Genomic DNA, 55,890 nt, shown 5'->3' on the forward strand with positions numbered 1-55,890 from the left:
TGGTGCTCGAGTGCACCACGATGTCGAAACCCAGTTCCAGCGGGCGCTGGATCCATGGGCTGGCAAAGGTGTTGTCGGCCACGCAGAGGATGCCGCGTGCGCGGCAGAGGCGTGCGATGGCCGCCAGGTCGCTCAGGCGCAGCAGCGGGTTGCTCGGGGTTTCGATGCACACCATGCGCGTGTCGTCCTGCAACGCTGCCTCGAACGCGGCAAGGTCGGACAGGTCGACGAAGCTGAAGCGGTGCCCGGCGCTGCGCCGACGCACCCGTTCGAACAGGCGGAAGGTGCCGCCGTACAGGTCATTGCCCGAAACGATGTGGGAGCCGGCATCCAGCAGTTCGAGCACCGCCGAGATCGCCGCCAGCCCGGAGGCGAAGGCGAACGCCTGGGTGCCGCCCTCCAGATCGGCCACGCAGCGCTCCAGTGCCCAGCGCGTGGGGTTGTGCGAGCGCCCGTAGTCCAGGCCCTTGTGCACGCCGGGGCTCTGCTGGATGTAGGTGGAGTTGGCATAGATCGGCGGCATCAGCGCGCCGGTGGACGGGTCGGGCGATTGCCCTGCATGGATCACGCGGGTGGCGAAGGCGGTCTTGTCGTGCTGGGTCATGGGAGTGCTCTGCGCAAGTGGTTAAGCATATCGACACGGGTGATCAGGCCGTGAAAGCCCGAGGCGTCGGCAATGATCGCCACCAGGCCACGGTCCAGTTCGGCCTGCAGCGCCGCCAGGCTGGCAGACGGCGGCAGGGTTTCCAGCTGGTCGGTCATGGCGCTGGCCACGCTCAGGGAGAAGTGCGACGGGTCTTCATGCATGCCCAGCAGGATGTCGGATTCATCGATCACGCCCACCAGGCGCTGGCCGTCGACCAGCACCGGCAATTGCGACACGTCGGCCAGGCGCATGCGCTGGAAGGCAGTGAGCAGGGTGTCGTCGGGGCGCACGCTGATCACCCGGCCATCCTCGAAGCGCCGCGCGATGAGGTCGCGCAGGTCGCCGTAGCGGGTGCGCTGCAGCAGGCCCTGGTCGGTCATCCACTGGTCGTTGTAGACCTTGGACAGGTAGCGCGTGCCGGTGTCGCACACAAAACTGACCACCCGCTTGGGTTCGGTCTGCTCGCGGCAGTAGCGCAGCGCGGCGGCCAGCAGGGTGCCGGTGGAGGAGCCGCCCGGAATGCCTTCGGCGCGCAGCAGCTGACGCGCATGCTCGAAGCTTTCTTCGTCGCTGATCGAGTAGGCCTGGCGCACGCTGGAGAGGTCGGCGATCGAGGGCACGAAGTCCTCGCCGATGCCTTCCACTGCCCACGCCCCAGGCGTGATCAGGGTGCCGCTGCGGCTGTACTCGGCCATCACCGAGCCCACCGGGTCGGCCAGCACCATGGCCAGGCCCGGCTGCACGCGCTTGAAGAAACGGGTCAGCCCGGTAAGGGTGCCGGCCGAGCCCACGCCGACCACGATGGCGTCCACATCGTGCTGGGTCTGCGCCCAGATTTCCGGGGCGGTGCTGGTCTCGTGGGCCAGCGGGTTGGCGGGGTTGTTGAACTGGTCGGCGAAGAACGCATCGGGGATGTCCGCCGCCAGCCGTGCGGCCACGTCCTGGTAATAGTCGGGGTGGCCCTTGCCGACGTCGGAGCGGGTGATATGCACCTCGGCGCCCATGGCCTTGAGGTGCAGCACCTTCTCGGTGGACATCTTGTCGGGCACCACCAGCACCACCCGGTAGCCCTTGGCCCGCCCGACCAGCGCCAGGCCCAGGCCGGTGTTGCCGGCGGTGGCCTCGACGATGGTGCCGCCGGGGCGCAGGCGCCCGTCGCGCTCGGCGGCATCGATCATGGCCAGGCCGATGCGGTCCTTGATCGAGCCGCCGGGGTTCTGTGATTCGAGTTTGAGGAACAGTGTGCAGGGGCCGGTATCGAAGCGGCTCACCTGCACTATCGGGGTGTTGCCGATCAGGGCAAGTACGGCGGGGTTCGAGGCGTTGGGCATGACGTCATCTCGCTTCGGGGTCGTTTGACCTTAGGCGCAGATCAGGGGCCTCGCAACCCTGGCCGGCCAGCCGGTTGCGCCTCCAGGCGCAGCGCTGTCGATGTCTTTACATGAGCAGAACTTGATTTGATGTGAAATTAAATGAGTTTGTCTCATTCTGCGGCCCTGACGACAATGGCTGCCATCACCCCCTAAGGAGAGCATTGTCATGGCATTGGCCCACTCACTCGGATTCCCCCGTATCGGTCGCGACCGCGAACTGAAAAAGGCGCAGGAAGCGTTCTGGAAAGGCGAGCTGGACGAGGCGGGCCTGCGTGCTGTGGGCAGCGAACTGCGCAAGGCCCACTGGGCCCTGCAGCGCCAGGCCGGCATCCAGTTGCTGCCGGTGGGCGATTTTGCCTGGTACGACCAGGTACTGACCCATTCGCTGATGTTCGGCGTGGTGCCCGAGCGCTTTCGCCCGCAGCACGGCAAGGCCACCCTGCAGACCCTGTTCGGCATGGCGCGTGGCGTCAGCGACAGCTGTTGTGGCGGTGCGCATGCCCAGGAGATGACCAAGTGGTTCGACACCAACTACCACTACCTGGTGCCTGAATTCAGCGCCGACCAGCAGTTCAGCCTGGGCTGGGAACAATTGTTCGAGGAAGTGGCCGAGGCCAGGGCCCTGGGCCACGACGTCAAGCCGGTGGTGATTGGCCCGCTGACCTACCTTTGGCTGGGCAAGACCAAGGGCGGCGACTTCGACAAGCTCGAGCTGCTCGAGCGCCTGCTGCCGCTGTACGGCGAGATTTTCCAGCGCCTGGCGGCACAGGGTGTGGAGTGGGTGCAGATCGACGAGCCGATCCTGGCGCTGGACCTGCCGCAGGCGTGGAAGAACGCCTTCGAGCGTGCCTACAACCTGATCCAGCGCGACCCGCTGAAAAAGCTGGTTGCCACCTACTTCGGTGGCCTGGAGGAGAACCTGGGGCTGGCAGCTAACCTGCCGGTCGACGGATTGCACATCGACCTGGTGCGCGCCCCCGAGCAGTACCCGACCATTCTCGACCGCCTGCCGGCCTACAAGGTGCTGTCGCTGGGTGTGGTCAACGGCCGCAACGTGTGGCGCTGCGACCTGGACAAGGCCCTGGCCGTGCTGCAGCACGCCCATGAACGCCTGGGCGAGCGCCTGTGGGTGGCGCCGTCGTGCTCGCTGCTGCACAGCCCGGTAGACCTGGGCCGTGAAGACGCCCTCGATGCCGAGCTCAAGAGCTGGCTGGCCTTTGCCGTGCAGAAGTGCGAGGAAGTCGCGATCCTGGCCCATGCCCTCGACCAGCCCGAGGCGGCCCCGGTGGTGCAGGCCCTGGCCCGCAGCCGTGCAGTGCAGGCCAGCCGCGCTGCCTCCACGCGCATCCACAAGCCGGCGGTGCAGGCCCGTGTGGCCGCCATCAGCGAGAAGGACAGCCAGCGCCACTCGCCCTTTGCCACGCGAATCGCCCGCCAGCGTGCCCGCCTGAACCTGCCGCTGTTGCCGACCACCACTATCGGTTCGTTCCCGCAGACCGGTTCCATTCGCCTGGCACGCCAGTCGTTCAAGCAGGGCAAGCTGAGCGAGGGCCAATACGTGGAGGCGATGCACAGCGAGATTCGCCACGCCGTGCAGGTGCAGGAGCGCCTGGGCCTGGACGTGCTGGTGCACGGTGAAGCCGAGCGCAACGACATGGTCGAGTACTTTGCCGAGCAGCTCGATGGGTACGTGTTCACCCGCTTCGGCTGGGTGCAGAGCTACGGTTCGCGCTGTGTGAAACCGGCGGTGATCTTCGGCGACCTGAGTCGACCGCATGCCATGACGGTGGAGTGGATCCGCTACGCACAGGGCCTGACCGACAAGGTGATGAAGGGCATGCTGACAGGGCCGGTGACCCTGCTGATGTGGTCGTTCCCGCGTGAAGATGTGTCGCGCGAGGTGCAGGCGCGGCAACTGGCGCTGGCCATCCGCGATGAAGTGGTGGACCTGGAGGCGGCCGGCATCAAGATCGTGCAGATCGACGAGGCGGCGTTTCGCGAGGGCCTGCCGCTGCGCCGGGCGCAGTGGCAGCAGTACCTGGACTGGGCTACCGAAGTGTTTCGCCTGTGCGCCTCGGGCGTGCGCGACGAAACCCAGATCCACACCCACATGTGCTACAGCGAGTTCAACGATGTGATCGAATCGATTGCCGCCATGGATGCCGACGTGATCACCCTCGAAACCTCGCGTTCGGACATGGAACTGCTGGAGGCATTCGAAGCCTTCCACTACCCGAACGAGATCGGCCCGGGGGTTTACGACATCCACTCGCCCCGGGTGCCGGAGGCTTCGGAAATGGCCGAGCTGCTGCGCAAGGCTGCCCGGCGCATTCCGGTCGAGCGCCTGTGGGTCAACCCGGACTGCGGCCTGAAGACCCGCGGCTGGCCGGAAACCGAGGCGGCGCTGGCGAACATGGTGAGTGCTGCCGGCTTGTTGCGCAACGAGCTGGGATGATCGTTCGAGGCTTGTTGGCCGCCACCACGACCTGTTGGCGAACGAACAAGCCTGGCAACGCCGATCCTGCAGGCCATGGCCTGCAGGATCGGCGTTGTATCAGCGTGTGCCCGCTACCGCACGGGCACGTGCCGCGTGCAGCTTCTTGTAGCTGTCGATCAGGCGCAGGTGACGGTCCAGACCTTCGAGCTTCATGCTGGTGGGGGTCAGGCCGTAGAAACGCACGCGGCCATCCACCGAGCCCAGTACGGCATCCATGCGCTCGTCCCCGAACATGCGCCGGAAGTTGACGGCGTAGTCTTCAAGCGCCATCTCGTCGTCCAGCACCACTTCCAGCACCACGTTCAACGCCTGGTAGAACAACCCGCGCTCGACGGTGTTGTCGTTGTACTGCAGGAAGGTCTCCACCAGCTCCTTGGCCTCCTCGAAACGCTCCAGCGCCAGGTGAATCAGCAGCTTGAGCTCCAGGATGGTCAACTGACCCCACACCGTGTTGTCGTCGAACTCGATGCCGATCAGTGTGGTGATGTCGGTGTAGTCGTCCAGTTCGCTGTCTTCGAGGCGCTCGACCAGCGCTTGCAGGGCGTCATCGTCCAGGCGGTGCAGGTTGAGGATGTCGGCACGGAACAGCAGCGCCTTGTTGGTGTTGTCCCACACCAGGTCGTCGACCGGGTAGATCTCCGAGTAGCCCGGTACCAGGATGCGGCAGGCGGTGGCACCCAGGTGCTCGTACACCGCCATGTACACTTCCTTGTCCATGCCTTCGAGGATGCCGAACAGGGTGGCAGCTTCTTCGGCGTTGGAGTTTTCACCCTGGCCGGAGAAGTCCCACTCGACGAACTCGAAGTCGGCCCTGGCACTGAAGAAGCGCCACGACACCACGCCGCTGGAGTCGATGAAGTGCTCGACGAAGTTGTTCGGCTCGGTCACCGCCTGGCTTTCGAAGGTCGGCTGCGGCAGGTCATTCAGACCCTCGAAGCTGCGCCCTTGCAGCAGCTCGGTGAGGCTGCGTTCCAGCGCCACTTCAAGGCTTGGGTGCGCGCCGAACGAGGCGAACACGCCGCCGGTGCGCGGGTTCATCAGGGTCACGCACATCACCGGGAATTCACCGCCCAGCGACGCATCCTTGACCAGCACCGGGAAGCCCTGGGCCTCCAGGCCCTGGATGCCGGCGAGGATGCCGGGGTACTTGGCGATGACGTCCTGCGGCACGTCGGGCAGGGCCAGCTCGCCTTCGAGGATTTCGCGCTTGACCGCGCGCTCGAAGATCTCCGACAGGCATTGCACCTGCGCCTCGGCCAGCGTGTTGCCGGCGCTCATGCCGTTGCTCAGGTACAGGTTTTCGATCAGGTTGGACGGGAAGTACACCACCTCGCCATCGGACTGGCGCACGAAGGGCAGGGCGCAGATGCCACGCTCGGTGTTGCCCGAGTTGGTGTCGTACAGGTGCGACCCACGCAGTTCGCCGTCGGGGTTGTAGATGTCGCGGCAGTGGGCGTCGAGGATCTCGGCCGGCAGCGCGTCCTTGCGGCCCGGCTTGAACCAGCGCTCGTCGGGGTAGTGCACGAAGTCGGCGTTGGCGATGTCTTCGCCCCAGAACTGGTCGTTGTAGAAGAAGTTGCAGTTCAGGCGTTCGATGAACTCGCCCAGTGCCGAGGCCAGTGCGCCTTCCTTGGTTGCGCCCTTGCCGTTGGTGAAGCACATGGGCGAATGCGCATCGCGGATGTGCAGCGACCAGACGTTGGGCACGATGTTGCGCCACGAGGCGATCTCGATCTTCATCCCCAGCCTGGCGAGGATGCCCGACATGTTGGCGATGGTCTGTTCCAGCGGCAGGTCCTTGCCGGCGATCACGGTGCGCGTCTGCGCCTGGGCGTCCAGCATCAGCAGGGCCTGGGCGTCGGCATCGAGGTTGTCGACTTCCTCGATCACGAACTCGGGACCGGTCTGCACCACCTTCTTCACGGTGCAGCGGTCGATGGAACGCAGGATGCCCTGGCGGTCCTTGGCCGAGATGTCGGCCGGCAGCTCGACCTGGATCTTGAAGATCTGGTTGTAGCGGTTTTCCGGGTCGACGATGTTGTTCTGCGACAGGCGAATGTTGTCGGTGGGGATGTTGCGCGTTTCGCAGTACAGCTTGACGAAGTAGGCCGCGCACAGGGCCGAGGAGGCCAGGAAATAGTCGAACGGGCCGGGTGCCGAACCATCGCCCTTGTAGCGGATGGGTTGGTCGGCCACCACCGTGAAGTCATCGAACTTGGCTTCAAGTCGAAGGTTGTCGAGAAAATTGACCTTGATTTCCATGCGGGAATACCGTGCTGAAAGTGCGAAACGAATTGGCCGCCATTATCCGGCTTTTTGCCCGGAAGTCTTGGCATGTCACCCGAAGGCGTGACCGACACCGGTAAAAACAAAACCCCCTGAGGCGTAAACGCTCAAGGGGTTTGGTGTGCGTCGGGCGTCGTGGCGACCCGGCTCGGGGCTTAGACGTTGAAGCGGAAGTGCATCACGTCGCCATCCTTGACGATGTAGTCCTTGCCTTCCAGACGCCATTTGCCGGCTTCCTTCGCGCCGCTTTCACCGTTGTACTGGATGAAGTCGTCGTAGGCGACCACTTCGGCACGGATGAAGCCCTTTTCGAAGTCGGTGTGGATCACGCCGGCCGCCTGAGGCGCGGTGGCGCCCACGCGAACGGTCCAGGCCCGCACTTCCTGCACGCCGGCCGTGAAGTAGGTCTGCAGGTTGAGCAGCGAGTAACCGGCACGGATCACGCGGTTCAGGCCTGGCTCTTCGAGGCCCAGGGCTTCGAGGAACATGTCTTTCTCTTCACCGTCTTCCAGCTCGGCGATCTCGGCTTCGATCTTGTTGCAGACCGGTACCACGATCGCGCCCTCTTCCTCGGCAATGGCCTTGACCACGTCCAGGTGCGGGTTGTCTTCGAAGCCGTCTTCGGCAACGTTGGCGATGTACATCACCGGCTTGCTGGTCAGCAGGTGGAAACCGCGTACCAGCGCCTTCTCGTCGTCGGCCATGGTCTTCATCAGGCTGCGCGCCGGCTTGCCTTCGGTGAAGTGCGCAATCAACTTCTCGAGGATGGCCTTTTGTGCCAGGGCATCCTTGTCGCCGCCCTTGGCGTTGCGCGCGACCTTCTGCAGTTGCTTCTCGCAGCTGTCCAGGTCGGCGAAGATCAGTTCCAGGTCGATGATCTCGATGTCGCGCTTGGGGTCGACGCTGTTGGAGACGTGAATCACGTTCTCGTCTTCGAAGCAGCGGACCACGTGGGCGATGGCATCGGTTTCACGGATGTTGGCCAGGAACTTGTTGCCCAGGCCTTCACCCTTGGACGCACCTGCCACCAGGCCGGCGATGTCGACGAACTCCATGGTGGTCGGCAGCACGCGGTTGGGCTTGACGATCGCAGCCAGGGCATCCAGACGTGGGTCGGGCATCGGCACGATGCCGCTGTTCGGCTCGATGGTGCAGAAGGGGAAGTTTTCTGCCGCGATGCCGGATTTGGTCAAGGCGTTGAACAGGGTGGACTTGCCGACGTTGGGCAGGCCGACGATGCCGCAATTGAAACCCATGGTGAATCCCTCTTCGTGGAGTCAGGCCTTTTGGCTGTGCAGCTCTCTCATCGCACGCGTCCAATCGCCGGCGAGGATGTCCGGCAGCACGCCGAGGGCAAAATCGATACTGGCATCGAGTTTTTCCTGCTCGGCGCGGGGCGCCTTGCCAAGGACAAAACCGGACACCTTGGTGCTGTCACCCGGGTGGCCGATGCCAAGCCGCAGACGGTGAAAGTCTTTGTTGTTGCCCAGCTGCGCGATGATGTCGCGCAGGCCGTTGTGCCCGCCATGGCCGCCGCCTTTCTTGAGCTTGGCGACGCCGGGGGGCAGGTCGAGTTCGTCGTGGGCCACCAGGATGGCATCTGGCGGGATGCGGAAGAAGTTCGCCAGTGCAGCAACGGCCTGGCCGCTGCGGTTCATGTAGGTGGTGGGGATCAGCAGACGAACGTCCTGGCCCTGATGGCTGAATTTAGCCGTCAGGCCGAAATACTTGCGGTCAGCGGTCAGGTTGACGCGCTGGGCGCTGGCAATGCGTTCCACGAAAAGAGCCCCTGCGTTATGCCGGGTCTGTTCGTATTCGGGGCCGGGGTTTCCCAGGCCGACGATCAGTTGGATGGCGGTCACGTCAGGGGCTCTTCCTTGGAGTTGTGGGTTGCAGCGCGGGGCTGCAACCCGGTCAACGCCGGCGTGTCGAGTGGATTACTCGGCAGCGCCTTCTGCTTCAGGCGCAACACGCGGAGCGTGAACGTTTGCAACAGCCTTGTCATCACCGTGGGCCAGAGCGACGAACTCTACGCCTTTCGGAGCTTTGAGGTCCGACAGGTGGATGATGGTGCCGATTTCGGCCTTGGCCAGGTCGACTTCGATGAACTCAGGCAGGTCTTTGGCTTCGCAGGAAACTTCGATCTCCGAAACTACGTGGGAGATTTCGCCGCCTTTCTTGACCGGTGCTTCTTCGTTGACGAAGTGCACAGGAACGATAGCGGTCAGTTTCTGGCCAGCAACAACGCGCACGAAGTCGGCGTGCATGATGAACTGCTTGGCTGGGTGACGCTGCAGGGCCTTGACGATGACGTTCTGCTTGGTGCCGTCAACGTTCAGTTCGATCACGTGGCTGAAGGCAGCTTCGTTTTCGAACAGCTTGGCGATTTCCTTGGCCACGATGGTCAGGGATTGCGCTTCTTTGTCACCACCGTAGACAACGGCAGGGATTTGGGCGGCGAGACGACGCAGGCGGCGGCTCGCACCTTTCCCCAGGTCGGTACGCGCTTGGGCGTTCAGAGTGAAATCAGTCATGTTGTTTCTCCAAAATAGCCAGACCCCGGCGGCGTTTGCGACCAGCGCCAAACCGGGGAGGGCAAAAAAGCCCCGCCCCAACAACCAGTGCTGGGGCGGGGCGCTTTACGTCAACGTGATCTCGCGAGGGCCAGGCCCTCAGCGGAACATCGCGCTGATCGATTCTTCGTTGCTGATGCGGCGAACCGCTTCGGCCACGACCGGTGCGATATCCAGTTGACGGATACGGTCACAGGCTTGTGCTGCAGCGGACAGCGGGATGGTGTTGGTCACCACCAGTGCGTCCAGCACGGAGTTTTCGATATTCTCGATCGCACGACCCGACAGGACAGGGTGCGTGCAGTAGGCGTAAACCTTTGCCGCGCCGTGTTCTTTCAGGGCCTTGGCCGCGTGGCACAGGGTGCCGGCGGTGTCGACCATGTCGTCGACGAGAATACACGTACGTCCTTCGACGTCGCCGATGATGTGCATCACTTCGGAGTGATTGGCCTTCTCGCGGCGTTTGTCGATGATACCCAGATCGACGCCCAGGGACTTGGCAACAGCACGTGCACGCACGACGCCGCCGATGTCCGGGGACACGATCATGAGGTTCTCGAAACGCTGGTCTTCGATGTCATCCACCAGAACGGGGGAGCCGTAGATGTTATCTACCGGAATATCGAAGAAACCCTGGATCTGGTCAGCGTGCAGGTCGACGGTGAGAACACGGTCGATCCCGACGACGGTGAGCATGTCGGCAACCACTTTGGCGCTGATAGCTACACGCGCCGAACGCGGACGGCGATCCTGGCGGGCATATCCGAAGTAAGGAATCACGGCAGTGATTCGAGACGCTGAGGAGCGGCGGAAGGCATCGGCCATCACTACCAGTTCCATCAGGTTATCGTTGGTTGGCGCGCAAGTCGGCTGAATAATGAAAACGTCTTTACCACGAACATTTTCATTGATCTCAGTGCTGATTTCGCCGTCGGAGAACTTACCGACAGAGACGTCACCGAGAGGGATATGCAGCTGACGTACGACACGCCGAGCCAGATCGGGGTTAGCGTTCCCCGTAAAGACCATCATCTTGGACACGCGCAGTACCTGAAGGCTGAGGGTATACCTGGATGAGTATAGGAAAATGGCAGGGGCGGCTGGATTCGAACCAACGCATGGCAGGATCAAAACCTGCTGCCTTACCGCTTGGCGACGCCCCTGTATCTGTTGCTGCGAGTACCTGATACTCGATTCCTAGAGCAGACCTTGCAGCGTGCGATGCAACATTGAGATGTTGCTTCCTTTAGCCACAAACCCTGTTTGGGTCTCTGTAAGAAGGGCCAAAACTTTATCAGCTTCAGCTTTGCTTGGGAAGGCCCCAAACACACAACTTCCAGTTCCGGTTAGCCTAGCATCCGTGAATTTACCTAGTAAATTCAGTGAGTTACGTACTTCCGGGTAACTCTGCTCTACTACCGTTTGGCAGTCATTACGACTGTTTCCCTTGGGAACGGGGCGCATCTTAATGGGCGGTGAATTACGTGTCAACAACGGATGCGAAAAAATTTCTGCTGTACTTACAAATACTTGCGGTACCAGCACGACGTACCAGGGTTCCTCGGGGTCGACGGGGGTGAGCTTCTCGCCCACGCCTTCGGCAAACGCCGCGTGCCCGCGCACGAAAACCGGCACGTCGGCGCCCAGTGTCAGGCCCAGCTCGGCCAGCTGGTCTTCGCTGCAGCCAAGCTGCCAGAGGTGGTTGAGACCGAGCAGGGTGGTGGCGGCATCCGAACTGCCACCGCCGATGCCGCCGCCCATGGGCAGTACCTTCTTCAGGTAGATGTCCACGCCCAGGGGGCAGCCGGTCAGTTGCTGCAGCTTGCGCGCCGCGCGCACGATCAGGTTGCTCTCGTGGGGCACATCCTTGAGGTCGCTGTGCAGGATGACCTGGCCGTCGTCGCGCAGGTCGAAACTCAGTTCGTCGGCATGGTCCAGAAACTGGAACAGCGTCTGCAGCTCGTGGTAGCCGTCGTCGCGGCGGCCGAGAATGTGCAGCATCAGGTTGAGCTTGGCCGGGGCCGGCAGGGTCAATCGGCTCATCATCAATGCCCCAGCTGGCGCGGTTGCCATTCCTTGACCACCACGGTCACGTCGAGGTCCTGGCCGTGCAGCTTGAGGCGCTCGGGCAGCCAGTAGCCGTTCTGTTCGGTGTAGCTCAGGTACTCGACGCTCCAGCCGTCCTGCTTGAGGCTGGCCAGGCGGCTGTCGCCGTCCAGGGTCAGCTGGCTCTTGCTGTCGGGGGCGGGCAGGCCGCGTACCCACCACACCAGGTGCGATACCGGCAGTTCCCAGCCCAGTTGCTCGGCCAGCAGGCTTTCCGGGCTTTGTGCCTCGAAACGGCCCTGGTTGGCCACTTCCAGCACCACCTGGCCCGGACGGCCGGTAAGCCGTGCGGCGCCGCGACCCAGCGGGCCGGACAGGCGAATGTCGTAGTAGTCCTGGCGTTGCAGCCAGAAGAGGGTGCCACTGCCGGAGTCTTTCGGTGCGCGGATGCCCACCTTGCCGTTGATCTGCCAGCCGTCGAGGGTGCTCAACTGCTGTTTGTGTTCACGCCACAGTTGCGCGTTGCCCTGGCCCTGTACGGCCTCGCGGGAGCCGAAGCTGGAACAGCCGGCAAGCACGGCGATCAGGCTGAAGGTGATGAAATGGCGCAGTAACATAAGCTTATAGAGTCTCGGATCCGGTCAGGCGCAAGACGGTCTTGCGCAGAATAGGGCTGTCGGGCTGGCCTTCGAAGGCCTTGGCCCAAACCTGGCGGGCTTCACGACGCTTGCCGTTGGCCCACAGCACTTCGCCCAGGTGCGCCGCGACCTCGTGGTCGGGGAAGCGCTCCAGGGCCTGGCGCAGCAGGCGCTCGGCCTCGTCCAGGTTGCCCATGCGGTAGTTGACCCAGCCCAGGCTGTCGAGCACGGCCGGGTCTTCGGGGTTGATCTGCAGGGCTTTCTCGATCAGGCCCTTGGCTTCGGCATAGCGGGTGGTACGGTCGGCCAGGGTGTAGCCCAGCGCATTGAGCGCCATGGCGTTTTCCGGTTCGCGTTGCAGGATGCTGCGCAGGTCCCTTTCCATCTGGGCCAGGTCGTCGCGCTTCTCGGCGAGCATGGCACGGCTGTACAGCAGGCTCAGGTCGTCCGGGTACTGCCGGATCGCTGCCTGCAACACCTGCATGGCCTGGGCGTCCTTGTCATTGTTGCCAAGGGTTTCGGCCTCGATCAGGTACAGCTGGATCGCGTAGTCCGGCTGCGCCTCGCGGGCTTCGGCAAGGCGCCGGCTGGCCTCGTCGGTGCGCCCGTTGGCAATCAGGATGTCGGCCTGGCGCAGTTGCGCGGGCAGGTAGTCGTTGCCAGGGCCGACCAGGGCGTACTCGGTCAGGGCCGCTTCGGAATCGTTGCGCTCTTCGAAGATGCGCCCCAGGTTCAGGTGCGCCGCATCCACGTGGCTGTCGCGCTCGATCAGTTCCTGCAGGTAGCTGGTGGCTTCGTCGAGCGCCTTGGCCTCGATGCTCACGAGCGCCAGCGAATAGCGCAGTTCGTCGTCTTCGGGGTATTGCTGCAGCAGGTTGGCGAACTCGACCTTGGCGTCGTCGATGCGGTCCTGCTCCACCAGGGTGCGTGCGTAGGTCAGGCGCAGGCGCTTGTCGTCGGGGTTGCGGGCGATGGCCTTGCGCAGCAGCGGCAGGGCTTCGGGGCCACGGTCGAGCGATTGCAGCAGGCGCGCACGCAACAGGATCGGGGCAATTTCACCGTCGGCCGGCGGGTGGGCTTCGAGCAGCGCCAGGGCGGCCTCGGACTTGCCGTCCTGCTGCAGCAGCAGGGCCTTGCCGAACACCAGCTGGCTGTTGTCGGGGTACTTTACCAGCAGGCGGTCGAAACTTTTCTGCAGGCCGTCGCGGGTGTCCTGGTCGGTTTCGGCCGCCGACAGCGCGAGAAAGTCGAAATGCGTGTCGCCCTGACCCTGCAGCACCTTCTCCATGAACACCATCGAATCGTCATAGCGTCCACTGCGCGCCAGCTGGATGGCGGCGGCGCGTTGTGCGTCGAGGTTCTCGGGGTCGTTCCTGGCCCATATCAGTGCGGTATCGAGGGCGGCCTGATCGGCGCCCAGGTACTCGGCAATGCGAAATGCCCGCTCGGAAATGCCCGCGTCCTGGGTCTTGATCGCCTGGGTGACGTAGTTGTCCAGGGCGATATCGAAGCGGTTGCGCTGCCCGGCGAGCTCGGCGGTCAACAGGCTGTACACCGTGTCCTGGGTGAACGAGCCGTACACCGTGGGCTTCTTGGCCTCGGCGACCGTGGCCGCATCGTCGGCAGGCGCCGTGGCGTCCCGGGCGCCCGGGGTCAGCGTCTGGCAACCCTGGAGCAAGGCAAAGGCGAGGAATAACGCGGAAGATCTATTCATAGGGAGGATTTGGGCGGCTTACCTGCGGTCGGATCATCATGACACAAGGATCATGGCAAACCCATCGTCGATGGGGCTTTTGGATACAGACTATAAGAGACAATAACGAGCGGTGGTTGTTCTCTATCCGGCGAAGTAGGACAATTATCGGCTTCTCGTCACAATCAGCGACCTTGAATGGCCTTTCTTGCCCTCGGTATCAACCATAAGACTGCCTCGGTAGACGTACGCGAGCGCGTGGCGTTTACGCCCGAGCAGCTGGTCGAAGCCTTGCAGCAGCTGTGTCGACTGACCGCCAGCCGCGAAGCTGCGATCCTTTCGACCTGCAATCGCAGCGAACTGTACATCGAACAGGATCACCTGGCGGCGGACAGCGTACTGCGCTGGCTGGCCGATTATCACAAGCTGAGCCTGGATGAACTGCGCGCCTGCGCCTATATCCATGAAGATGATGGCGCCGTGCGGCACATGATGCGGGTGGCCTCCGGGCTCGACTCGCTGGTGCTGGGCGAGCCGCAGATCCTCGGCCAGATGAAATCGGCCTATGCCGTGGCGCGCGAGGCCGGCACCATCGGCCCGCTGCTGGGGCGCCTGTTCCAGGCGACCTTCAGCGCCGCCAAGCAGGTGCGTACCGATACCGCCATCGGTGAAAACCCGGTGTCGGTGGCATTTGCCGCCGTGAGCCTGGCCAAGCAGATCTTCAGCGACCTGGGCCGCAGCCAGGCCCTGCTGATCGGTGCCGGCGAAACCATCACGCTGGTGGCGCGACACCTGCACGAGCAGGGCGTGCGCCGCATCGTGGTGGCCAACCGCACGCTGGAGCGCGCCAGCACCCTGGCCGAGCAGTTCGGTGCCCATGCGGTGCTGCTGTCGGACATCCCGCAGGAGCTGGTCAACAGCGATATCGTGATCAGTTCCACTGCCAGCCAGTTGCCGATCCTGGGCAAGGGCGCGGTCGAGAGTGCGCTCAAGCAGCGCCGGCACAAGCCGATCTTCATGGTCGACATCGCCGTGCCCCGCGACATCGAGGCGCAGGTGGGCGAGCTGGACGACGTGTACCTGTACACCGTCGACGACCTGCATGATGTGGTGGCCGAAAACCTCAAGAGCCGCCAGGGCGCCGCCCAGGCCGCCGAAGAGCTGGTCACCGTGGGCGCCGAGGACTTCATGCTGCGCCTGCGCGAGCTGGCTGCGGTGGATGTGCTAAAGGCCTACCGCCAGCAGAGCGAGCGCCTGCGCGACGAAGAGCTGCAAAAGGCCCAGCGCCTGCTGGCCAACGGCAGCAACGCCGAAGAGGTGCTGGCGCAGCTGGCCCGCGGCCTGACCAACAAGTTGCTGCACGCGCCGAGCGTGCAACTGAAAAAGCTGTCTGCCGAAGGCCGCCTCGATGCGCTGGCCATGGCCCAGGAACTCTTTGCCCTCAACGAGGGCTCCACGGATAAAACCCCGCAATGAAAGCGTCGCTGCTGAATAAACTGGACACGCTCCAGGACCGTTTCGAGGAATTGACCGCCCTGCTGGGTGATGCCGAAGTGATTTCGGACCAGACGCGCTTCCGTGCCTACTCGCGCGAATATGCCGAGGTCGAGCCCGTGGCACAGACCTACGCGCAGTGGCGCAAGGTGCAGGCTGACCTGGAGGGCGCCCAGGCCTTGCTCAAGGACAGCGACCCGGACCTGCGCGAAATGGCGGTCGAGGAAGTGCGCGAGGCCAAGGAGCAACTGGCCGCTATCGAAGGGCAACTGCAACGCATGCTGCTGCCCAAGGACCCCAACGACGGGCGCAACGTGTTCCTCGAGATCCGTGCCGGCACGGGTGGCGACGAGGCGGCGATCTTCTCCGGCGACCTGTTCCGCATGTACTCGCGTTATGCCGAGCGTCGCGGCTGGCGCCTGGAAATCCTCTCCGAGAACGAGGGCGAGCACGGCGGCTACAAGGAAATCATCGCCCGCGTCGAGGGCGACAGCGTGTACGGCAAGCTCAAGTTCGAGTCTGGCGCACACCGCGTGCAGCGGGTGCCGGAAACCGAGTCCCAGGGCCGCATCCACACCTCCGCGTGCACCGTGGCGGTGCTGCCCGAGCCCGACGAGCAGGTGGCCATCGAGATCAACCCGGCCGACCTGCGGGTGGACACCTACCGCTCCTCCGGCGCGGGCGGCCAGCACGTGAACAAGACCGACTCGGCCATCCGCATCACCCACTTGCCCACCGGCATCGTGGTCGAATGCCAGGAAGAGCGCTCGCAGCACAAGAACCGCGCCCGTGCGATGTCCTGGCTGTCGGCCAGGCTCAACGACATGCAGACCAGTGCCGCGCAGAACGCGATCGCCAGCGAGCGCAAGCTGCTGGTGGGCTCGGGTGACCGCTCCGAGCGTATCCGTACCTACAACTATCCACAGGGCCGGGTGACCGATCACCGCATCAACCTGACCCTGTATTCGCTGGATGAAGTACTGGCGGGCGGCGTCGATGCGATCATCGAGCCGTTGCTGTCCGAATACCAGGCCGATCAACTGGCCGCACTGGGTGAGTAAATGACCATCATTGCCAGCCTGCTGCGCGGGGCGCAGCTACCCGACTCGCCCACCGCGCGCCTGGATATCGAGCTGCTGCTGGCTGCGGCCATCGGCAAATCGCGCAGCTACCTGCACACCTGGCCCGAGCGCATCGTCAGCAGCGAAGCGGCCGCAACCTTCGCCACCTACCTGCAGCGGCGCAGCGAAGGCGAGCCGGTGGCCTATATCCTCGGCCAGCAGGGCTTCTGGAAGCTTGACCTGGAAGTGGCCCCGCACACGCTGATCCCGCGGCCGGACACCGAGCTGCTGGTGGAGGTCGCCCTGGAGCTGCTGCCGGCAACGCCATTGCAGGTGCTCGACCTGGGCACCGGCAGCGGCGCCATTGCCCTGGCCCTGGCCAGCGAGCGCGGCGGCTGGCAGGTGACGGCCGTCGACCGGGTGCCCGAAGCCGTGGCCCTAGCCGAGCGCAACCGCCAGCGTTTGCAGCTGGACAACGCCAAGGTGCTTGCCAGCCACTGGTTCGACGCCCTGCCAGGGCAGCGCTTTGCGCTGATCGTCAGCAATCCGCCCTACATCGCCGAGCAGGACCCGCACCTGGCGGCCGGCGACGTGCGCTTCGAGCCCAGCAGTGCGCTGGTGGCCGGCAGCGACGGGCTCGACGACCTGCGCCAGATCATCACACAGGCCCCGCAGCACCTGCTGCCCGGCGGCTGGCTGCTGCTGGAACATGGCTATGACCAGGCTGCAGCGGTGCGCGAACTGCTGGCGCGACACGGGTTCGAGCAGATCCAGAGCCGCACCGACCTTGGCGGCCATGAGCGCATCAGCCTCGGGCGCCTGGCATGCTGAACGACGAGGAGCTGTTGCGCTACAGCCGGCAGATCCTGTTGGCCCAGGTGGATATCGACGGGCAGTTGCGCCTCAAGGGCAGCCGGGTACTGATCGTCGGCCTGGGCGGCCTGGGTTCGCCGGTGGCGCTGTACCTGGCGGCGGCCGGGGTCGGCGAGCTGCACCTGGCCGACTTCGACACGGTCGACCTGACCAACCTGCAACGCCAGGTGATGCACGACACGGCCGCCGTGGGCCTGAGCAAGGTCGATTCGGCCATGGCCCGGCTGCAGGCGATCAACCCGCAGGTCGCCCTGGTTGCCCATCGCCAGGCCCTGGATGAAGACTCCCTGGCCCAGGCGGTGGGGGCGGTCGACCTGGTACTGGACTGCTGTGACAACTTTGCCACCCGCGAGGCGGTGAACGCAGCCTGCGTCGCGGCCGGCAAGCCGCTGGTCAGCGGTGCGGCCATTCGCCTGGAAGGCCAGCTGTCGGTGTTCGATCCGCGCAACCCGCTCAGCCCCTGCTACCACTGCCTGTACGGGCATGGCAGCGAAGCCGAGCTGACCTGCAGCGAAGCCGGTGTGCTCGGCCCGCTGGTAGGCCTGGTGGGCAGCCTGCAGGCGCTGGAGGCCTTGAAGCTGCTGGCCGGGTTTGGCGAGCCGCTGGTGGGTCGCCTGCTGCTCGTCGATGCCCTGGGAACGCGGTTTCGCGAGCTGCGGGTCAAGCGCGACCCGGCCTGCAGCGTGTGTGGCGCCGGCCATGCGTGAAGCGCCGGTCGGGGTGTTCGATTCCGGCGTGGGCGGGCTGTCGGTGCTGGCGGAAATCAGCCGCCTGTTGCCCGACGAGTCGCTACTGTATGTGGCGGACTGCGGGCATATTCCCTATGGCGAGAAGTCGCCCGAGTTCATCCGCCAGCGCTGCCGCCTGGTAGCCGAATTCTTTCAGCAACAGGGCGCCAAGGCCATGGTGCTGGCCTGCAACACCGCCACCGTGGCGGCGGTGGCCGATCTGCGCGAGCGCTACCCGCACTGGCCGCTGGTGGGCATGGAGCCGGCGGTAAAGCCGGCGGCAGCGGCCACCCGCAGTGGCGTGGTAGGGGTGCTGGCAACCACCGGCACCCTGCAGAGCGCCAAGTTCGCCGCGTTGCTGGATCGCTTTGCCAGCGACGTTCGTGTAGTTACCCAGCCGTGTCCGGGGCTGGTGGAACTGATCGAGGCGGGCGACCTGGACAGCCCCGCACTGCGCCAGTTGTTGCAGGGCTATGTCGAGCCGCTGCTGGCCGCCGGCTGCGACACCCTGATCCTGGGCTGCACCCATTACCCCTTCCTGAAACCGCTGCTGGCGCACATGGTGCCGCCGGCCGTGGCCATCATCGATACCGGCGCTGCGGTGGCCCGGCAACTCCAGCGTTTGCTGGGTGAACGGGACCTGCTGGCCCACGGCCCGGCGCAGCCTGCGCAGTTCTGGACCAGCGGCAGTCCGGCACATTTGGTAAAGATTCTGCCGATGTTGTGGAATAAATCTGACAGTGTGCGAAGCTTCGACTTGTAAAAAAACTGTGAAAAATGCATTTTTTTCCTGAACTATCGTACTACTGCCGATTTCTATTCAATCGTCTGATGAGACACAAAACCACAACAGCATTTAGGAAAAGGGACGTTTCTCATGAAGAAACTGCTTTGCTTGGCTGCGATTGCAGCCGTTACCCTGGGGCACTCTTTCACCGCAAACGCCGCTGACGCCTCGTTTTCCGTAGGGCAGACCGGTGACTCGACCATGGTCTATCGCCTTGGGCTGCAGTCCAACTGGGACGCCAGCTGGTGGCAGACCAGCGTCGGCCGCGTGACCGGCTACTGGGACGGTGCCTACACCTACTGGGACGGCGACAAGACTTCCAGCAACCACAGCCTCTCGTTCGCGCCCGTGTTCGTCTACGAGTTCGCCGGTGAGTCGGTCAAACCCTACATCGAGGCGGGTATCGGTGTAGCGGCCTTCTCCAGCACCAAGCTTGAAACCAACAAGCTCGGCTCGTCGTTCCAGTTCGAAGACCGCATCGGGTTCGGCTTGCGCTTCGCGGGCGGACACGAGGTAGGCGTGCGCGCCATCCACTATTCGAACGCGGGCCTGCAAAGCCCCAACGATGGCGTGGAAAGCTATTCGCTGCACTACCGCATGCCGCTCTGACGGTCGGCCGGTACCCTGCACCACGAAAAAGGCCCTGACTTGCGTCAGGGCCTTTTTTCATTTTGGCAGCGGCCACAGCTCATTGACCGCTAACGCCTGCAGGGTCAACTGCTGCGGGCGTTCGCCCAGGCGTTGCAGGATGGCGCTGGCAGCCGAACTGGCGTCCCACTCATCCGGGATGGCAGTGGGTGTGTTCATGGCCTGTGCAGGTGTCTGAGGGGCCACGATGGTCAGGTCGATGCCGTGTGCGACCAGCAGGGGGCGGGCGTCTTCGAACAGTGACGCGATGCTGTTGGCAGGGCGCCGCGGCTGGCCGGGCTCGCCCAGCTGCAGGGCAGAGTACGCACTGAGAATCCCCACCACCTGCGGGGCGCGCCCCTTGTCCAGAAGGGGGAGCGCGCCTTCGAGGCAGTGCGAGGCGGCGGCCAGGTTGCTTCGCACCACGTCCTGCAGCAGTGTCTGGGTAATCGGCAACGGCAGGTAGTCGCAGGTGCCGGCGTTGACGATCAGGCCGTCGATGGCCTGCCATTGCTCGGTCAGGGTGGCGCAGGCGCGCCTGGCCTGCGGCAACTGGTGCAGGTCGCCGGCAAGCACAAGGACCCTACCGGGATAGTCGGTCTCAAGGGGGTGTGCATCGTCGCGATTGCGAACACTGAGCGCCACCTTGCAGCCCTGTTCAAGCAGCGCCTCTGCCAAGGCATGCCCAAGTCCGTTGCTGGCACCGGTAATCCAGATGCGCCGAGGTCGATCACTGCTCAAGATCCTTTCCTCAATCGTTGCGTTTAGGTAAGTGTTTGAACGCATCCAGTGCGCGTTGGCGACTAGAACTTAAGTCTACAATTGCATGAGGATAGACATCTATTGCAAACAAATCGTTCTGGACATTGGGTAAATGGACGGCCTTGTGGTCCAGGTTGCCGCGTTCAGGCAGCCAGTGCTTCAGAAATCGCCCTGCAGGGTCGAAGCGTTGCGACTGGCTCACCGGATTGAAGATCCGAAAGTAGGGCACGGCGTCGGTACCGGTCGAGGCGCTCCACTGCCAGCCGCCGTTGTTGGCGGCCAGGTCGCCGTCGATCAGGTGGCGCATGAAGAAGCGTTCGCCTTCACGCCAGTCGATCAGCAGGTTCTTGGTCAGAAACATGGCCGTGACCATGCGCAGGCGATTGTGCATCCAGCCTGTGGCGAGCAACTGGCGCATGGCCGCATCCACGATAGGGATGCCGGTGCAGCCCTGTTGCCAGGCCAGCAGGTCCTGTGGCGCGTTGCGCCAGGGCAGGGCTTCGGTATGTGACCTGAAGGCACGGTGGCGGGAAACCTGCGGGTAGCCCACCAGAATGTGCTTGTAGAACTCGCGCCACAGCAGTTCGTTGATCCAGGTGATGGCGCCGGCATTCCCGCTGTCGAATTCGCCGAAGTTGCAGGCCAAGGCGGCATGCAGGCACTGGCGGGGGGAGATCACCCCGGCGGCGAGGTAGGCCGACAGCTGGCTGGTGCCAGGCACGGCAGGAAGGTCGCGCTGTACCGGATAATCCTCGATGGCCTCGTCGACAAAGCGCGCCAGGCGGCGTGCGGCTTCATCCTCGCCTGCCGGCCACAGCGTGCGCAACGCGTCGGGCGGCGTCTCGAAGCCGGCCACCTGGGTGGGGACGGTGTCGCTGGCAATGGCCAGCCGGGCCTGGGCTGCCGGCGCCGATACCCGTGAGGGAAGCCCCAGGTGAAGCCGTTCGTAGCACACCTTGCGAAACTGGCTGAACACCTGGAAGTAACCGCCGCTGCGGGTCAGGATGCTGCCGGGCTTGAACAGCAACTGGTCCAGGTAGCTGTGCACCTGGATGTCGGCCTGGCGCAATGCCTGCTGCACGGCCTGATCGCGACGTTGTTCGTGTACCCCGTATTCCTCGTTCAGGTGCACGGTACTGACCGCATGTTGCCTGCACAGCGCGAGCAGCACCCGAGGTGCATCGGCCCACTGGTCGGCATGCACAATCAGCAGGGGAATGTTCAGGGCGTCCAGTGACTGGCGCAGGCTGTGCAGGTTGCGCAGCCAGAAGTCCACCTTGCACGGGGCGTCGTCGTGGGCGAGCCACTGCCCGGGGCTTACCAGCCACACCGCCAGGGTGGGGCCGCGCGAGCAGGCAGCGGCCAGCGCAGTGTTGTCGTGAACGCGCAAGTCGTTGCGCAGCCAGATCAGTTGCATACGAAATCCTGTGAATGTGGGGGAGACGTCAGGTGGCCAGCAGGCCCAGCAACAGGGCGGGCAGCGCCACCACAGAGGACGGCAGATGCACGTTGCCTGCCTGCAGGCCCGCCGCCTCGGCATGCTCCTTGTAGAGCGCGGCCATGCTGCCCAGCAGCAGGGTCGGCAGATCGATCGCATTGAGGCTGCGCTGCAGTTCACGCGGATCGAGCGCCGCGTTCAGGCACATCACCAACGCACAGGGTTTGAGCTGCTGCACGGCAAACGCCAGCTCTCGAGGTGGCAGCGGCCAGTCGAATACCTCGACCGCGCAGCCGGCATCACTGAGCAGCCAGGCGCACAGCCACAGCTGCGGGTCGAATGGCAGGGCCGAGGCGTTGACCAGCAGGGCGGGCGCGGCGTTCAGCTGACGGTTGTTGTGATACACCCGCACGCCAAGTTTGCTGCGCAGCCAGGTATGGAAGAACACCTGCTCCATGCGGGCGGCAAAGTGCCCGTGCCAGCGGGTGTCGAGTTCTTGCAGCAACGGCAGCAACAGTTGCTCGCACAGGGTGGCGGCGGGGTAGAGGGCCATGGCCTGGTTGAACAGCTGGTCGAGTCGGCGTTCGGCCAGTTGCGCGATGCAGTCGACCAGTTGCAGGCGCAGGGTGTGCCAGTCGTCGTTGCCGGGTGCGGGTTGCACTGCTGGGGAGGTGTCGAGCAGCGGCTTGACCTGGCCCACCGCGATTCCGCGGTTGAGCCATTGCAGAATCTGCTGGATGCGCTGCACGTGTGCGGCGCTGTAGAGCCGGTGACCCTTGCCGGTGCGCTGCGGCACGATCAGCCCGTAGCGGCGCTCCCACGCGCGCAGGGTCACGGGGTTGACCCCGGTCAGGCGGGTGACTTCACGAATGGGCAGCAGGTCGTCTTCAGATGGCATTGCGCAGGCTCAGGTTTTCCGGGTGCGGTTGCAGATAGACCTGCTGCATGAGGTAGGGGTCGGGGTGGCGGCGCAGGTGGTGCTTGAGCAGGGTCAGCGGCACCACCAGCGGGACGATGCCGGCCTGGTACTGCTCGATCAGGGCGCGGATTTCCTGTTTGTCGCGGGGGTCGAGAAACCGGCGCAGGTAGCCGCTCAGGTGCATCAGCACGTTGCCGTGGGTGCCGCGACTGGCGCAGCGGCTCAGGGCGCTCATCAGCTGGCTGAAATACCGTGGGCCGATCTGGGTGGGGTCGTCCTGGCGCTGCATGCTGCCCAGCAACTTGCCGAGCACCTTGTACTGCTGGGGGTTGTGCGCCATCAACTGGTACTTGTAGCGCGAGTGGAAGGCGATGAGGGCATGACGACTGAGCCCGCCTGCCAGCAATTGCTGCCAGTCGGCGTAGGCATACACGCGGGTGATGAAGTTTTCCCGCAGTACCGGATCGCACAGCCGGCCATCCTCTTCGACCGGCAGGTCGGGGCGCTGGGCGCAGAACCGTGCGGCGTACAGGCCGCGACCGCCTTCGGTGGCCGGGTAGCCGTTGGCCTGGTACACCTTGACCCGTTCCAGGCCGCAGGATGGCGATTTCTGCATGAAGATGTAACCGCAGATGTCGGTCAGTTGCCCGGCCATTTCTGCGCCGTAGGCATCCAGTGCCTGGCTGACGTCCAGGCTGGCATCGCGGCTACCCACGGCCCTGGGGTTGGCCGGGTCACCGGTCAGGCGGATGGCCTGGCGAGGTGTGCCCAGGCCGATGGCGACCTCGGGGCAGATGCCGATGAAGTCGAAGTGTTCGGCCAGCACTTCATTGCACAGGCGCGAGGCCTTGTGCCCGCCGTTGTAGCGGACCTCTTCGCCGGTCAGGCATGCACTGATGGCAATCTTTGGTCTGGTGGCCGCCATGGTCGCTCTCGACTGAAATTTGTACAGAAACAAAATTATGTACAGCTTCGCTCATCATAGATAACGCGTTGTACAAGTCAAATGTTCTGTACAGCTTCAGCCGGTGCAGGGGTCATTCCAGGTGTTCGAGCAGGCGCCGCGCCGCTTCCTGGCCGCTGAGCCATGCGCCCTCGACGCGCCCCGACATGCACCAGTCGCCGCAGGCGTACAGGCCCAGGTCGGCATCGGCCAGGGCGCCCCATTCATGGCTGCTGCTCGGGCGGGCATACAACCAGCGATGGGCCAGGGTGAAGGTGGGGGCCGGCACGGCGCAGCCCACCAGTTCGGCGAAGTTGCCCAGCAGGTGCTCGATCACGGCCTCGCGCGACAGGTCGATGTGTTGCTTGCTCCAGCTGGCCGTGGCGTGCAGAACCCAGGTGTCGAGTTTTTCGTCACGCCCGGGCTTGCTGCGGTTGCGCGCCAGCCAGTCGAGGTCGCAGCCCTGCACGAAGCAGCCCTGCATGGGGGTGTCCAGGGGCGTATCGAAGCCCAGCGCAATGGCCCAGGTGGGCTCCATCTGCACGCTGGCGGCCATGCCGGCCAGCTTGGTGGTGGCGCTGAGCAGCTGCGTGGCCTGGGGCGCCGGCACCGCAATGATGACGCGGCTGAACGGCCCGTGGCTGCCGCCCTCGGTGTCCTGCAGGTGCCAGTACTGCTTGCCGCGGAACACCTCGGCAATGCGGCAATTGAAGTTGACGGTGACATCCTTGAGCAGGCCGCGGGTGATGGCGCTCATGCGCGGTACACCCACCCAGCGGATCTGCTCGTCCGGCGAGGGGGTCAGCTGACCTTCGCGGTAGTTGTACAGTTGCGGCTTCCATTCGGCCGCCCAGCCCTTGGCCTGCCAGGCCTGGACCTGTTCGACGAAACGTCGGTCGCGGGCCGTGAAGTACTGCGCGCCCAGGTCCAGGGCGCCGGCTTCGCTGCGTTTGCTGGCCATGCGTCCGCCACTGCCGTGGCCCTTGTCGAACAGGTGCACGGTGTGCCCGGCCTTCTGCAGGGCCTGGGCGGCGGACAGGCCGGCGATGCCGGCACCGATGATTGCGATAGGAACAGTCATGATGGCCTCTTCGAACCTTTTGGAAACAGCCTACGCTGCCCGACAAGCCTGTACAATATCTCCAGCTTGTATAAGATGATTCCGCTCGACGTTGCAGGTTGGCCTATGTTTATCCGAGAGCGTTCGGTCAAAAAAGTGCCTTGAACTTAAAAATAGACCAGCGCGCGCCATGTGAGGACACAGCCATGCATATATTGCTGACCGGTGGTACGGGCCTGATCGGCAGACACCTTTGCCGCTTCTGGCTGGACAGGGGTTATCGCCTGACGGTGTGGAGCCGGCGTCCGGCGCAGGTCGCTCAGGTGTGCGGGGCAGGGGTGCGCGGCATTGCCCGGCTCGACGAACTGGGCGACGAGCCGGTGGACGCCGTGGTCAACCTGGCCGGTGCGCCGATTGCCGATCGCCCCTGGACGTCGCACCGACGCGCGCTGCTATGGGCTAGCCGCATCACCCTCACCGAGCAGTTGATCGCCTGGCTGCAAGGCCGGCAGCAGCGCCCTGCGGTGCTGATCTCGGGGTCGGCGGTAGGGTGGTATGGCGATGGTGGTGAGCGCGAGCTGACCGAGCTGTCGCAGCCGGTCAAGGAGGACTTTGCCAGCCAGCTGTGCATTGCCTGGGAAGAAACCGCGCTGCGCGCCGAGGCCCTGGGCATGCGGGTGGTGCTGGTGCGTACCGGGCTGGTGCTGGCGGCCGAGGGCGGCTTTTTGTCGCGCCTGCGCCTGCCGTTCAAGCTCGGGCTGGGCGGGCCGATTGGCAGTGGTCGCCAGTGGATGCCGTGGGTCCATCTGGACGACCAAATCGCCCTGATTGATTTTCTGTTGCAGCGCGAGGATGCCAGCGGTCCTTATAATGCCTGCGCGCCGGAGCCGGTGCGCAACCGCGAATTTGCCCGACGCCTGGGGCGCGCGCTGCACCGCCCGGCGTTCATGCCGTTGCCGGCGCTGGTGCTGCGCGCCGGGCTCGGCGAACTGTCGGTATTGCTGCTGGGTGGCCAGCGGGCGCGCCCGGTGCGCTTGCTGGCGGCAGGCTTCACGTTCCGTTACAACGATGTGCAATCGGCGCTGGATGACTTGTCCGCGCGCCTCTGAAAAGGATGTTGCATGACCGATCATGCTCTGCTGCTGGTCAACCTGGGTTCACCGGCTTCCACTTCCGTCGCCGACGTGCGTCGTTACCTCAACCAGTTTCTGATGGACCCGTATGTGATCGACCTGCCGTGGCCGGTGCGTCGCCTGCTGGTCTCGCTGATCCTGATCAAGCGTCCGGAGCAGTCGGCCCACGCCTATGCTTCCATCTGGTGGGAGGAAGGCTCGCCGCTGGTGGTGCTGACCCGGCGCCTGCAGCAGGCCATGGGCGCGCACTGGGCCCACGGGCCTGTGGAAATCGCCATGCGCTATGGCGAGCCTTCGCTGTCCACGGTGTTGCAGCGTCTGGCCGGCCAGGGCGTCACCAAGGTGACCCTGGCGCCGTTGTACCCGCAGTTTGCCGACAGCACCGTGACCACCGTGATCGAGCAGGCCAAGGCCGTGGTGGCCGAGCACAAGCTGGCATTGCAGATGCCGGTGCTGCGTCCGTTCTATGACCAGCCGCTGTACATCGACGCGCTGGTGGCCAGTGCCAGGCCGTACCTGGAGCAGGGCTTCGATCACCTGCTGCTGAGCTTTCACGGTTTGCCCGAGCGGCACCTGAAGAAACTCGACCCTACCGGTTCGCATTGTTTCCAGAATGCCGACTGCTGTCGCAACGCTTCGCCCGAGGTGCTGGCGGTGTGTTATCGCGCGCAGTGCCTGCGTTCAGCACAGTTGTTCGCGCAGAAGATGGGCCTGGCCGAGGGCCAATGGTCGGTGTCGTTCCAGTCGCGGCTGGGCCGGGCCAAGTGGATCGAACCCTACACCGAGGCGCGCCTGGACGAGCTGGGCAAGGCAGGCGTCAAGAAGCTGCTGGTGATGTGCCCGGCGTTCGTGGCCGACTGCATCGAGACGCTGGAAGAAATCGGCGATCGCGGGCGCGAGCAGTTTGTCGAGGCGGGCGGGCAAGAGCTGGTGCTGGTGCCGTGCCTGAATGATCACCCGCAGTGGGTGGAGGCGCTTACGCAGTTGTGTGAGCAGGCGGGTTAGGTAGTGCAGCGTTCGCCGGCAAGGCCGGCTCCTACAGGTTTGCGCGAACCCCTGTAGGAGCCGGCCTTGCCGGCGAAGCGTTTCAGATCAAGGCAAATGGTCGTCCAGCACCTTGTTCTTCCAGCCGTCATTGCCCGGCAGCAGCAGGTTGAGCGCAATGGCCACCACGGCGCACAAAGCGATACCCTTCAGGCCCCAGTCGTCCGGGCCGGTACCGGTGCCGACCAGCACACCGCCAATCCCGAACACCAGGGTCACCGAGACGATCACCAGGTTGCGTGCTTCGCTCAGGTCGATCTTGTGGCGGATCATGGTGTTCATGCCCACTGCCGCGATCGAGCCGAACAGCAGGCACAGGATGCCGCCCATCACCGGCACCGGAATGCTCTGCAGCAACGCGCCGAACTTGCCGACGAAGGCCAGGCTGATGGCGAACACCGCCGCCCAGGTCATGATCTTGGGGTTGTAGTTCTTGGTCAGCATCACCGCGCCGGTCACTTCGGCGTAGGTGGTGTTGGGCGGGCCGCCGAACAGGCCGGCGGTGGTGGTGGCGATGCCGTCACCCAGCAGGGTACGGTGCAGGCCGGGCTTTTTCAGGTAGTCGCGACCGGTCACGCTGCCCACTGCAATCACGCCGCCGATATGCTCGATCGCCGGGGCCAGGGCCACCGGTACGATGAACAGGATCGCCTGCCAGTTGAAGGCCGGCGCGGTAAAGTGCGGCAGGGCCAGCCAGGGGGCGGCGGCGATCTTGGCGGTGTCGACCACACCGAAGTAGAACGACAGGCCAAAGCCCACCAGCACCCCGGCAATGATCGGCACCAGGCGGAAGATGCCCTTGCCGAACACCGCCACGATGAGGGTGGTGAGCAGCGCCGGCATCGAGATCATCATTGCGGTGCTGTAGGGCAGCAGTTCGGCGCCGTCACCGGCCTTGCCCATGGCCATGTTGGCGGCAATCGGCGCCATCGCCAGGCCGATCGAGATGATCACCGGGCCGATCACCACCGGCGGCAGCAGGCGGTCGATGAAGCCGGTGCCCTTGATCTTCACGGCCAGGCCCAGGAAGGTGTAGACGAACCCGGCCGCCATTACCCCGCCCATGGTCTCGGCCAGGCCGAACTGGCCCTTGGCGAGAATGATGGGGGTGATGAAGGCAAAACTGGAGGCGAGGAACACCGGCACCTGACGGCCAGTGACCACCTGGAACAGCAGAGTCCCCAGGCCCGCAGTGAACAGCGCAACGTTGGGGTCGAGGCCGGTAATCAGCGGCATCAGCACCAGCGCGCCGAATGCCACGAAGAGCATCTGCGCGCCGGAGACGACCTGGCGCCAGAGCGGGTCGTTGAACTCGTCCTGCATGTTCAGGTGTCCTTCTGCTTGGTGCCGAAGATCTTGTCGCCTGCATCGCCCAGGCCGGGAATGATGTAGCCGTGTTCGTTCAGGCGTTCATCGATCGAGGCGGTGTAGATACGCACGTCGGGGTGTGCACCCTCGACCGCCGCGATGCCTTCGGGCGCTGCCACCAGCACCATGGCGCGGATGTCCTTGCAGCCGGCCTTCTTCAGCAGGTCGATGGTGGCGATCATGGAGCTGCCGGTGGCCAGCATCGGGTCGATGATCATGGCCAGGCGCTCGTCGATCTCGGGTACCAGTTTTTCCAGGTAGGTGTGCGCTTCGAGGGTTTCCTCGTTGCGGGCAACGCCCACGGCGCTGACCTTGGCGCCCGGGATCAGGCTGAGCACGCCGTCGAGCATGCCGATACCGGCGCGCAGGATCGGCACCACGGTGATCTTCTTGCCGGCGATCTTCTCGACCTGTACGGTGCCGCACCAGCCTTGAATGTCGTAGCTTTCCAGCGGCAGATCCTTGGTTGCCTCGTACGTCAGGAGCGCGCCGACTTCCTGGGCGAGTTCGCGAAAATTCTTCGTGCTGATATCGGCGCGGCGCATCAGGCCGAGCTTGTGACGGATCAGCGGATGGCGGATCTCACGGGTTGGCATAGGGAAAGGCTCCGGGGGGCGGGCAAAAAAACCGCGCTAGAGTAATCTATTCGGCCGCAGGTGTCCTATAGGCATTGTGCACGTTAGTCCATAAATGCTTGATCTGATGCGTGAGGGTGCGTACCTTTGCCCGCTTTTCTCAACCGCAGCCCCCTGGAGAGCGTCATGTCCGCTGATCTCGAGCATATCCGTCAAGTCATGCGTGAAGCAGACTGCCTGCACAGCGAAGCCGAAGTCGAAGCGGCGATTGCCCGTGTGGGCGCGCAGATCACCGCCGACCTGGCCGACCGCAACCCGGTGGTGTTCTGCGTGATGAACGGTGGCCTGATCTTCTCCGGCAAGCTGCTGACCCATTTGCAGTTCCCGCTGGAGGCGTCCTACCTGCATGCCACGCGCTACCGCAACCAGACCAGCGGCGGTGACCTGTTCTGGAAGGCCAAGCCCGAAGTGTCGTTCATCGATCGAGAAGTGCTGATCATCGACGACATCCTCGACGAAGGGCACACCCTCAGCGCCATCATCGACTTCTGCAAGCATGCCGGTGCCAAGGCAGTGTACAGCGCGGTGCTGGTGGACAAGGACCACGACCGCAAGGCCAGCCCTGACCTGAAGGCCGACTACTGCGGTTTGAGCTGCGTTGACCGCTATGTGTTCGGCTACGGCATGGACTACAAGGGCTACTGGCGCAATGCGGCGGGTATCTATGCCGTGAAGGGCATGTAAAACCGGGTGGGAGCTGACTTGGCCCGCGAAAGGGGCGATGCGGTATCAGCTATTTGCGGTGCCTGCATCGCGGGTCAGGCCCGCTCCCACAAGAGGCCATCAGCTTCGTACATTTCTCATGCTAGAGTGCCAGGCCGCCCCCAAGGAGCCTGCCATGCGCGCCATCCTCGCCCTCCTGCTGCTGACCAGCCTGCCCCTGGCCGCCGCGCCGCTGCACAGCCAGTTCCTGCCGCCCGACGACCTTACCCTGCGCCAGGAAACCCCCGAAGCCCAGCAACTGCTGCAGGTGACCCAGTATTCGGTGGTGGTCGGCAACCAGCGACAGTCCAACCAGCAACCGATACCGGTCACGGCACCGGTGCTGATGCGCCTCAAGGGCAAGCCCCTGAACAAGGGCGCCACCATCAGCGAGGTGCTGATCAGCTTCGACGGCGAAGGCAAGAGCCTGCGCAAACCGGCGTTCGACGCCAAGAGCCGCACCCTGACCCTCAACTATCCCGCCAGCCAGTACCGGGTGATTCTCGACCTGCTGCGCAACGACACCCTGTACGTGCAGTTCCTCAGCTATGCCAACGGTCATATCTGGGCCGATGTGCACACCGGCACCCTACGCGCGCGTTGAGCCACAGCGCTGCCGGGGGGTAAACTGCCGGCCCGTGAAAAATGTCCGTGATGGTTCAGTTGGAGTCGGCAATGCGTAAAGACAAGAAGCAAGTGATTGGTGATGAGATCAGCGACGACTACATCAAGTCGTTTCTCCAGTTCGAACCGGCCGATGCCAGCTCGCCCTCGCACCACAAACTGATCAAGGCCTATCGCGGCCTGCGCATCGATGACTTCGAACGTTTCGTCGGCTTCTTCGTCGAGGCCGGATACGATGTGGACGGCAAGGACGAGCACGGCAACACCTTCGCCCAGGTGATCGGCGACCAGCGCAATGCGCCCGAGTACATCGAGATCATCGACAGCGCCCGCAAGTGAGTACATCGCAGCCATGAAAAAACGCCCCGAGGGGCGTTTTTTCATGCATCACGCTTACGCGTAGCTTTGCGTCGGCTGGTTCTCGACCAGGCCCAGGGCCTCGTCGTTCTGCGCGCTGATCTTGTGGTACAGCGCAGCGTCGGTCGCCAGGACCTTCTCCCGTGCCGGGAAGATCTCGTTGAGCTTGGCCGCCCAGGCGCCCTTGGCCTGCTCGGGGAAGCAGCGTTCGATCAGTTCCAGCATGATCGACACGGTGACCGAAGCACCCGGCGAGGCGCCCAGCAGGGCGGCCAGCGAGCCGTCCTTGGCCGCCACCAGTTCGGTGCCGAACTGCAGGATGCCGCCTTTTTTCGGGTCTTTCTTGATGATCTGCACCCGTTGCCCGGCCACTTCCAGGCGCCAGTCTTCGGCCTTGGCTTCAGGGTAGAAGCGACGCAGCGATTCCAGGCGCTGTTCCATCGACTGCATCACCTCGCTGACCAGGTACTTGGTCAGGTCGAAGTTGTCGCGGGCCACGGCCAGCATCGGCCCGATATTGCCCAGGCGCACCGACAGCGGCAGGTCGAGGAACGAGCCGTGCTTGAGGAACTTGGTGGTGAAGCCGGCGTACGGGCCGAACAGCAGCGAGGTCTTGCCGTCGACGACGCGGGTATCCAGGTGCGGTACCGACATCGGCGGCGAACCCACGGCGGCCTGGCTGTAGACCTTGGCCTGGTGGCGCTTGACCACCTCGGGGTTGTCGCAGCGCAGCCACTGGCCGCTGACCGGGAAACCGCCGAAGCCCTTGCTCTCCTCGATGCCCGACAGCTGCAGCAGCGGCAGGGCCGCGCCACCGGCGCCGAGGAACACGAAGCGGGCATCGACGTCGCGGCTGCTGCCGCTGTTGACGTCCTTGATGGTGACGGTCCAGCCGCTGCCGTTACGGCGCAGGCCGGTGACCTTCTTGCTGTACTTGACCTGCGACTCGGGGGTGTCGGCCAGGTGCTTGAGCAGCTTGTTGGTCAGGGCGCCGAAGTTGACGTCGGTGCCTTTCATCACGCGGGTGGCGGCGATGTGCTGGTCGGCGGGGCGGCCCGGCATCATCAGCGGCATCCACTCGTTCATCAGCGCCTTGTCTTCGGTGTATTCCATCTCGGCGAAGGCGTGGTGAGGCTTGAGCGATTCAAACCGCTTTTTCAGGAACGCGACGCCCTTGTCACCTTCGACGTAGCTCAGGTGCGGGATCGGGTTGATGAAGGCACGCGGGTTCTTGAAGGCGCCCTTTTTGCTCAGGTAGGCCCAGAACTGCCGGGATACCTCGAACTGGGTATTGATGTGCACCGCTTTCTTGATGTCGATGCTGCCGTCGGCGGCCTGCGGCGTGTAGTTCAGCTCACACAGCCCGGCATGGCCGGTCCCGGCGTTGTTCCACGGGTTGGAACTTTCCGCGGCACCCGAATCCATCAACTCGACGACTTCCAGCTTCATCGCCGGGTCGAGTTCCTTGAGCAGTACGGCCAGGGTGGCACTCATGATGCCGGCCCCTACCAGTACTACATCGACTGCTTCGTTCTGCGCCATTAACGCGTCTCCAAAAATCTTCAGCACCAAATTGACAGCATGGCTCCCAGGCTTGGCCGGGATTTCCATGTCCGCTACTTCGCAGGTTTTTCAACTTCCGCGGACACCACCAACCGGGCTTTGCGTTGCCTATGAACGCATTTTACCGCCCGTGCGGCAATTCGACTTATGGTCAAGGTGTCCATCGTGCGCTATGGACCGGCCTTAGTCACCCATCGCAGATGAGTGCTGTTGCCAGCTGTTTGGGGCTTTCAGGGACGCAGTTGCTGCTTTTACACATGCCAGACTGTTCATTGCTCGCCACACTCTCGTGAAGTTGTGAAAACCGTTTTTTCACGCTCTTTTGGAGTCGTGAACCTCAAAAAGGGTGTGCACGATGGCAAACCCGGCAGGTTCAGGCAGAGCAGAGCGCCGAAGGAACGCGGGCACACCAGCTTGGCAAGACCTGTGTGGGCGGCTCTCTGTGGGCGATTCGGGGATGCCGATGCAATGGCATTGGCGGTGCTGCGAGGCCCGATCAGGAGACGTCCTTATAATCGGGGGGAGATTATAACGAGGTCGCGGGCAGAAACGATCTTTATTAACGACTTTTGTTGCGCTTTGCTTCGCCGGCCACGCCGTGGCGGGCTGGCCTGCAGGGGGCAGGCGGCTGAACAGAGCGCTCACCGGCGCAGGTGGGCAGTCTACGCGGTCGATGATGAAACGATTGTGACAGTGGCTGGCCCCGATGGCTGGGGTGGTCCCGGGTGGTTATACTGGCGACCTTTGCTGCTATTCCTGGAGAGATGAGCATGTTGCAACGTTTGTTGTTCGGTTTGATCGCTGTCACCAGCCTGACCCTGGTCGGTTGTGCCCACAGCCCGCAACAACTCAGCCCGCAACCCAAACTCACTGCCCAGCTCGCGCCCGTGGGTCGTGGCCAGCCGGTGGTGGTCAAGGTGGTCGATGGTCGTCCTTCGCAAACCCTGGGTACCCGCGGCGGGCTGTACCCGGAAACCAGCGCCATCACCGTGAACGGCAATGACATCGTGCCCAAGCTGCAGGCCCAGGCCGAGGCAGCGGTGCGTCTGCTGGGCTTCACGCCCACGGCGAACGCCTACAACGCCCCGCAGCTGACCGTGACCCTGGCCGAGCTGAAGTACCAGTCGCCCAAGGAAGGCCTGTATGTGACCGAGGCCACCATCGGCGCCACCTTCCGTGCCGACGTGTCCAATGCCAACCGCCGCTACAGTGGTCGCTACGGCGCCTCGCTGGACCAGCGCTTCGGCATGGCGCCCAACCAGGAAACCAACACCAAGCTGGTGGGTGACGTGCTCAGCGACGCCCTGACCCGCCTGTTCAAGGACCCGACGGTCGGTCAGGTACTGGGCGAGTAAACCCGCTGACGGCAAACGAAAAAGCCCGATGCCTCGTTGCAGGCATCGGGCTTTTTAGTGGGCGTGACCTGCTCAGGCGGCTTCGACGTAGAAGTCCAGCAGGCTGATGCCGGTGCCCTGGTCGACCTCCGGCAGGTCATGGTGGGCATGCCCGCCAAGTGCGCAGTACACCAGCCACTGGCGGTCCTGGACGTTGAACGCCAGGCCGTCGATCAAGGCCTGTTGTTCATCGCTGGGGGCGATCAGATAGAGGCGATCCTGGTTTTCGGCGTGCAGCATGACAAGCTCCCTGAGTGTTGAAGGGCAATAGAGTGGCTTGTCGGGATGACGAACGTGTGACGGCCGGATTTAATTGTCATCGGTCGCAAAGTACGAGAGAGCCGCTGGCGCTTGGGTAGAATGCGCGGCGTGTCGAGGTCTGGTTTTTTATCGAGGTTGTGCGATGTCGTTGCAAGTGATGTGGGGGCTGCTGGCGGCCCACCCGGCCAAGCTGATCAATGTGCTGGCCTTGTTGATTACCTGCCCTGGCGGGTTGCTGTTGCAAGCGGCGCGGCGTCGTGGCGCGCAGGCGCTGGCGGGGCTGGCGCGTGATGAGGTGATGGTGGAGGGGATGAACCTGCGGGTGAACCGGTTCTACTACATCCTGGGGTTTTCGTGCCTGGCGATGGCGCTGCTGCTGTCGTGGTTCAGTACCTGGATCTGAGGTGAAGCCATCGCGGGTCAAGCCCGCTCCCACATGTTCTGCACTGTACTCAAGGCCAGTGATATCCCTGTGGGAGCGGGCTTGACCCGCGATACGGGCGACGCGCTCTAGAGCGACAACCCCGCCTTGACGCGGTACTGGTTGCGCACCGGCATCGCATACTGCAGCACCAGGTACGGCTGGTGTTCCACCGGGCAGGCATCCAGGCGCCGCTGCCACTCGGCCTGGGCTCGGGCCAGCTCATCGGCCGGGAACACCTCGGCGGCCCTGGGCACCTGCAACTGCGGGTCGGCATCGGCCCACTGTGCATACGCCAGGTAATGCACCGGGAACAACCGGTAGCCACCCAGTATCTGCCGATCGATTTCCGCCGCCAGTTGCTTGGTGTCTTCGAAGTACTCGCTCACCGGCGGGGCGAAGTTGATGTGCACGCGACCTTTGTAGCCGGTGATGCCCTGGGCGATGCTCACGTCATCCTCGCCAGGCGCCTTGCTGTAGGTGCCGGTGGTGGCGCGGATGTACAGCTCGCGGGCCTTGGCCTGGTCGCACGGGTCGTACTCGTAGCTGATCGACACCGGGCTCAGGTTCAGCGACTGGATCACCGCGCCGAACGGTTCGTCCTTGCGGCTCATGTGGAACATCTTGAGGATCGCCGAATCGGTACGGTCGTCACCATCCTTGGCGCGCCCCTCGGCCTGGGCGATCCAGATCGAGGCGCAGTCGTTGCGGATCGAGTGGTTGATGTAGGCCGACAGCAGCTGATAGGCCGCCAGCTTTTCGCGCCGCCCGGTGATCGAGCGGTGCACGATGAAGCTCTTGTTCAGGCGCATCATGTCGCTGACGAACGGCTTTTGCAGCAGGTTGTCGCCGATCGCGATGCGCGGGGTCGGCAGGCCGGCGTGGTACACCGCATAGTTGACGAAGGCCGGGTCCATCACGATGTCGCGGTGGTTGGCCAGGAACAGGTAGGCACTGCCGGACTTGAACTGCTCGACACCGGTGTAGGTCACCCCGTCGGTGGCGCGGTCGATGGTGTGGTCGACGTAGTATTCGACCTTGTCCTGCAGGGTCGATACGCAACTGACCCCGGCAAATTCCTTGCGCAGGCGCCGAGCGATCAGCGGCTTGAGCAGCCAGCCGAAGGCCCCGGCCATGCGCGGGAAGCGAAAGTGGGTGAGGATATCCAGAAATGCCGGGTCGCTGAGCAGGCGCGCCAGCACGGCGGGCACCTCGGCGTCGTTGTACGGTCGGATGGCATCGAATTCGCCCATCATGCTCTCTTGTTGGAAACGGCTAGGGTAATAGTAGGGCTGCGGACTGAAAAACGGCTCAGACACCGGCAAGGCCTGTAAATAGACCGGCAATTATAGGCACAAGTCACCTGGGAGACTGCGATGGTGGAATCTGCTTTCTATGATTGTCCTTACTGCGGTGAGCAAGTGGAAACCACCGTTGACCTGTCCGGTGGCGACCAGAGCTATATCGAGGACTGCCAGGTCTGTTGCCGGCCGATCGTGTTCGTGCTGCAGGTGCATGGCGAGGAGTGGATGCTGGACGTCAAGCGCGAGGACGAGTGATGCAGCGTATCTACGAGCCGGAAAGTCTGCTGGAGGCCGAGCTTCTGATCGGCATGCTGCGCAGCGAAGGGATCCAGGCGCACCTGAGTGGGCGCGACCTGATGGGCGCCGTGGGCGAGCTGCCGATGCAGGGGCTGCTGGGCCTGGCGGTGCCCGATGCGCAGGCCGAATACGCACGCCAGCTGATCGCCGCGTACAATGGCGCCCAGCCGCTTCCTGGCGACGAGCCGGAGACCCTTCCGGGAATACTGATTTGCTAGGTTTTGCTCATGTGTGGACGTTACGCCCTGTTTCGCTGGTCTTCGGCGTTTGCCGCGCTGCCCGGGTTCCCGCCTGACCAGCAGGCGCAATGGAACATCTCGCCCGGCGCCTCGGTGCTGATCCAGCGTCAGCGCGAAGGCCAGCTGGAGCTGGCGCGGGCGCGCTGGGGGCTGACCCCGGCGTGGCTGACCGACCTGTCGCGCACCCCGGCCCAGGCGCGCGCCGAGACCCTGGCCGAGCAACCGATGTTTCGCGAAGCGTTTCGCCTGCGCCGTTGCCTGCTGCCGGCCAACGGCTTCTACGAGTGGCGCGGCACGGCGCGCAAGCGGCCGTACTGGCTGACGCCGGGCGAGGGGTCTTCGCTGTTCTTTGCCGGCGTGTGGGAGGCCTACCCGGTGCAGGACCAGGTGTGGCTGAGCACGGCGGTGGTGACCCAGGCCGCGGTCAACCAGCGCCGGCCGCTGATTCTGGATGCGGCAGGGCAGGCCGCGTGGCTGGACCCGCAGACGCCGCTGGTGAAGTTGCAGGAATTGCTCGCTGGCCCGCAGGCCGCCTTGCGCGAGCGGGTGCTGGCGAACCTGGTGAATGATCCGAAGTTGAATGCGCCGGAGTGCCTGACCCCGGCGTAAGTGGTGAGCCCTTCGCCGGCAAGGCCGGCTCCTACAGGCACTGCATGCCCCTGTAGGAGCCGGCCTTGCCGGCGAAGCTTCTGGCTCAGACGCGAAACTGATTGATCAACCGCCGCTGCTGCTCCGCCAGCTTGGTCAGCTCCGCGCTCGCCGTGCTTGACTCATCCGCCCCGCCAGCCACTTCATTGGCCACCTGACCGATATTGATCACGTTGCGGTTGATGTCCTCGGCCACTGCGCTCTGCTCCTCCGCCGCGCTGGCGATCTGGGTGTTCATGTCGTTGATCACCGACACCGCCCGGGTGATGCTCTCCAGCGCCTGGGCCGCCTGCGCCGCCTGTTGCACGCTGACTTCGGTCTTGCCCTGACTGTCCTCCATTACCTGCACCACATCCCGCGTGCCCTGCTGCAGCTGCTGGATCATCTGCTGGATCTCTTCGGTAGCCTGCTGGGTCTTCTGCGCCAGGTTGCGCACTTCATCGGCCACCACGGCAAACCCGCGCCCCTGTTCACCGGCTCGCGCCGCCTCGATGGCCGCGTTGAGCGCCAGCAGGTTGGTCTGTTCGGCAATTGCACGAATCGCCACCAGGATCGCGTTGATGTTCTCGCTGTCGCGCGCCAGGGCCTGTACCACACCCACCGCACGGCCGATCTCCTCGGCCAGGGCGCTGATCGAGGTGGAGGTGTTGCGCACGATCTCCAGGCCCTGGTTGGCGGCCTGGTCGGCATTGCTGGCCGCTTGCGCCGCATGGGTGGCATTGCGCGCCACGTCCTGGGCGGTCGCGGTCATTTCATGCACCGCAGTGGCCACCAGGTCGATTTCGGCCATCTGCTTGTGCACGCCCTGGTTGGTGCGAATGGCGATGTCGGCGGTGTGCTCGGACGAGTCGCTGACCTTCTGTACCGACACCACCACCTGGCTGATCATTGCCTGCAGCTTGCTCAGGAATGTATTGAAGCCACGGGCGATGGCGCCCAGTTCGTCGGCGCGATCGCTGCTCAGGCGCCGGGTCAGGTCACCTTCGCCCTGGGCGATGTCGTCCAGCATGCCGACCATCTGGCGCAGCGGCCGGGCGATACCGTGGGCCAGCAGCCAGATCACCAGCAGGCCAAGCCCGGCGATGCCCAGGCCGACCACGATCATGCCGGTGAGGTCGGTGCTGCGCTGGGCGCTCATTTCGCGCTGCAGCGCGTCGAGGTCGGCCATCACCGCGCTGACCGGCAGTTGCAGCAGCAAGGTCCAGCGCGAGGCGGTGTTGCCCACGGCAAATGGCACGAACAGCTCGATCTGTCCGCTGGCATGGTCGATTTCGTAGTGCAGCGCCTTGCCCGACAGGTTGCCGAGCACCGCCACTTCATTGGGTTGCAGCACATCGCTGGCTTTTTTGCCGAACGTGCTCGCATCCTTGGTGTAGGCCACCACGCGTCCGTTGTTGGACAGCAGCGCCATCTCGCCCGCACCGTCATACAGCTGGGCGTCGGCGGCCTTGAGCATATCCTGGATGAAGTTCAGCGACAGGTCGGCGGCGGCGATGCCCTGGAACTGGCCGTTGACCATGATCGGCTCGACGAACGAGGCCAGCATCACGGTCTTGTTGCCCACCTGGTACGGGGCCGGGTCGATGGCGCAGGCCTTGCCGGTCTCCTTGGAACACAGGTAGTACTCGCTGGTTCGCACGCCTGTGGGCAGCAGGGTACGGTCGTCCACATCCTGGAGTTTGTCGAGGGTCAGGCTACCGTCGTCGTTACGGTACCACCACGGCAGAAAGCGCCCGCTCTGCGGGTTGACGCCCGCCAGCGTGCTGCCTGCATAGCGGGCATCATCGTGGTCCAGCGCATTGGGCTCCCAGCCCACGTAAACGCCCAGCAACAGCGGGTTGTCCAGGGCGGTCTGCCTGAGCAGGGCGATCATCTGTTCGCGTTCGAGCTTGAGCTGCGGGTTGCCGGCAGCATCCTGCATGCCGATCAGAGCATTGGTGGTGGCCAGGCCGCGGGCGATCAGCAGCGGCGCCTCGAGGCTGCGCTGGATCTGGCTGACCTGGGTCTGGGCCAGGGCCGTCAGGCGTTGCTCGATCACTGCCTCGAACTGTTGCTGGGTGCGGTTGTGCACCAGCGTCTGGGTGCGGGCACCGGAATACACTGCGTATAGCACCAGTGCTGCAACGATGCTCAGCACGATGGCACCGGCCAGCGCGGCCACGGAAAACTGGATCGACTTGAACTTCATGGGAGCTCCGAGCGCAAAGAGGGTCGCCTGTCTGGGCGTTATCGGCGCGCCGGGGGCAAAGCATGAGTGTGGCGATGCAATTCTTCGCGAACGGCTGTAGCGCGTTTATGATGCGCGGCCTAGGATACGCCGCATGTTCGAAGGGAGTGTTTTCATGCGTAGATCAGTTGTTATCGGTGCCTTGAGCGCCAGTGTGCTGCTGGCCGGTTGCCAGGCCGTGAACACCACCAGTGGTGGAGCGGTGGGCGTGGAGCGCAAGCAGTACATGTTCAGCATGCTGTCGACCGATGAGGTCAACCAGATGTACGCGCAGTCGTACCAGCAGACCCTGGGCGAGGCATCCACCAAGGGTATGCTCGACAAGACCAGTGCCACCGCCAAGCGGGTGCAGGCCATTGCCGACCGGCTGATCGTGCAGGCGCCGAAGTTCCGCCCCGATGCGGCGCAGTGGAAATGGGAAGTCAACCTGATCAAGAGCGACGAGCTCAATGCCAACTGTGGCCCGGGTGGCAAGATCATTTTCTATACCGGCCTGATCGACAAGCTCAAGCTGACCGACGACGAGATCGCGGCGGTGATGGGCCACGAGATCGCCCACGCCCTGCGCGAGCATGGTCGCGAGGCGATGTCCAAGGCCTATGGTGTGGAGATGGCGCGCCAGGGCGCAGGTGCCCTGTTCGGCCTGGGCCAGGACAGCCTGGCGCTGGCCGACACCGTGGTGCAGTACAGCATGACCTTGCCCAACAGCCGCAGCAACGAGAACGAAGCCGACCTGATCGGCCTGGAGCTGGCGGCGCGTGCGGGCTACAACCCGAATGCGGCGATCAGCCTGTGGAACAAGATGACCGAAGCGTCGGGTGGTTCGCAGCCTGAGTTCATGAGCACTCACCCGGCTTCGAGCAGCCGTATCGCGTCGTTGCAGGCGGCGATTCCCAAGGTGATGCCGTTGTACGAGCAAGCCAGAAAATAGCGCCGTGACCTTCGCCGGCACTGCCGGCTCCTACCTGAACCTGTAGGAGCCGGCCTTGCCGGCGAATGCTTCACACGCTAGCCGGTATCAGCCCACCCACCCGCTGACCTTCATCGCCGAATACACCGCCACCAGCGCCAGCACCACGAATGCCGTGGCCGCCAGGCGACGGATCAGGGTCAACGGCAGCTTCTCGGCGGCAAAATTGCCCGCCAGCACCACCGGTACGTTGGCAATCAGCATGCCCAGGGTGGTGCCGATGATCACCATGATCAGGTGCGGGTACTGCGCCGCCAGCATCACCGTGGCCACCTGCGTCTTGTCGCCGATCTCGGCAATGAAGAACGCGATCAGCGTGGTCAGGAACGGGCCGAAGCGCCGCGCCGTACTGGCTTCATCGTCATCCATCTTGTCCGGCACCAGGGTCCACAGGGCCGTGGCGGCAAAGCTTGCGGCCAGGATCCAGTGCAACGTGGCCTCGGAGAAGAAACTGCCGAACCACGCACCCACCGCACCGGCCGCCGCATGGTTGGCCAGGGTCGCGGCAACGATACCGGCGATGATCGGCCAGGGTTTGCGAAAGCGTGCAGCGAGGATGAGCGCGAGCAGTTGCGTCTTGTCGCCGATTTCGGCGAGCGCAACGATGGCGGTGGGGACCAGCAATGATTCCAGCATCAGGATTCCTACGGGGGCGGGTCGACACGGCTATGACACGTACAGCCTTCCCGCCCCGGGTAAGGTGTGCGTGTCATAGGTCTTGTCAAACCCTGGATCCGTCTGTGCGGACCGTGGGTCGTACGCGCCATGGTCTGAGGACCAAGTATGTTGACGCGTACCGGGCGAGCTGGGTGCTCGCGGGAGACTACTCCCCTAGGACGGAGCGGATTCTGCCTAGGCAAAACCGTTTGGGCAAGCGAAGTTTTTAAGTTCGTGTGGCCTGGTAGATCCGAAAGCCTTGTCCCTCGTCGCGAATCAGGCAGTTGCCCAAGGCGCCTTCGATGAGCGGTTGGTACCGCAGGAAGCTGTTGGCCACAAGCCGAAGTTCGCCGCCCTTTTTCAGGTGATCGGCTGATTTTTTCAGCAATGTTTCCGAGGCGTGGTAATTGGTGTGAACCCCGGTGTGAAACGGCGGATTGCTCAGGATCACGTTCAGCTCGCGGGGCGCGGCATCGATGCCGTCACCGGCGATGACCTCCCCCTCCAGGCCATTGGCGGCCAGGGTCAGGCGGCTGCTGGCCACGGCGAAGGCATCCACGTCCAGCAGTGTTACCCGGCTTTGTGGGTAGCGGCGCTTGATCGCCGCGCCGAGCACGCCCGCACCGCAGCCAAAGTCCAGCACATGGCCCACGGGCAGTTGCTCGAGGTTGTCCAGCAGCAGCGCGCTGCCGCGGTCCAGCCGGCCATGGCTGAAGACCCCGGGCAGGCTCACGATCTGCAGCGGGCCTTCGGCCAGTGGCAGTTCGAATCGTTGCGCCAGGCTTTCCAGCGGCTGCGCCTCTGGCGGGGTGTCCACCGTGACCTGCCACAGCTGGCAATGGCGTGCACTGTCGAGCTTGCGCGGCTTGCCGAAGGCGTGCAGCTGCTTGGCCGCACCCTCGATACCCCCGCGCTTTTCACCCACCAGGTACAGCTGGCGCCCACCCAGGCGCGAGGCCAGGGCATTGAGCAGGTAGTTGGCCAGATCGCGGGACTTGGGCAGAAACAGCACGGCGCCGTCGAAAGCCACCGGCGGCACCTCCACGCCATAGTGACTGCGCCCGGCAAAACGCGCCTCGAGCGCGGCCTGGTCGCCGGCGTGCCAGCTCCAGGCGCGTGCATCGGGCAGGCTGCCCAGCAGGTCGTCGGCGGGCAGGCCGGCCAGCAACACGGGGCCTTTGAACAGCTCGGCCTGACGGAGCAACACTTCACTACGCGGGTCCATGGTCGGCGCCCCTCTGCAAAAAGTCGCGAATTCTAGCAGAACTCAGCTGACCACTCGGCGCGGGTTGCCCTGCAGGAAGGCTTCGGCGTTCTCGGCCAGTTGGCCGACGATGCGCTGGCGCGCCTCGACCGCGCCCCAGGCACTGTGCGGGGTGACCACAAGGCGCGGGATATCGCCTGCCAGCAGGGGGTTGCCATTGACCGGAGGCTCCACGCTGAGCACGTCGGTGGCGGCGCCACCCAGGTGCCCGCTGCGCAGTGCGTCGGCCAGCGCCTGCTCGTCGATCAGCCCGCCACGGGCGGTGTTGACCACGAACGCGCCGGGCTTGAGCAGGGCCAGCTCGGCGGCGCCGATCATGTTGCGGGTGCTGTCGTTGAGCGGGCAGTGCAGGGTCAGCGCATCCACCTGCGGCAGCAGCTCGGCCAGGCTCAGGCGATCATCGCGGGCCGGGCGGCCGGGCAACTGGCCGGACAGCACGCGCATGCCGAAAGCTTCGGCCAGGCGCGCCACCGCACCGCCAAGTTCGCCGTGGCCGAGCAGGCCGAGGGTCTTGCCCTCCAGTTCGACGATGGGAAAGTCGAGCAGGCAGAACTGCCTGGCCTGGGCCCATTTGCCGTCGGCCACCGCCTGCTGGTAATCGGGCAGGCGAGTGGCCAGCGCCAGCAGCAGGGCCAGGGTGTGCTGCGCCACCGAGGGCGTGCCGTAGCCCTGGCAGTTGCTGACCACGATGCCCTGGGCGCGCGCGGCCTGCAGGTCGACGTTGTTGGTGCCGGTGGCCGACACCAGGATCAGCCTGAGGTCGGGGCAGGCGGCGAGGGCGGCGGCGTCCAGGTGCACCTTGTTGGTGATCGCCACGCTCGCGCCCTGCAGGCGCTCGGCCACTTCGTGGGGGGCAGTGGCCGGGTGCAACTGCAGTTCATCGAAGCAGCCGCGCAGGCGGCTCAGGTCGAGGTCGCCCAGGTCCAGGGAGCTGTGGTCGAGGAATACAGCGCGGCGCAAGGTCATGGGGCAGGCTCCTGGGGTGTGGTTTGAGCAGGTAGTGGGGCATTAGAGCCTGCATCGCCGTGGGCGTAAAGCCAGGCATCCGGCTGCACGGGAGGTGACTGTGCCGATTCACTTGTAACTGTATCTTTCAGAACTGCCAGGCAGTGGGTAAGGTACGCCACCCGATCGTTTGCCAGGAGCGTCACCCCATGTACTGGGCAGAATTTCTCACCGTTGCGCTGATCCACCTGCTGGCCGTGGCCAGCCCCGGCCCGGACTTTGCGGTGGTGGTGCGCGAAAGTGTTACCCACGGTCGGCGCGCCGGTACCTGGACCGCCTTCGGCGTGGGCACGGCGATCTTCCTGCATGTGGGCTATTCGCTGCTGGGCATCGGCCTGATCGTGTCGCAGTCGATCATGCTGTTCAACGTGCTCAAGTGGCTGGCTGCGGCCTACCTGGTGTACATCGGCATCAAGGCCCTGCGTGCCCGCCCGGCGCCTGCCGGCAGCGAGAGCGTGCAGGTCTCGACCGTGGCGCGCACCCCGCGTGCCGCCTTTGTGGCAGGGTTCATGACCAACGGCCTGAACCCCAAGGCCACGCTGTTCTTCCTGTCGCTGTTCACGGTGGTGATCAACCCGCACACGCCGCTGCTGATACAGGCCGGCTACGGGGCCTACCTGGCGCTGGCCACCGGCCTGTGGTTCTGCCTGGTGGCCCTGCTGTTCAGCCACGCCCGTGTCCGCTCCGGGTTTGCGCGCATGGGCCACTGGTTCGATCGCGGCATGGGCGCGGTGCTGGTGGCGCTGGGTATCAAGATCGCCTTCACCGAGATGCACTGAGGCGGTTGATGGCCATTGGCCTGTCATCCCTGAGGGCGCGCAAATCATTCCTTTGGCTGATTTGAGCGCCCCCGTCCCGTTCTAGAGTAAGCGCCGTATTGCCATGCCTGCGTACTCGAAAAAGGGACTCCCATGCTGCAAACCAGGATTATCGCCCCCGCTGCGGGCGCTTACGAATACCCGCTGCTGATCAAGCGCCTGCTGATGTCGGGCAGCCGCTACGAGAAAACCCGCGAGATCGTGTACCGCGATCAGCTGCGCTACAACTACCTGACCCTGAGCGAGCGCATCGCGCGCCTGGCCAACGTGCTCACCGCAGCCGGGGTCAAGGCCGGCGACACCGTGGCGGTGATGGACTGGGACAGCCATCGCTACCTGGAGTGCATGTTCGCCATCCCGATGATCGGCGCGGTGGCCCACACCATCAACGTGCGCCTGTCGCCCGAGCAGATCCTCTACACCATGAACCACGCCGAAGACCGCTTCGTACTGGTCAACAGCGATTTCATCGGGCTGTATCAGTCCATCGCGCCGCAACTGACCACGGTCGAGAAGACCCTGCTGCTCACCGACGGCCCCGACAAGCATGCCGAACTGCCGAACCTGGTGGGCGAGTACGAGCACTTGCTGGCGGGCGCGGCCACTACCTACGACTTCCCCGACTTCGACGAGAACTCGGTGGCCACCACCTTCTACACCACCGGTACCACCGGCAACCCCAAGGGCGTGTATTTCACCCACCGCCAGCTGGTGCTGCACACCCTGGGCGTGGCTACCGTGACCGGCAGCATCGACAGCATCCGCCTGCTGGGCACCGATGATGTGTACATGCCCATCACCCCGATGTTCCACGTGCACGCCTGGGGCATCCCCTACGTGGCCACCATGCTCGGGCTCAAGCAGGTCTACCCGGGGCGCTACGAGCCGGAGATGCTGTGTCAGCTGTGGCGGGACGAAAAGGTCACCTTCTCGCACTGCGTACCGACCATCCTGCAGATGCTGCTCAACGCCAAGGGCGCGCAGGGCCAGGATTTCGGCGGCTGGAAGATCATCATCGGCGGCAGCTCGCTCAACCGCGCCCTGTATGAGTCGGCCAAGGCCCAGGGCATCCAGCTCACGGCGGCCTATGGCATGTCGGAAACCTGCCCGCTGGTGGCCTGTGCCCACCTCAACGAAGAGCTGCTGGCCGGCAGCGACGACGAATGCATCAGCTATCGCATCAAGGCCGGCGTGCCGGTGCCGCTGGTGGAGGCCGCGGTGATGGATGCCGAAGGCGGCTTCCTACCGGCTGACGGCGAGTCCCAGGGCGAACTGGTGCTGCGCGCGCCGTGGCTGAGCATGGGGTATTTCCGCGAACCGGAGAAAGGTGCCGAGTTGTGGCAGGGCGGCTGGCTGCACACCGGGGATGTGGCGACCATCGACAGCATGGGCGTGGTCGATATCCGCGATCGCATCAAGGACGTGATCAAGACCGGCGGGGAGTGGGTGTCGTCGCTGGCCCTCGAAGACCTCGTCAGCCGCCACCCCTCGGTGCGCGAAGTGGCGGTGGTGGGTGTACCCGATCCGCAGTGGGGCGAGCGTCCGTTTGCCCTGCTGGTGGTGCGTGACGGCACCAGCATCGACGCCCGCGAGCTCAAGGAGCACCTCAAGCCCTACGTGGAGCTGGGCATGATCAACAAGTGGGCAATCCCCAGCCAGATCGCCCTTGTTACCGAAATTCCCAAGACCAGCGTGGGCAAGCTGGACAAGAAGCGCATCCGCGTCGACATCAGCCACTGGCAGGCCAGCAACAGCGCATTTCTGTCCACCCTCTGAAGGCGGGCCGGTCGCGCCCTGGCGGGTGCGACCCTTGCGCCAGACACCTGCGCGCCTTGTCAAAGCGAAAAAATAGGCCATCCTTGCCGCTGCCCGCGCAGTTGGCGAGCGAATCAGCTCTTTGGGTGTAGTACCAACGTGCAAATCACACTTTAGAGGGATCAAGCACAGGTACCTGCTGGCTATAGTCGGGTCAGGGGATTTTTAGGGACGGGGGCCCGCGCAAATGACTGCGCACTGCCACGTTGGTCGACCAGCAGGCGTATTCACGTCGGTCGTTCGATGCGTTTCTCAAAGGACTCACTGCCATAAAAATAAAGTACATGGAGTAGCGTCGATGACATCAGTAAATCTGTTCTGGCGCCGGGCGAAGTTGCCATTGGCCGTCAGCCTCGCTTCTACGCTCGCCGGCCCTGCATTCGGCGTCAGTTTCAACATCGGTGAAATCGAAGGTCAGTTCGACTCGTCGCTGTCCGTGGGGGCCAGCTGGTCGACGGCCAAGCCGAACCAGAACCTGATCGGCGTCAACAACGGCGGCAAGGGTCTGTCGCAGACCTCCGACGACGGCCACCTGAACTTCAAGCGCGGCGAGACCTTCTCGAAGATCTTCAAGGGCATCCACGACCTGGAGCTCAAGTACGGCGACACCGGCGTGTTCGTGCGTGGCAAGTACTGGTACGACTTCGAACTCAAGGACGAACACCGCCAGTTCAAGGACATCAGCGACTCCAACCGCAAAGAGGGCGCCAAGTCGTCCGGTGCCGAGCTGCTCGACGCCTTCGTCTACCACAACTACTCGATTGGCGAACTGCCGGGTTCGGTGCGTTTCGGCAAGCAGGTGGTGAGCTGGGGTGAAAGTACCTTCATCGGTGGTGGCATCAACTCGATCAACCCCATCGACGTTTCCGCGTTCCGCCGCCCGGGTGCCGAGATCAAGGAAGGCCTGATCCCGGTCAACATGTTCTACATCTCCCAGAGCCTGACCGACAACCTGTCGGCCGAAGCCTTCTACCAGCTGGAATGGGACCAGACCGTCGTCGACAACTGCGGCACCTTCTTCTCCCAGCCGGACATCATCGCCGACGGTTGCACCGACAACCTGCGCGTATTGTCCAGCAGCCGCACCATGACCCCGGCACAGATCGCCGGCCTGGCCAACTTCGGCGTGGACGTGAACGAGGAAGGCATCAAGGTGGCGCGCGGCCCCGACCGCGATGCCCGTGACAGCGGCCAGTTCGGTGTTGCCCTGCGCTACATGTTCGAACCGCTCAATACCGAGTTCGGCGCCTACGCCATGAACTACCACAGCCGTGCGCCGATCTTCAGCGCCACGGGGGCTTCTGCACAGGCCTACGCCATTGCCGGCATGGTCGACCCGCGCACCGGCGCCGCCATCGTGGCGGGCAACTCCAAGTACTTCGTCGAGTATCCCGAAGACATCCGCCTGTACGGCCTGAGCTTCTCCACCACCCTGCCTACCGGCACCGCGTGGAGCGGTGAAATCAGCTACCGGCCGAACGCACCGGTGCAGCTGAACACCACCGACATCCTGTACGCCGGGGTCACCCAGCTGGGCGGCACGTTCGGCAATGCCTCGCTGCTCAAGGGCCAGGCCGATACCGACCTGCACGGCTACAAACGCAAGGAAATCACCCAGTTCCAGACCACCCTGACGCACTTCTTCGACCAGGTGATGGGCGCCAGCCGCATGACCGTGGTAGGTGAAGTGGGCGTGACCCACGTGGGCGGCCTGGAAAGCGCCGACAAGCTGCGCTACGGCCGCGATCCGGTGTATGGCCCTGGCCCGCTGCCGGATACCTTCGGCCTCAACACCTGCTCGGACATCCTCAACGCCGGCACCATCGGTGGCGCCGCGCCTGGCGGTGGTTCCTCCGCCAACCGCAGCCGCAAGTGCGAAAAGGACGGCTACACCACCAGCACCTCGTGGGGCTACCGTGGCCGCGTGATCTGGGACTACAACGATGTGTTCGCCGGGGTCAACCTCAAGCCGAGCGTGGCCTGGTCGCATGACGTGTCCGGCTACTCGCCAGGCCCGGGCGGCAACTTCGAGGAAGGGCGCAAGGCGGTCAGCCTGGGCCTGGACGCCGAATACCAGAACACCTACACCGCGAGCCTGTCGTACACCAACTTCTTCGATGGCAAGTACACCACCGTGGATGACCGCGACTTCATCGCCCTCAGCTTCGGCGTGAACTTCTAAGCACTGATCCGGGAAGACCAAGATCATGAAAGCAACCAAGAGTCTGTTGAAAATCGGTGTGCTGAGCCTGTCGCTGCTCGCCACCGGCGTGATGGCGGCGGTGTCCGCCGACGAAGCCGCCAAGCTGGGCACCAGCCTGACCCCGATGGGCGCCGAGAAGGCCGGCAATGCCGACGGTTCGATCACCGCCTGGCAGCCCCTGAGCACCACGGCCGGTTCGGTCGATGCCAAGGGCTTCCTGTCCGACCCGTACGGCAACGACAAGCCCAAGTTCACCATCACCGCGCAGAACGTCGACCAGTACAAGGACAAGCTGTCCCCTGGCCAGTTGGCCATGTTCAAGCGCTACCCGGACACCTTCAAGCTGCCGGTGTACCCGACCCAGCGTGGCTCCACGGTGCCGGACTCGGTGTTCGCCGCCATCAAGAAGAACGCCACCACCACCAACCTGGTAGCTGGCGGCAACGGGCTGGAGAACTTCCAGATCGCGATTCCGTTCCCGATCCCGAAAAGCGGTGTGGAGGTGATCTGGAACCACATCACCCGCTACCGTGGCGGTGGCGTCACGCGTGTGGTGAACCAGGCCACGCCGCAGCAGAACGGCAGCTACAGCATGGTGAAGCTCGAGGAACAGTTCATGTTCCGCGATCGCCTGAAGGATTTCGATCCGGCCAACCCTGGCAACGTGCTGTTCTACTTCAAGCAGAAAGTGACCGCCCCGCCGCGTCTGGCCGGTACCGTGCTGCTGGTTCACGAGACCCTCGACCAGGTCAAGGAGCCGCGCAAGGCCTGGATGTACAACGCTGGCCAGCGCCGCGTGCGCCAGGCCCCGCAAGTGTCGTATGACGGCCCGGGTACCGCCGCTGACGGCCTGCGTACCTCCGACAACCTGGACATGTTCAACGGTGCGCCGGACCGCTACGACTGGAAGCTGGAAGGCAAGAAGGAGATGTACATTGCCTCCAACAGCTACAAGCTCGATTCGACGAGCCTCAAGTATGCCGACATCATCAAGCCGGGGCATATCAACCAGGACCTGACCCGTTACGAGCTGCGTCGCGTGTGGCATGTGGTGGGTACCCTGAAGCCGGGCCAGCGGCATATCTATGCCAAGCGTGACTTCTACATCGACGAAGACACCTGGCAAGCGGCCGTGATCGACCAGTACGACGGCCGCGGCCAGCTGTGGCGGGTATCCGAGGCACATGCCCAGGATTACTACAACAAGCAGGTGCCGTGGTACACCCTGGAAGCCATCTACGACCTGCAGTCGGGCCGTTACCTGGCGCTGGGCATGAAGAACGAAGAGCAGAAGGCCTACAACTTCGACTTCACTGCCAGCAAGGCCGACTTCCAGCCGGCAGCGCTGCGCCAGGATGGTGTGCGCTGAGTTAGAACCTCCTCCGTGTGATCCCCAGAACGCCCCGGCTTGACCGGGGCGTTTCTGTGTGTGGCCCGACAACAGGCCGTGAGGGGCAATGCGGGATGAACTGCACGCAATGCCGCGCTTCGTGAGTTTTTGTCGCTTTTTGTTGTAGTCTTTTTTCCGACCTCTGCGCCAATCATCTTCAAATGTGCCGTTTAAAGCGCTAGTCTCGGCGGGTCTGTTCTGCCGAAGACTTCCAACTAAAACGAGCCGGCCATGACTGATCTGTCGCGTATGCAAGGGTTCGCCAGCCAGGCCATCAGCGCTGTGGAGGGCCGCTTCTACCGTCCACCACTGCCCGAGGGGCACGTGCCGCGCCCGCGGCTATGCCAGCGCCTGCACGCCGGCCTGAGCGGTCGACTGCTGCTGGTTTCGGCGCCCGCCGGTTTCGGCAAGAGCTCGCTGGCCGTGGAGTTCTGCCAGAGCCTGCCCGCCTCGTGGGGCAGCCTGTGGCTGGGGCTGAGTCAGCGCGACAGCGACCCCGGGCGCTTTCTGGAGCGCCTGCTCGAAGGGCTGCAGCAGTTCTGCCCGGACCTGGGCAACCAGGCCCTGGGCCTGCTCAAGATGCGCCAGCGGCACCAGCCTTTTGCCTTCGAGGAGTGGCTCGACAGCCTGCTCGACGAACTGGCCCTGCACCTGCACCCGCAGAACCCGCTGCTGCTGGTGCTCGATGACTACCATCTGGCCCAGGGCCCGGTGCTCGACCGCTGCCTGCAGTTCTTCCTCAATCATTTGCCGCCTGGCCTGGTGCTGCTGGTCACCAGCCGCCAGCGTCCCGACTGGCACCTGGCGCGCCTGCGCCTGTCGCAGCAGTTGCTCGAGCTCACCGAACAGGACCTGCGTCTGAGCCCCGAGGAATCCCTGGCCGTGCTCGACCAGCACCCCACCACGCTGCGTGGCCAGGCCCTGGACAACCTGATTCAACGCAGCGATGGCTGGGTCGCCGGCCTGCGCTTCTGGCTGCTGGCCGCCTCCGAGGCGGGGGTCGACAGCGCCTTGCCCCACGCCCTGCATGGCGGCGAAGGGCTGATCCGCGACTACCTGCTCGAAGAAGTCATCGACTGCCTGCCGCCCGAGGTGCAGGCGTTTCTCTACGACACCGCCTGCCAGGAGCGTTTTTGCGCCGACCTGTGCGATGCCCTGCGCGAAAGCCACGACAGCGCGCAGATACTGCGTTACCTGAAGGCACACCAGGTGTTTCTGGTACCGCTGGACGAGCAGGGTCAATGGCTGCGTTATCACCACCTGTTCTCCGACCTGCTGCGCACCCGCCAGGCCAGCCAGCCGCTGGCCAGCCTGCACCTGCGCGCGTGCCGCTGGTTCCACGCCCAGGGCCTGCTCGACGAGGCGGTGGAGCAGGCCCTGCGCGCCGGTCACCTGGACGTGGCGGCCAACCTGGTGCAGAACCTGTCCGAAGAGCAACTGCTGGCCGAACAGAACGTCGGCATGCTGCTGCGCTGGAAGATGGACCTGCCCGACAGCCTGCTGATCAGCACCCCGCGCCTGATCGTGCTGTACAGCTGGGCGCTGGGGCTGGCCTGCCAGCTGGATGCGGCCGAGGAACTGGTCAGCCATCTCAGCCGGTTCCTGCCGGCGCCTTCGGCCACGGCGCAGAAGTCCATGCTGGCGCAATGGCTGGCCCTGAGCGGAATCATCGCCCGCGGTCGCGGCGACCGTCTGAAAACCCGCTCGTACTGCCAGCAGGCGCTGCGCAGCCTGCCCACCAAGCGCTACGGCCAGCGCCTGATGTGCCTGTCCACCTTGTCCAACCTGGCCATCGCCGAGGGCGATTTCTGGCACGCCCGTGGCTGGAACCGCGAGGCGCTGGAGCTGGCACGGCGGGTCGGCAACCCGTTGTTCGAGGCCCTGGCCCACTACGATCGCGCGCGGGTGCTGCATGCCCGTGGCGAGGTCCTGCGTTCGATGGAGGAGGTGCGCCACGGCCTGCAACGCCTGCAAGGGCTGTCGGCCCAGCGCCTGTACGCGGCGCGTGCGCGCCTGGCGCTGTACGAAGGCTACCTGCTGGTCGCCGGGCTGCAGCCCCAGGAAGGGCGTGCGCGCTTGCGCGCCGGGCTGGTGGAAGCGCGTGCCTGTCGCGACATCAGCGTACTGATCGGGCATTGCGTGCTGGCCACCCTGGACGGACGCGAGGGGCGTTTTACCGAGGCCTTCTGCGAGCTGGCCGAGGCCGAGCGCCTGATGCATATCTGGGACGTGCCGCCGGTGTTCTACCTGGCCATGATCACCCTGGTCAAATGCGAGCTGTGGCTGGCCCAGGGGCGCATGGACCTGGCCGAATCCTGGCTGCTGCGCCTGGGCCAGACCTACGGTGGCGAACGTGCCGCCGCCGCACCGGAGTTCCATCCGCTGCTGCCTTTGCACATCGAACTGCAGCAGGCCCTGCTGGAGCAGGCCCAGGGGCGTACCGCACAGGCCGCACAACGCCTGCAGGCGCTGACCGAGCACGGGCGCAGCAATGGCGGCCAGCTGCTCGGCACCACCGCAGTGTGTCAGCATATCGGCCTGTTGCTGGCGAGCGGTGCTGCAGAGGCGGCCGTGGTGTTGCTGCCCCAGGCCCTGGAGGCCGCGCAGGGGGGCGTGCTGCAACCCTTCCAGCGGCTGCTGGAAGATCACCCCGAGTGGATACGCGAGCAGTTGCTGGCCCAGCCGGCGGGGCCGGTGCAGGCGCGCCTGCTGTCGCTGTTGCCGGTGGTTGATACCCCGCCGGCCCCCGGGGCGGGCACCGAGGCCCTGAGTGCGCGAGAGATGTCGGTGCTCAAGCTGATCGCGCTGGGGTGTTCCAACCAGCAGATCAGCGAGCAACTGTTCATTTCGTTGCACACCGTCAAGACCCACGCCAGCCACATCAACAGCAAGCTCGGCGTCGAGCGCCGCACCCAGGCGGTTGCCCGGGCCAAGGCGCTGGGCCTGTTGTAGCACGGCAGTCGGCCAAGTATGATGGCATCGCGCCATCACGCTTGGCGCGTTGGCTTCGTGCCGCATGCTTGCGGCGCCTCAAGCAAAGTGCACGTGCTGCCGATAGCCTTTCCGAGGCCTGCAGCCGTTGACGTTGCTTGCCAAGCAGCATGCGCTGGCGATGATCGTCGCGCTGCTTGCGTCCTGAAGCCGAGCCTGTCCCTGTAGGCGCCTTGGCGCCGCTCTTCTTTCTTCCAAGTCAGGTTTTGTGGATGTTGGTGTATAGCCAAAAAAGTTTTCTGATCGTCGATGACTTCACCGACTTCCGCACGTCCGTGCGTTCGATGTTGCGGGAAATGGGTATCCGCGACGTCGATACCGCCGAGAGCGGCGAGACGGCGATTCGCATGTGCGGGCAGAAGCGCTATGACTTCATCCTGCACGACTTCCACCTGGGCGACGGCAAGAAGAACGGCCAGCAGGTGCTGGAAGACCTGATGATCGACAAGCTGATCAGCCACGAGGCGATCTTTGTCATGGTGACGGCCGAGAGCAGCCAGGCGGTGGTGCTCAGTGCCCTGGAGCACGAGCCGGACGCCTACCTGACCAAGCCCTTCAACCGCCTGGGGCTGACCCAGCGCCTGGACAAGCTGGTACAGCGCAAGACCCTGCTCAAGCCTATCTTGCAGGCGTTGGACCGTGGCCGACCGGCCGAAGTGCTGCTGGCCTGCGACAACCTGTGCAAGCAGGACCCGCGCTTTGCGCCGCTGTGCCTGCGCTACCGTGCCGACGCCCTGGGTGCCCTCAACCGGCATGAAGAGCTGGAGCGCTTTCTCAAGGCGATCCTGGCCAATCGCCCTACGCCATGGGCATACGCGGCGCTGGGCAAGCTGCTGTTCAAGCGCGGCCAGGCCGTCCAGGCCAAGGAAATCTACGAACAGGCGATCAAGGCGTTTTCGATGATGCCCGGCCTGTACGACGGCTTGGCCGACGTGCTGGCTGCCGCAGGTGAAACCCGCCGTGCCCAGTCGGTGCTCGAAGAGGCCGTACGCCTGTCGCCGCTGGCGGTCCGCCGGCAGATGCAACTGGGCAAGCTGGCCCTGGGCAACGCCGACTTCGACACCTCGTCGCGGGCCTATCGCCAGGCCGTGAGCCAGGGCCAGAATTCGCGTTTCAAAGACCCTGAAAGCAACCTGGGCCTGGCCCAGGCGCTGATCCAGAAGAACGTGGGCAACGGCCTGGATGCACGCACACGGGTGGAGCTGAACCAGGTGCTGGGCGATGTGGCCAAGGAGTACACCGACGACCAGGGCCTGCAGGTACGTGCGCGCTTGATCAAGGCCACCGGCCTGGCGCAGGCGGGCGATGCCGAGACGGCCGCCAAGCTCACCGAGGCGGCGGTTGCGCGGCTGGAGAACATGGACCAGTTCTTCTCGGCCGAAACCGCCCTGGCAGTGGCTGCGCAGTTGCAGCAACTGGGTCAGGAGGCGGCGGGCACGGCCATCCTCAAGAACTGCGTGGAAGTCTACGGTGACGACGCGAGCGTGATGCAGAGCATCGCCAAGCTGACCGACGACCCGACGATTCTGGGCGCCGGCAACGAAGCCGTCGACCTCAACCGCCAGGGCGTGCGCAGCTATCAGGCCGGCAAGGTCGGCGAGGCGCTGGAGCAGTTCCGGCGCGCGCTGGCGTTGCAGCCCAAGAACATCAGCATTGCACTGAACACTGCCCAGGCGCTGCTGCGCATGGCCGGGGAAAACCCCTCGAGCGCCGCGCTGGAGGAATGCCGCGCGTGCCTGGCCAAGGTGGCGGGCATTCCCAATACCGATCCGCGCTACGAGCGCTATCGAAAACTGCGTATCCGGGCGGTGGGCTCATGAGCAACGATTCCCAGGGGCTGGATTTTTCCACGGTGATCGCCTCCACCGTACACGACATGAAAAACTCCCTGGCGATGCTGATGCAGGCGCACAGCCAGTGGCTGTCGCGCCTGCCGGCCGCCCAGGCGCAAGGCCCGGAGCAGGCGGTGGTGGAGCACGAGTTCGCGCACCTCAACGGCATGCTCGTGCAGCTGCTGGGGTTGTACAAACTCGGGGTCAATCAGTTGCCCATGTGCCCCGACTACCATGACCTGGACGACTTCATCGGCGGCCTGCTGGCCTCCAATCAGCCGATCATCGACAGCCGCGAGATCATTGCGCGCTACGAGATCGATGCCTTCAACCCGCTGGGCTTCTTCGACCGCGAGCTGGTCGGTTCGGTGATCTCCAACGTGATCAACAACGCCATCCGCTATGCCGGGCACGCCTTGCTGGTCACGGTGGCCGAGCAGGGCGAGCAACTGGTGCTGAGCATCAATGACGACGGCCCGGGTTATCCACAGGGCATGATCGACCGTCAGGCCGACTACGTGCAGGGCATCAACCTGCACACCGGCAGCACCGGGTTGGGCCTGTACTTCGCTGAACGCATTGCTGCGCTGCACGAGCGCAACGGTGTGCGCGGGCGCATCGAGATCGCCAATGGCGGTGCCCTGGGCGGCGGCCTGTTCCAGCTGTACCTGCCCTGAGCCAGCCGCCGGTCGGCCAGGGCGTTGCACCAAAGTCTACAAATTAAACGGTTAGTACATAAAATCCCGTAACATAGGCCACCTGCATTTCTTGTGTCCCGGTTCGCGCCTTCGTCGCTGACCGGGTGGCGATCTATTGTCTTTCGGGAGGGCCGTTTGAGCCTCTTTTCGCGTTTTCCGTTCAGCCCCCTCGCGTTTGCCGTGGGCCTTTCTTCCAGCCTGCTGGCGTGTGCGGTGCAGGCCGATGCATTCGACAACCTTGTCGACAGCCCGACCCTGACCGGCGACTGGGGCGGCAGCCGCTCACGCCTGGAGGCGAGCGGCGTCAAGCTCACCGGCGAATATGTGTCGGAAACCATGGGCCTGGTCAGCGGTGGCCTCAAGCACGGTGCGCGCTATGCGCAGCAGGTCCGCCTGGGCGCCACCTTCGACCTCGAGACATTGCTGGGCGAGGCGGATGCAGGCACGGTCCAGCTGACGATCAATGACCGGCGCGGCAACAGCGCCTCGCAAGACCTGGTGGGCAACCGGCTGCCGGTGCAGGAGATCTATGGCGGGCTGTACACGCGCCTGAGCGAACTGAGCTATGCGCGCAGCCTGTTTACCGACGACCTGAACGTCAAGCTCGGCTGGATGGCCATGGGCAATGACTTCGGCGGCATGGGCATCCTCACCAACTTCGTCAACGCAGGTTTCTGCGCGCACCCGCTGAGCATGTCCGGTGGCAGTGGCTGGGGCAACTACCCCACCGCGCACTGGGGCATGGAGCTGAAATACCGCATCAGCCCCGAGTGGACGGTGCAGACCGCCTGGTTCAACGTGAACCCCGAGACCAACAGCGCCTCGTCCAAGGCCTTCGACCTGACCTCCAGCGGCACCACCGGGGCCATCCTGCCTGTGGAGCTGATCTACAACAACCTGGCTACCTATGACGGGCAGTACAAGTTCGGCTGGTATTACGACACCTCCGACACTGCGCGCATCGGCCAGCCCGACAGCAAGGCGGCGGGGCGTCACGGTGCCTATGTCCTGGTCGATCAGATGGTATGGCGTTCGGATTCGACCCGGGGGCGCAGCGTACGCCTGTTCGCGCAGGCCACCGACACCGACACGGCCACTTCGCCGTTCTCGCACTGGTACGCGGCCGGAGCGGTGCTGAGCCGACCGTTCGCTTCGCGCGAGCATGACAACGTGGGGTTGGCATACGGCCGTGCGGTGTTCAACTCGCGCAGCCGCGATGTCCAGATCGCCAACCTGGAGCGCGGTGGCGACCTGGCCCAGGCGCAGAGTGTCAGCAACCTGGACATGGGCGAGCAGTTGGTGGAACTGAGCTACACCGCCCAGGTAACCCGCTGGCTGACGGTGCGCCCGAGCGTGCAGTACGTGATGGAGCCGGGTGCATTTTCCGGCAAGGACACCCAGGACGCGTTGCTGGCCGGCGTACAGGTGAAGGTGCAGTTCTGATGGAGTGAGCGCGATGCGCTTGTTCGCCGGGAGGCTGAGCCCTGCACAGGACTGTAGGAGCCAGCCTTGCTGGCGAAGAGGGCTGCATGACATCATCCCGCGCCCAGATCGCCCAGGATGGCCTCGCCTTCATGCTTCGCACT

At 64.4% G+C, this 55,890-nt stretch carries 51 protein-coding genes, 1 tRNA gene, 1 pseudogene and 1 riboswitch (2 of these 54 only partly in view); of the genes and pseudogenes, 27 read left to right on the forward strand and 26 right to left on the reverse strand.

The window, feature by feature from the left end; genetic code table 11:
- Window positions 1-604, reverse strand: partial view of a PLP-dependent aspartate aminotransferase family protein gene (locus LOY33_RS03770; protein WP_043864321.1) — the 5' portion only. 563 nt of this gene lie to the left of the window's left edge; 604 of the gene's 1,167 nt are visible here — the first part of the coding sequence; the start codon lies at window positions 602-604; its stop codon lies beyond the left edge, outside the window.
- The gene (locus LOY33_RS03775) at window positions 601-1,977 is read right to left on the reverse strand and encodes a cystathionine beta-synthase (protein ID WP_258661626.1); all 1,377 of its coding nucleotides are present in this window, start codon (window positions 1,975-1,977) and stop codon (window positions 601-603) included. The genes LOY33_RS03770 and LOY33_RS03775 overlap by 4 nt, the downstream gene beginning before the upstream one ends.
- A gap of 208 nt (window positions 1,978-2,185) precedes the next feature.
- On the opposite strand from LOY33_RS03775, the gene metE reads away from it, so the two are divergent.
- The gene (gene metE, locus LOY33_RS03780; RefSeq protein ID WP_213606907.1) at window positions 2,186-4,474 is read left to right on the forward strand and encodes a 5-methyltetrahydropteroyltriglutamate--homocysteine S-methyltransferase; all 2,289 of its coding nucleotides are present in this window, start codon (window positions 2,186-2,188) and stop codon (window positions 4,472-4,474) included.
- A gap of 99 nt (window positions 4,475-4,573) precedes the next feature.
- Here metE and LOY33_RS03785 read toward each other — a convergent pair whose 3' ends face one another.
- The 9 genes from LOY33_RS03785 to LOY33_RS03825 form a co-directional block, all read right to left on the reverse strand.
- On the reverse strand, window positions 4,574-6,778 hold the full coding sequence (locus tag LOY33_RS03785; protein ID WP_258661628.1) for an OsmC domain/YcaO domain-containing protein: 2,205 nt from the start codon (window positions 6,776-6,778) through the stop codon (window positions 4,574-4,576).
- A gap of 179 nt (window positions 6,779-6,957) precedes the next feature.
- Entirely contained in the window at window positions 6,958-8,058 is a 1,101-nt protein-coding gene (ychF, locus tag LOY33_RS03790) for a redox-regulated ATPase YchF (RefSeq protein WP_054916246.1), read from the reverse strand.
- A gap of 21 nt (window positions 8,059-8,079) precedes the next feature.
- The gene (pth, locus tag LOY33_RS03795; RefSeq protein ID WP_043864326.1) at window positions 8,080-8,664 is read right to left on the reverse strand and encodes an aminoacyl-tRNA hydrolase; all 585 of its coding nucleotides are present in this window, start codon (window positions 8,662-8,664) and stop codon (window positions 8,080-8,082) included.
- A 75-nt stretch (window positions 8,665-8,739) separates the two neighbouring features.
- Window positions 8,740-9,336 (reverse strand): 50S ribosomal protein L25/general stress protein Ctc, encoded by a 597-nt coding sequence (locus LOY33_RS03800; protein WP_043864327.1) that lies wholly within the window; start codon window positions 9,334-9,336, stop codon window positions 8,740-8,742.
- Between the two features lie 138 nt (window positions 9,337-9,474).
- Entirely contained in the window at window positions 9,475-10,416 is a 942-nt protein-coding gene (locus LOY33_RS03805; RefSeq protein WP_010225730.1) for a ribose-phosphate pyrophosphokinase, read from the reverse strand.
- A gap of 47 nt (window positions 10,417-10,463) precedes the next feature.
- Window positions 10,464-10,538 (reverse strand) — tRNA-Gln (locus tag LOY33_RS03810).
- A gap of 34 nt (window positions 10,539-10,572) precedes the next feature.
- Window positions 10,573-11,421, reverse strand: a complete 849-nt coding sequence (ispE, locus tag LOY33_RS03815; protein ID WP_258662860.1) for a 4-(cytidine 5'-diphospho)-2-C-methyl-D-erythritol kinase — start codon at window positions 11,419-11,421, stop codon at window positions 10,573-10,575.
- Window positions 11,421-12,038 carry a lipoprotein insertase outer membrane protein LolB gene (lolB, locus tag LOY33_RS03820; RefSeq protein ID WP_043864329.1) on the reverse strand — a complete coding sequence of 206 codons (618 nt, stop codon included), beginning with the start codon at window positions 12,036-12,038 and terminating at the stop codon, window positions 11,421-11,423. The genes ispE and lolB overlap by 1 nt, the downstream gene beginning before the upstream one ends.
- A 4-nt stretch (window positions 12,039-12,042) precedes the next feature.
- Window positions 12,043-13,773, reverse strand: coding sequence for a tetratricopeptide repeat protein (locus LOY33_RS03825; protein WP_054916245.1), 1,731 nt, complete (start codon window positions 13,771-13,773; stop codon window positions 12,043-12,045).
- Between the two features lie 177 nt (window positions 13,774-13,950).
- On the opposite strand from LOY33_RS03825, the gene hemA reads away from it, so the two are divergent.
- From hemA to LOY33_RS03855, 6 genes are all read left to right on the forward strand, one after another.
- On the forward strand, window positions 13,951-15,228 hold the full coding sequence (hemA, locus tag LOY33_RS03830) for a glutamyl-tRNA reductase (protein ID WP_043864331.1): 1,278 nt from the start codon (window positions 13,951-13,953) through the stop codon (window positions 15,226-15,228).
- Complete coding sequence (prfA, locus tag LOY33_RS03835) at window positions 15,225-16,307, forward strand: peptide chain release factor 1 (RefSeq protein ID WP_054916244.1); 1,083 nt, start codon at window positions 15,225-15,227, stop codon at window positions 16,305-16,307. Before hemA ends, prfA begins: the two co-directional genes overlap by 4 nt.
- Window positions 16,308-17,138 carry a peptide chain release factor N(5)-glutamine methyltransferase gene (gene prmC, locus LOY33_RS03840; protein WP_123752284.1) on the forward strand — a complete coding sequence of 277 codons (831 nt, stop codon included), beginning with the start codon at window positions 16,308-16,310 and terminating at the stop codon, window positions 17,136-17,138.
- Entirely contained in the window at window positions 17,132-17,887 is a 756-nt protein-coding gene (locus LOY33_RS03845) for a molybdopterin-synthase adenylyltransferase MoeB (protein WP_043864334.1), read from the forward strand. The genes prmC and LOY33_RS03845 overlap by 7 nt, the downstream gene beginning before the upstream one ends.
- Window positions 17,880-18,671, forward strand: coding sequence for a glutamate racemase (gene murI / locus LOY33_RS03850; RefSeq protein WP_043864474.1), 792 nt, complete (start codon window positions 17,880-17,882; stop codon window positions 18,669-18,671). Before LOY33_RS03845 ends, murI begins: the two co-directional genes overlap by 8 nt.
- A gap of 114 nt (window positions 18,672-18,785) precedes the next feature.
- Window positions 18,786-19,304 carry an acyloxyacyl hydrolase gene (locus LOY33_RS03855; protein WP_043864335.1) on the forward strand — a complete coding sequence of 173 codons (519 nt, stop codon included), beginning with the start codon at window positions 18,786-18,788 and terminating at the stop codon, window positions 19,302-19,304.
- A gap of 57 nt (window positions 19,305-19,361) precedes the next feature.
- Here the strand turns inward: LOY33_RS03855 and LOY33_RS03860 are convergent, their stop codons facing one another.
- The 5 genes from LOY33_RS03860 to LOY33_RS03880 form a co-directional block, all read right to left on the reverse strand.
- Window positions 19,362-20,063: an SDR family oxidoreductase gene (locus LOY33_RS03860; RefSeq protein ID WP_160296671.1), complete on the reverse strand. Its 702-nt coding sequence runs from the start codon at window positions 20,061-20,063 to the stop codon at window positions 19,362-19,364.
- Between the two features lie 10 nt (window positions 20,064-20,073).
- Window positions 20,074-21,501 carry a deoxyribodipyrimidine photo-lyase gene (gene phrB / locus LOY33_RS03865; protein WP_043864336.1) on the reverse strand — a complete coding sequence of 476 codons (1,428 nt, stop codon included), beginning with the start codon at window positions 21,499-21,501 and terminating at the stop codon, window positions 20,074-20,076.
- Between the two features lie 28 nt (window positions 21,502-21,529).
- Entirely contained in the window at window positions 21,530-22,420 is an 891-nt protein-coding gene (locus tag LOY33_RS03870; protein ID WP_043864337.1) for a MerR family transcriptional regulator, read from the reverse strand.
- Window positions 22,410-23,366, reverse strand: coding sequence for a DUF523 and DUF1722 domain-containing protein (locus LOY33_RS03875; protein ID WP_054916238.1), 957 nt, complete (start codon window positions 23,364-23,366; stop codon window positions 22,410-22,412). Before LOY33_RS03875 ends, LOY33_RS03870 begins: the two co-directional genes overlap by 11 nt.
- Before the next feature lie 112 nt (window positions 23,367-23,478).
- Complete coding sequence (locus tag LOY33_RS03880; protein WP_043864339.1) at window positions 23,479-24,465, reverse strand: NAD(P)/FAD-dependent oxidoreductase; 987 nt, start codon at window positions 24,463-24,465, stop codon at window positions 23,479-23,481.
- A gap of 185 nt (window positions 24,466-24,650) precedes the next feature.
- Here LOY33_RS03880 and LOY33_RS03885 point away from each other — a divergent pair, with 185 nt between their 5' ends.
- Both LOY33_RS03885 and hemH read left to right on the forward strand, forming a co-directional pair.
- Complete coding sequence (locus LOY33_RS03885; RefSeq protein ID WP_116052806.1) at window positions 24,651-25,553, forward strand: TIGR01777 family oxidoreductase; 903 nt, start codon at window positions 24,651-24,653, stop codon at window positions 25,551-25,553.
- Between the two features lie 12 nt (window positions 25,554-25,565).
- Window positions 25,566-26,582, forward strand: coding sequence for a ferrochelatase (gene hemH / locus LOY33_RS03890; protein ID WP_043864341.1), 1,017 nt, complete (start codon window positions 25,566-25,568; stop codon window positions 26,580-26,582).
- Window positions 26,583-26,669: 87 nt separating this feature from the next.
- Here hemH and LOY33_RS03895 read toward each other — a convergent pair whose 3' ends face one another.
- Together LOY33_RS03895 and upp are read right to left on the reverse strand one after the other, a co-directional pair.
- Window positions 26,670-27,944: a uracil-xanthine permease family protein gene (locus tag LOY33_RS03895; RefSeq protein ID WP_043864342.1), complete on the reverse strand. Its 1,275-nt coding sequence runs from the start codon at window positions 27,942-27,944 to the stop codon at window positions 26,670-26,672.
- Window positions 27,945-27,946: 2 nt separating this feature from the next.
- Window positions 27,947-28,585, reverse strand: coding sequence for a uracil phosphoribosyltransferase (gene upp / locus LOY33_RS03900; RefSeq protein ID WP_043864343.1), 639 nt, complete (start codon window positions 28,583-28,585; stop codon window positions 27,947-27,949).
- A gap of 165 nt (window positions 28,586-28,750) precedes the next feature.
- Between upp and LOY33_RS03905 the strand changes: the two genes are divergently transcribed.
- The 3 genes from LOY33_RS03905 (at window position 28,751) to LOY33_RS03915 (ending at window position 30,289) form a co-directional block, all read left to right on the forward strand.
- Entirely contained in the window at window positions 28,751-29,308 is a 558-nt protein-coding gene (locus LOY33_RS03905) for a hypoxanthine-guanine phosphoribosyltransferase (protein WP_043864344.1), read from the forward strand.
- A 154-nt stretch (window positions 29,309-29,462) separates the two neighbouring features.
- On the forward strand, window positions 29,463-29,930 hold the full coding sequence (locus tag LOY33_RS03910; protein WP_054916235.1) for a hypothetical protein: 468 nt from the start codon (window positions 29,463-29,465) through the stop codon (window positions 29,928-29,930).
- Between the two features lie 71 nt (window positions 29,931-30,001).
- Window positions 30,002-30,289 carry a PA4642 family protein gene (locus LOY33_RS03915; protein ID WP_054916234.1) on the forward strand — a complete coding sequence of 96 codons (288 nt, stop codon included), beginning with the start codon at window positions 30,002-30,004 and terminating at the stop codon, window positions 30,287-30,289.
- A gap of 54 nt (window positions 30,290-30,343) precedes the next feature.
- On the opposite strand, the gene mqo is transcribed toward LOY33_RS03915, so the two are convergent.
- Window positions 30,344-31,849 (reverse strand): malate dehydrogenase (quinone), encoded by a 1,506-nt coding sequence (gene mqo / locus LOY33_RS03920; RefSeq protein ID WP_043864347.1) that lies wholly within the window; start codon window positions 31,847-31,849, stop codon window positions 30,344-30,346.
- A gap of 791 nt (window positions 31,850-32,640) precedes the next feature.
- Here mqo and LOY33_RS03925 point away from each other — a divergent pair.
- The gene (locus LOY33_RS03925; protein WP_043864348.1) at window positions 32,641-33,225 is read left to right on the forward strand and encodes a YajG family lipoprotein; all 585 of its coding nucleotides are present in this window, start codon (window positions 32,641-32,643) and stop codon (window positions 33,223-33,225) included.
- A 72-nt stretch (window positions 33,226-33,297) separates the two neighbouring features.
- On the opposite strand, the gene LOY33_RS03930 is transcribed toward LOY33_RS03925, so the two are convergent.
- Window positions 33,298-33,504, reverse strand: coding sequence for a hypothetical protein (locus LOY33_RS03930; RefSeq protein WP_043864349.1), 207 nt, complete (start codon window positions 33,502-33,504; stop codon window positions 33,298-33,300).
- A gap of 163 nt (window positions 33,505-33,667) precedes the next feature.
- Between LOY33_RS03930 and LOY33_RS03935 the strand changes: the two genes are divergently transcribed.
- On the forward strand, window positions 33,668-33,928 hold the full coding sequence (locus LOY33_RS03935; RefSeq protein ID WP_054916233.1) for a hypothetical protein: 261 nt from the start codon (window positions 33,668-33,670) through the stop codon (window positions 33,926-33,928).
- A gap of 107 nt (window positions 33,929-34,035) precedes the next feature.
- Here LOY33_RS03935 and LOY33_RS03940 read toward each other — a convergent pair whose 3' ends face one another.
- Window positions 34,036-35,199 carry a 1-acyl-sn-glycerol-3-phosphate acyltransferase gene (locus LOY33_RS03940; RefSeq protein WP_258661682.1) on the reverse strand — a complete coding sequence of 388 codons (1,164 nt, stop codon included), beginning with the start codon at window positions 35,197-35,199 and terminating at the stop codon, window positions 34,036-34,038.
- Window positions 35,200-35,322: 123 nt separating this feature from the next.
- Here LOY33_RS03940 and LOY33_RS03945 point away from each other — a divergent pair, with 123 nt between their 5' ends.
- From LOY33_RS03945 to LOY33_RS03955, 3 genes are read left to right on the forward strand one after another with little or no spacing between them, the layout of a single operon-like run.
- Window positions 35,323-35,505, forward strand: coding sequence for a CPXCG motif-containing cysteine-rich protein (locus LOY33_RS03945; RefSeq protein WP_054916232.1), 183 nt, complete (start codon window positions 35,323-35,325; stop codon window positions 35,503-35,505).
- Window positions 35,505-35,765: a putative signal transducing protein gene (locus LOY33_RS03950; protein ID WP_078481521.1), complete on the forward strand. Its 261-nt coding sequence runs from the start codon at window positions 35,505-35,507 to the stop codon at window positions 35,763-35,765. The genes LOY33_RS03945 and LOY33_RS03950 overlap by 1 nt, the downstream gene beginning before the upstream one ends.
- A gap of 9 nt (window positions 35,766-35,774) precedes the next feature.
- Window positions 35,775-36,395 carry an SOS response-associated peptidase gene (locus LOY33_RS03955; RefSeq protein ID WP_043864354.1) on the forward strand — a complete coding sequence of 207 codons (621 nt, stop codon included), beginning with the start codon at window positions 35,775-35,777 and terminating at the stop codon, window positions 36,393-36,395.
- An 85-nt stretch (window positions 36,396-36,480) separates the two neighbouring features.
- On the opposite strand, the gene LOY33_RS25970 is transcribed toward LOY33_RS03955, so the two are convergent.
- Window positions 36,481-37,323, reverse strand: a complete 843-nt coding sequence (locus LOY33_RS25970; protein WP_371917308.1) for a methyl-accepting chemotaxis protein — start codon at window positions 37,321-37,323, stop codon at window positions 36,481-36,483.
- Between the two features lie 12 nt (window positions 37,324-37,335).
- Window positions 37,336-38,622 (reverse strand): annotated as a pseudogene (locus LOY33_RS25975) (HAMP domain-containing protein); the annotation flags it as partial.
- Between the two features lie 154 nt (window positions 38,623-38,776).
- Here LOY33_RS25975 and LOY33_RS03965 point away from each other — a divergent pair.
- Window positions 38,777-39,592: a M48 family metallopeptidase gene (locus LOY33_RS03965; RefSeq protein WP_043864476.1), complete on the forward strand. Its 816-nt coding sequence runs from the start codon at window positions 38,777-38,779 to the stop codon at window positions 39,590-39,592.
- Window positions 39,593-39,679: 87 nt separating this feature from the next.
- Here LOY33_RS03965 and LOY33_RS03970 read toward each other — a convergent pair whose 3' ends face one another.
- The 3 genes from LOY33_RS03970 to LOY33_RS03980 all read right to left on the reverse strand — a co-directional run bounded on the left by LOY33_RS03970 (window position 39,680) and on the right by LOY33_RS03980 (window position 42,518).
- Window positions 39,680-40,267, reverse strand: a complete 588-nt coding sequence (locus LOY33_RS03970; protein WP_043864356.1) for a TMEM165/GDT1 family protein — start codon at window positions 40,265-40,267, stop codon at window positions 39,680-39,682.
- Window positions 40,268-40,355: 88 nt separating this feature from the next.
- A riboswitch (yybP-ykoY riboswitch) is annotated at window positions 40,356-40,475 on the reverse strand.
- A 39-nt stretch (window positions 40,476-40,514) separates the two neighbouring features.
- On the reverse strand, window positions 40,515-41,513 hold the full coding sequence (locus LOY33_RS03975) for a class I SAM-dependent methyltransferase (protein WP_043864357.1): 999 nt from the start codon (window positions 41,511-41,513) through the stop codon (window positions 40,515-40,517).
- Window positions 41,514-41,555: 42 nt separating this feature from the next.
- Window positions 41,556-42,518 (reverse strand): 2-hydroxyacid dehydrogenase, encoded by a 963-nt coding sequence (locus tag LOY33_RS03980; RefSeq protein WP_054916229.1) that lies wholly within the window; start codon window positions 42,516-42,518, stop codon window positions 41,556-41,558.
- A gap of 188 nt (window positions 42,519-42,706) precedes the next feature.
- Here LOY33_RS03980 and LOY33_RS03985 point away from each other — a divergent pair, with 188 nt between their 5' ends.
- From LOY33_RS03985 to LOY33_RS04025, 9 genes are all read left to right on the forward strand, one after another.
- A complete protein-coding gene (locus tag LOY33_RS03985) occupies window positions 42,707-43,336 on the forward strand; it encodes a LysE family transporter (protein ID WP_043864359.1) in 630 nt (209 codons plus the stop codon).
- A gap of 132 nt (window positions 43,337-43,468) precedes the next feature.
- Complete coding sequence (locus LOY33_RS03990; protein WP_054916228.1) at window positions 43,469-45,151, forward strand: fatty acid--CoA ligase; 1,683 nt, start codon at window positions 43,469-43,471, stop codon at window positions 45,149-45,151.
- A 337-nt stretch (window positions 45,152-45,488) separates the two neighbouring features.
- The gene (locus LOY33_RS03995) at window positions 45,489-47,372 is read left to right on the forward strand and encodes a DUF1302 domain-containing protein (protein ID WP_043864361.1); all 1,884 of its coding nucleotides are present in this window, start codon (window positions 45,489-45,491) and stop codon (window positions 47,370-47,372) included.
- Window positions 47,373-47,397: 25 nt separating this feature from the next.
- On the forward strand, window positions 47,398-48,762 hold the full coding sequence (locus LOY33_RS04000) for a DUF1329 domain-containing protein (RefSeq protein WP_043864362.1): 1,365 nt from the start codon (window positions 47,398-47,400) through the stop codon (window positions 48,760-48,762).
- A 252-nt stretch (window positions 48,763-49,014) separates the two neighbouring features.
- Window positions 49,015-51,735 (forward strand): LuxR C-terminal-related transcriptional regulator, encoded by a 2,721-nt coding sequence (locus tag LOY33_RS04005; protein ID WP_054916227.1) that lies wholly within the window; start codon window positions 49,015-49,017, stop codon window positions 51,733-51,735.
- 251 nt (window positions 51,736-51,986) lie between these two features.
- Window positions 51,987-53,594: a tetratricopeptide repeat-containing response regulator gene (locus LOY33_RS04010; protein WP_043864364.1), complete on the forward strand. Its 1,608-nt coding sequence runs from the start codon at window positions 51,987-51,989 to the stop codon at window positions 53,592-53,594.
- Window positions 53,591-54,283, forward strand: coding sequence for a sensor histidine kinase KdpD (locus LOY33_RS04015; RefSeq protein WP_054916226.1), 693 nt, complete (start codon window positions 53,591-53,593; stop codon window positions 54,281-54,283). Before LOY33_RS04010 ends, LOY33_RS04015 begins: the two co-directional genes overlap by 4 nt.
- Window positions 54,284-54,439: 156 nt before the next feature.
- Window positions 54,440-55,747 (forward strand): carbohydrate porin, encoded by a 1,308-nt coding sequence (locus tag LOY33_RS04020; protein WP_258661706.1) that lies wholly within the window; start codon window positions 54,440-54,442, stop codon window positions 55,745-55,747.
- An 86-nt stretch (window positions 55,748-55,833) separates the two neighbouring features.
- Window positions 55,834-55,890 carry the start of a hypothetical protein gene (locus LOY33_RS04025; protein WP_258661709.1) on the forward strand. Its footprint extends 393 nt past the window's final position, so the window shows 57 of its 450 coding nt (coding positions 1-57); the start codon lies at window positions 55,834-55,836; the stop codon falls past the right edge of the window.

This window comes from Pseudomonas sp. B21-036 (assembly GCF_024748925.1).
GTDB classification, from domain to species: domain Bacteria; phylum Pseudomonadota; class Gammaproteobacteria; order Pseudomonadales; family Pseudomonadaceae; genus Aquipseudomonas; species Aquipseudomonas palmensis.

What these genes read in the sequence shown, in the direction of transcription:
- LOY33_RS03845 (WP_043864334.1), top strand. Translation starts at nt 17,132, where the DNA reads ATGCTGAACGACGAGGAGCTGTTGCGCTACAGCCGGCAGATCCTGTTG.
- LOY33_RS03980 (WP_054916229.1), bottom strand. Translation starts at nt 42,518, where the DNA reads ATGACCTTGCGCCGCGCTGTATTCCTCGACCACAGCTCCCTGGACCTG.
- metE (WP_213606907.1), top strand. Translation starts at nt 2,186, where the DNA reads ATGGCATTGGCCCACTCACTCGGATTCCCCCGTATCGGTCGCGACCGC.
- LOY33_RS03985 (WP_043864359.1), top strand. Translation starts at nt 42,707, where the DNA reads ATGTACTGGGCAGAATTTCTCACCGTTGCGCTGATCCACCTGCTGGCC.
- upp (WP_043864343.1), bottom strand. Translation starts at nt 28,585, where the DNA reads ATGCCAACCCGTGAGATCCGCCATCCGCTGATCCGTCACAAGCTCGGC.
- LOY33_RS03875 (WP_054916238.1), bottom strand. Translation starts at nt 23,366, where the DNA reads ATGGCGGCCACCAGACCAAAGATTGCCATCAGTGCATGCCTGACCGGC.
- LOY33_RS03950 (WP_078481521.1), top strand. Translation starts at nt 35,505, where the DNA reads ATGCAGCGTATCTACGAGCCGGAAAGTCTGCTGGAGGCCGAGCTTCTG.
- LOY33_RS03925 (WP_043864348.1), top strand. Translation starts at nt 32,641, where the DNA reads ATGTTGCAACGTTTGTTGTTCGGTTTGATCGCTGTCACCAGCCTGACC.
- LOY33_RS03955 (WP_043864354.1), top strand. Translation starts at nt 35,775, where the DNA reads ATGTGTGGACGTTACGCCCTGTTTCGCTGGTCTTCGGCGTTTGCCGCG.
- LOY33_RS03785 (WP_258661628.1), bottom strand. Translation starts at nt 6,778, where the DNA reads ATGGAAATCAAGGTCAATTTTCTCGACAACCTTCGACTTGAAGCCAAG.
- LOY33_RS04015 (WP_054916226.1), top strand. Translation starts at nt 53,591, where the DNA reads ATGAGCAACGATTCCCAGGGGCTGGATTTTTCCACGGTGATCGCCTCC.
- LOY33_RS04010 (WP_043864364.1), top strand. Translation starts at nt 51,987, where the DNA reads ATGTTGGTGTATAGCCAAAAAAGTTTTCTGATCGTCGATGACTTCACC.
- ispE (WP_258662860.1), bottom strand. Translation starts at nt 11,421, where the DNA reads ATGATGAGCCGATTGACCCTGCCGGCCCCGGCCAAGCTCAACCTGATG.
- LOY33_RS03975 (WP_043864357.1), bottom strand. Translation starts at nt 41,513, where the DNA reads ATGGACCCGCGTAGTGAAGTGTTGCTCCGTCAGGCCGAGCTGTTCAAA.
- LOY33_RS03800 (WP_043864327.1), bottom strand. Translation starts at nt 9,336, where the DNA reads ATGACTGATTTCACTCTGAACGCCCAAGCGCGTACCGACCTGGGGAAA.
- LOY33_RS03970 (WP_043864356.1), bottom strand. Translation starts at nt 40,267, where the DNA reads ATGCTGGAATCATTGCTGGTCCCCACCGCCATCGTTGCGCTCGCCGAA.
- LOY33_RS03775 (WP_258661626.1), bottom strand. Translation starts at nt 1,977, where the DNA reads ATGCCCAACGCCTCGAACCCCGCCGTACTTGCCCTGATCGGCAACACC.
- LOY33_RS03990 (WP_054916228.1), top strand. Translation starts at nt 43,469, where the DNA reads ATGCTGCAAACCAGGATTATCGCCCCCGCTGCGGGCGCTTACGAATAC.
- LOY33_RS03825 (WP_054916245.1), bottom strand. Translation starts at nt 13,773, where the DNA reads ATGAATAGATCTTCCGCGTTATTCCTCGCCTTTGCCTTGCTCCAGGGT.
- murI (WP_043864474.1), top strand. Translation starts at nt 17,880, where the DNA reads ATGCGTGAAGCGCCGGTCGGGGTGTTCGATTCCGGCGTGGGCGGGCTG.
- LOY33_RS03895 (WP_043864342.1), bottom strand. Translation starts at nt 27,944, where the DNA reads ATGCAGGACGAGTTCAACGACCCGCTCTGGCGCCAGGTCGTCTCCGGC.
- phrB (WP_043864336.1), bottom strand. Translation starts at nt 21,501, where the DNA reads ATGCAACTGATCTGGCTGCGCAACGACTTGCGCGTTCACGACAACACT.
- LOY33_RS03905 (WP_043864344.1), top strand. Translation starts at nt 28,751, where the DNA reads ATGTCCGCTGATCTCGAGCATATCCGTCAAGTCATGCGTGAAGCAGAC.
- LOY33_RS03870 (WP_043864337.1), bottom strand. Translation starts at nt 22,420, where the DNA reads ATGCCATCTGAAGACGACCTGCTGCCCATTCGTGAAGTCACCCGCCTG.
- prfA (WP_054916244.1), top strand. Translation starts at nt 15,225, where the DNA reads ATGAAAGCGTCGCTGCTGAATAAACTGGACACGCTCCAGGACCGTTTC.
- LOY33_RS04000 (WP_043864362.1), top strand. Translation starts at nt 47,398, where the DNA reads ATGAAAGCAACCAAGAGTCTGTTGAAAATCGGTGTGCTGAGCCTGTCG.
- LOY33_RS04005 (WP_054916227.1), top strand. Translation starts at nt 49,015, where the DNA reads ATGACTGATCTGTCGCGTATGCAAGGGTTCGCCAGCCAGGCCATCAGC.
- prmC (WP_123752284.1), top strand. Translation starts at nt 16,308, where the DNA reads ATGACCATCATTGCCAGCCTGCTGCGCGGGGCGCAGCTACCCGACTCG.
- LOY33_RS03855 (WP_043864335.1), top strand. Translation starts at nt 18,786, where the DNA reads ATGAAGAAACTGCTTTGCTTGGCTGCGATTGCAGCCGTTACCCTGGGG.
- LOY33_RS03995 (WP_043864361.1), top strand. Translation starts at nt 45,489, where the DNA reads ATGACATCAGTAAATCTGTTCTGGCGCCGGGCGAAGTTGCCATTGGCC.
- LOY33_RS03945 (WP_054916232.1), top strand. Translation starts at nt 35,323, where the DNA reads ATGGTGGAATCTGCTTTCTATGATTGTCCTTACTGCGGTGAGCAAGTG.
- LOY33_RS03940 (WP_258661682.1), bottom strand. Translation starts at nt 35,199, where the DNA reads ATGGGCGAATTCGATGCCATCCGACCGTACAACGACGCCGAGGTGCCC.
- LOY33_RS25970 (WP_371917308.1), bottom strand. Translation starts at nt 37,323, where the DNA reads ATGATCAGCCAGGTGGTGGTGTCGGTACAGAAGGTCAGCGACTCGTCC.
- hemA (WP_043864331.1), top strand. Translation starts at nt 13,951, where the DNA reads ATGGCCTTTCTTGCCCTCGGTATCAACCATAAGACTGCCTCGGTAGAC.
- hemH (WP_043864341.1), top strand. Translation starts at nt 25,566, where the DNA reads ATGACCGATCATGCTCTGCTGCTGGTCAACCTGGGTTCACCGGCTTCC.
- LOY33_RS03885 (WP_116052806.1), top strand. Translation starts at nt 24,651, where the DNA reads ATGCATATATTGCTGACCGGTGGTACGGGCCTGATCGGCAGACACCTT.
- LOY33_RS03910 (WP_054916235.1), top strand. Translation starts at nt 29,463, where the DNA reads ATGCGCGCCATCCTCGCCCTCCTGCTGCTGACCAGCCTGCCCCTGGCC.
- LOY33_RS03880 (WP_043864339.1), bottom strand. Translation starts at nt 24,465, where the DNA reads ATGACTGTTCCTATCGCAATCATCGGTGCCGGCATCGCCGGCCTGTCC.
- LOY33_RS03915 (WP_054916234.1), top strand. Translation starts at nt 30,002, where the DNA reads ATGCGTAAAGACAAGAAGCAAGTGATTGGTGATGAGATCAGCGACGAC.
- mqo (WP_043864347.1), bottom strand. Translation starts at nt 31,849, where the DNA reads ATGGCGCAGAACGAAGCAGTCGATGTAGTACTGGTAGGGGCCGGCATC.
- lolB (WP_043864329.1), bottom strand. Translation starts at nt 12,038, where the DNA reads ATGTTACTGCGCCATTTCATCACCTTCAGCCTGATCGCCGTGCTTGCC.
- LOY33_RS03965 (WP_043864476.1), top strand. Translation starts at nt 38,777, where the DNA reads ATGCGTAGATCAGTTGTTATCGGTGCCTTGAGCGCCAGTGTGCTGCTG.
- LOY33_RS03930 (WP_043864349.1), bottom strand. Translation starts at nt 33,504, where the DNA reads ATGCTGCACGCCGAAAACCAGGATCGCCTCTATCTGATCGCCCCCAGC.
- ychF (WP_054916246.1), bottom strand. Translation starts at nt 8,058, where the DNA reads ATGGGTTTCAATTGCGGCATCGTCGGCCTGCCCAACGTCGGCAAGTCC.
- LOY33_RS03935 (WP_054916233.1), top strand. Translation starts at nt 33,668, where the DNA reads ATGTCGTTGCAAGTGATGTGGGGGCTGCTGGCGGCCCACCCGGCCAAG.